Source organism: Faecalibacter macacae (assembly GCF_003687725.1).
Classification (GTDB): Bacteria; Bacteroidota; Bacteroidia; order Flavobacteriales; family Weeksellaceae; genus Empedobacter; species Empedobacter macacae.
On sequence record NZ_RDOJ01000009.1, the window covers coordinates 57,672 to 115,342 of the forward strand.

Here is a 57,671-nt window from a genome sequence, read left to right on the forward strand (position 1 = left end):
CCTCATGTACCTTATTCTCAACTTCCTTAGTGTATTTTTGGTAATGTATTTTCGCCTTTTGTTTATCCGTAGTGTAAATATTTTGGAATAAACTGTTCCACCTCTTTAAATGATTGCTGTAAATAACATAGCAAGGCTGTAGATGTAATTGCAAATAACTAAAATGGAAATGTGAATCGTTTGATGAAACGGAATGATAATTTATCGTTATCAAAGTATCGTACTTTTCCAAAGCATGTAAGGCATTTACTTGTGATTGTAACTCATCAACTAAAGCATCATAGTTTTGTTTATCTACAACTAAGGTTATTATTTTTAGTTTACTGTGACCCACAGCTGTATAAAACACCAACAATAGTTCGACACGACAAACCGCATTGCTTATAAAATTTTGAACAGGAATAGCCAAGTCTTTTGGTAGGTTTGTTTTGTTTAAATCTATCATAATCAATAATTTAAAAAATGAATACTTCAAAATTGATTAATTATAACGAGGTATCGAACCATAAAATGAAGTAACGTACCACGAATAGGTGGTAAATAACATTTTTAGAGAAAATATTTAGGGAATATTTTAAGAAAATAGCCTATATTTGAGTATATATAATTTTGGCTTATGGTAACGACACAAAAAAAACATTTAGGACGCAACATCAGTCGCATACGAGAAATGAAGGGAATGAAACAAGAAACTTTAGCTGAACTGTTAGGTATTAGTCAACAAAAAATGTCGGTACTTGAAAACACAGCTGATTTGGAAGATGTGAAACTTGACGATATTGCGAAAGCCCTTGAAGTGCCTACACAAGCCATTAAAGAATATTCGGATGAACGTATGATTAATATTATTTCTAATAATACTTTTTATAATGATTCATCTGCTGTGAAAAATTTATACAATCCAACCTTCAACCCTTTAGATAAATTGGTTGAGGCATACGAAGAAAACAAGAAATTGTACGAGCGTCTGTTAGCTGCTGAAAAGGAAAAATTAACTTATATAGAGCAATTATTAAAAAAATAAATTTTGTTATAAAAACACACTATATTATATAAGTAAAAAAATCGGCTATGAATTAATAGTCGATTTTTTTGTTTTTATATTCAAAATAAAGTTAATGTACTTTCTATGCTTATGTATAAAGTATTTAAATGTTATTACAATCATTAGTAGCTTTGGTTTTTAAACGCTGGATAAAGGCAAGATAAAGGCAGGATAATGGCAGTAGTATGACTGGACTAGTATTGATATAAATATATGATGTTTCACTGAAAGTGTTAAAATTAATAAATCATAAATAAATTATAGTATATAACACAAAAATCAATATGTTTGCAACCTACTAAATACGATAAAGTACAATTATGAAAAAAGCTGTTCTATTAGCAGGTTTAATAACTTTTACATTCTCTTTAAGTAGTTGTGGAGTAATGTTTGGAGGTAGCCATTATGATGCAAATATTAAAGTTGCTGAACATCCAAATGCTCAAATCTATGCAAATGGAGAAAAAATTGGAGAAGGGGAAGTTTCTAAATCATTTAAAAGAAACAAAGATTTAAAGATTGAAGTGAAGCAAGATGGTTGTGAACCAAAATCACAAAATTTTGAAAAAACATTTAGAACTGAAAACTTTATTTTAAGTGTTATTTCATGGGGATTACCTGGAATTATTGTTGATTTAGCTTCAGGGGCTTCTTATAAACCAGACCATAAGCACAATAATTCAGTTGAAAAAGTATCAGATAAAGAATACAAATTCAATATTGATTATTCTGAATGTAAGTTATAAATATTAAAACCTCAACTAAATTAATAGTTGAGGTTTTTTATTTCAGTTAGAATATTGTTAAGCTTTAGACTTAAATCTTCATCATAATTAATAATGTAAAGTTTACAATTATTTTCAAAACATTTTTTTTGTTTTTCTAAGTCTCTTATTTGATTTTGTTTAAGACCTTCATCACCACCAAAGAAACTAATAGATTCGTAATGTTGTTTACCATTGTATTCAATAGCTATATTTAATTCTTTAATATAAACGTCAAATCTTTGTCTACCTAACCATTTTGGTGAATATTGACTGATAATATTATATCCAAGTAAATTTTCTTTAAAAAAGTTATATACAATAGTTTCTTTATAATAACTTCCTATGTCTTTAAATCCTTTTGTATTGCGAAGATATTTTTCAATTTCTTTTAAATTATTGATAAATAGTTGTTCAAATTCTTTTTTTACATTTTGTGTTAAATTGAATGAATTTAAAGTTTCATTGTGTTTATTCTTAGGATAGTTATAATCGAATTCATCTTCAATATTTTTATATCTTGTATGAATATCAATTCCTAATAAATCATTTATATCTAATTCAAGTATATTATCTAAAAATACATTATTTTCAATGTAGTCGAGTATATAAAATCTTCGAATATCATTGTCATCAAATAATTCTGAATATTGTTCTAAATAGGTAATATCAATTATTTCATTGGTGCTTTTTGCAAATTGATAAAACTTCGTATTAATAAATGTTTTTTTTCTGAAGTTTATTAGACAATCTAAAATATCTTGATTTGTTATTTTATATTGAAATATATAATAGCCGATAATAAATTCAAATGGACTTAATAATTTATAATGTTTCAAAAGATTGAATTTTTCAGTCGGTGTAATATTATTATAACAAGTTATTATTCCTCTAATTTCAGTTCTTCCACACCATATATTATCTGAAAATGAATATAAATAGTCAGTAATGTAAGTATTAAATAAAGTTGTTTCTATTTGATTTATATAGTCGTAAGACGATAAAAAATATAAAACTGAGGAATTTAATACATCTTGTGTAATTAATATTTTATTATTGTTAGGCAAGATATAAACTGGCACCCAAAATGTATCAGAACTACTATGAATAATATTTCCACAAGGATAACAAGATTTATCACCTAACAGATACAATAAATTATTATGAACTATAACTTCAAAAGAAGAGCTTATACCATCATCAAATATTATTTTATTTAGCCTATGAATATTTTCTTTATTATAATCTATTTGGCGTTGATTTAATTCAAAATTTGACTTAACAATACTTCTTTGATGTATTGATTTTAAATCAATATTGTATTTGTTTAAATAAGATATTTCAATAAGTTTTTCTTTATTCATATGTTTATATAAAGTTAAATGTATAGCATATAGCTAATTGCCTAAGTGAAAATTCATAAAATCTTTTATTTCAATTTTCTTCAATCTATCCTCATCAATTCTTTTAAGTAAATATGATTCCCCTATATCAAAATAGATAGTGCAATTAGATTCCTTCCAGCTCTTTCTCTCATTCTTCCAATGGAATTTATATATACCTTTATAATCCTTCATTATTTGGAATTTCTTATCTATATAGTCTTTTTCTAATTTTTTATAACTCTTATCTTGTTCTATTTTTTGATTTTTAAAGATTTGAAGTTTTTCATCTTCTAAATTCTTTAGTTTATCTTTTAGATTACTTATAATTATTTTTATATCGTTTATTTCTTTAGTAATTTCTTTAATTAAATTTTTAAGATTTAGATATAGTTCATTACTTATTTTATCTTTTAAAATAGAAAATGAATTCTCAAAAAAGATGATTTTTTGGTTGTTAATCTCTGTATCTTTCTGTAATTCATCGGTATAAATCGTTAAGTTTATTGCGAATTCATACTGCTCAATTTTAGAAGAAATTCTTTTAAACTCCATTTCATTTTTAAATTGTATTATTTTAGGGAAAAGTGAATTTTTACTTTCTTTTAGAATGGCAATAGTTTTATAGAAACTAGTAGAAGATATTTTATTATATGGGACTATTTTATAAATTATTCCTTCTAAATCATAGTTTTCAAGATTATTTATTGCTTTTAGTTTTTCTTCGTTTTTTAAAATAATATCTTGTAGTTTATGTATATTATTTCTTATATTTTTTAAATTAGTTTTATCTACTAAGTCTATTTTTCGTCTAATTTCGTCTGTTTCATAATCATCAATGTATGCATCTTTTATCCATTTTTTAATAATGGAGTCTGAAAATTCTATAAAATTAACCTCTCTTTCTTTTAATCTATTTACTTTATTCTGTTTAAGCTTTACTTTATCTAATAGATTATCTACATCTTCTGAAATCTCCTTATATTCTTCTGATAATGTTTTAAGTTCTCTAGTATATAATTCATTGACAGAGTTAAGAAGTTGATTTTGGTTGATTCCAAGTTCTTTCAAATTTGTAGAAACTAGACTTTTACATTTTAAGTTATTCTTAAATCCAATAGCGTTAACAACCCAAATCATATCTTGATAAAAATTTTCTCTTATTTTTATAGTAGAAGAAGAAATATTAGAGTTTTGAAATTCAATAACAAGTCCTTTTTTTGTTTTTATATCAGCTATGTGTTTTTCATTATCATTTTCTATTATTATTTCTTGCCAATTTTCAGGAAATTTTGATTTCCAATTTAGATGCCATTCTGTTTCTGTTTCATTCCACGAATCACAATCTCTAAAACCTTTATGTTGCCAATGCCATTCATAGATTTCACCACATTTGCCAATTACTAATCCATCGCATAATGGGCAAAAAGCTTTTTGTCCTGATTTTGTTGGTTTTATTCTTCTTTTATTTTCATCTAATGCAAATTTCATTTTAGTTAGTTTTTTAATAAATTAAAGCATTTATTTATTATAAATAACAATAAACCCTCAAATAAATGAGGGTTTAAAAGTTTTATTAAATGCTACATAAAAAACATTTACTACATTAATTATGATTTCTGAACAATTGCCAATTGTGATTGATTAGAAAATCAGCTAAATCATACCCTTTATTACGTTGTTCAGTTGTGGCAACTTTCTCTAAATAATCAGAAACACTAATCTGAATATTAGGATATAATTTTCTTAATAATTCAGCTTTCTTGTTCCATTCGTTATAGGCAATTTTATCTTTGGATAAGTCAGGATATAACGTAACTTTTCTGTTTTGGATAGCCTTAAATTTATCTTCACTCAATCCGTTTAACATGGTTGCAGAAAGCCAAATTGTATTGAATGGATTATCAGGAAAACCATAATACAAAGTACAGATTAAAGCAGTTTTAGGAGCTTCTACAATTGCAATTGGGTTGTTTTTGTACTTGCTTACTATATGTGCTCTATCTTTTTATCATTCGTGTTGTAATCATTGAGCCAAGAAGGTAATTGTTTAGTTACAGATTTGAACTTCGTATTAAGAATAGGAGCTTGCTCAATTTCGGATTTCTGTTCTAATCTCTTTCTTAATTTATAGTGTTGGCTATTGCATTTATGCGTACAATATTTTGTTGTGGTTTTATGTGCTTCGAACATATTTCCACAATTCAAACATTGTTTAAGAATCTTAATATTTGCTTCACTCATCTATCCAATTATTTAGAGTTAATAAAATAACATTAGAAGTATTAAGAGTAATTAAGGGACTTTATCTCGCTAAAAATTTGATTTTCAGCTTATTTTTTGCCTTATTAAAGTATAAAAGCTACAAGAAAGGTACAAGAAATATCAAAATATATATAAAAGGATATAAATAAAACGTAAGTTTGTAAAAGAAGAAAACCTCCTAAAATCAATGCTTTAAGAGGTTTTGTTATTGTTTTGTTATTGTTTAGTTTGATGTGGTTACTTCCCGATACAGAACTTCCCGAAGATAGTTCCTAAAATATCTTGGTCAACATCAATTTCTCCTGTAATATGCCCTAAATAAGTTAAGGCTTCACGGATATCCATCGCTAATAAATCTCCAGGAAGTCCCACGTCCATACCTTGTTTGATTTTACCAATTTGGATTAATGTGTTTTGTAATGCTTCTAAGTGACGAGAATTTGTTACAATTGTATCGTCTTGGTTCGATCCTTTTAATTTCATTTGATAAACCAATTGTTCTTTTAAAGCTTCAATATTGTATTGATCTTTAGCAGAAATTTCTAAGTGAACAATATCTTTAAACTCTTGTTTAATTGCCTCAGAAATCACAGATTCATTATTTGTAACATCAATTTTGTTGGCTACATTAAAAACGATTTTATCTTTTCCTTGTAGTTCATCTAATTGCTGTGCAATTTGATTTTCTTCTGTGATATTTGAATCGTATAAGTAAATAACAATAGATGCATCATTTATCTTTTCAAAAGTCTTTTCAATACCAATTTGTTCAATTGTATCTCCAGCTTCACGTATTCCAGCTGTATCTATAAAGCGGAAACCTACACCATCAATGTAAATTGTTTCTTCGATGGTATCACGAGTTGTTCCTTCAATATCAGAAACAATGGCACGTTCTTCGTTCAATAAGGCGTTTAATAAAGTCGATTTACCAGCATTTGGAGCTCCAACAATTGCAACAGGTACACCATTTTTAATTACATTACCAAAAGCAAACGAATCAGCTAATCGTTTTAAGATAGATTGTAATTGATTTAATAAAGCATAGAATTGTGTACGATCTGCAAATTCAACATCTTCTTCAGAAAAATCTAATTCTAATTCCATTAAAGCAGCAAAATTGATCATTTGATCGCGTAAATCTTTAATTTGGTTAGAAAAACCACCACGCATCTGCTTAATAGCAATTTCGTGTGACGCTTTAGAATCTGAAGCAATTAAATCTGCAACAGCTTCGGCTTGAGTTAAATCCATTTTACCATTCCAAAATGCACGGAAAGTATATTCACCAGGATTCGCATTTCGGATTCCGATTTTATTTAAAAGTTCTAATACTTTTTGTTGTATATAAATCGATCCGTGTGTTGAAATCTCAACAACATCTTCACCAGTATATGAATGTGGATTTTTGAATATAGAGAATAATGCCTCATCAATAATTGTATCACCATCCATTAGATATCCTAAGTGAATTGTATGAGATTCAGCATCATTTAAAGATTTATTTTTATTGAATTTTGATTGATAAATCTGAGCTACTTTCGTGATAGCATCTGGTCCAGAAACACGTATAACGGCAATGGCACCCATTCCGTTCGCTGTAGCTAATGCGCAAATTGTATCGTTATTAATCATAGTACAAAAATACAAAATTCAATTAGAGTAAAACCAATCAGTCTTAATAAATAATAAGTATAATATAGTTGTATTTATTAAATAATGACATACATTTGAATTAGCTAACAATATAAACGTGTGAAAAAAGTTATGTTTTTTAAATTAATATAATGAAAAAACTTTTTACTACTGCCTTTTTACTAAGCCTTACTAGTTTATTTGCTCAGGTTGGAATTAATACAAATACGCCTAAACAATACACTTTATTAGATGTAGATTCCACTGATAAAGGTATATTAATCCCAAGAGTAGCTCTGACTAATATCTTTGATCGATCAACTCTTACGAATGTTGATAATTCTAGTATTTCTAACTATGAAAATAGTTTATTATTATATAATACTAATACGTCAAACATTTTAGGTGTTAACGAATATACAAATGTAACTCCAGGTTATTATTATTGGGAAACTGATCGTTGGGTGAGAATGACATCGACTAAAGATCAACAGTTCTTTTATATGCCTTCAATTATTATTCCCACTTCTGCTGATCAAGTAAATCCAGGAAATACTTTTGGTACTATTGATTTGTATTCAATTTATAAATCCCAATTTACGAATGCGATGGTAAAAAATCCAACAGCATCGACTACTTTACCAATTTATAAAGTAAACCAATTGGATTATTACATTACTTGGTATGATGAATCGGTTTTTACAAATGTTAGAGTTTCTAATAACGGAGTTTTGACTTATCAAATTAAAGAGAATGCTGATGTTTTTATTGGATCATTTATGAATATAATTTTTGCCGTAAAATAAAATGAGAAAAATTTTATTTTTATTAGGAATTTTAACTCCAATTTTTAATTTAGCTCAATGTTTTTCTGATATAAATGGTGTTCGTCAAGAGCCTGTTATTTCTACATTTGCAACGCATGGTTCAGGAAAGTATAAGAATGAAATACTATGGCTAAATTGGGGAGCGATTAATCCAACTGATACAAAAGGATCAAGTCGCATATTATCTAACTCAGATTACACAAACGCAGAGATTAAGATTAATGATAATAAGTTTATTTGTTTAAAAACTAGAATATTAGATGTAAGTAAAGTCTCTTCTGACAAGATTAATCCGATATATAGTATAATGGATGAAAGTTATACTAATGCTGATAATAGTATGTTTCATATTCTAAGAAGTACTAATGATAAGAATTTATCAAATATTCAATTTGAATCTTTTGCATTTATTCGTTCAAGAGAAGCAATTGGTAAGCAATATGTAGATGAACCTATTAAAATTAATGGGTTAATTTTTGCCGATGCAGAATCTGCAAATTCTGTAGAATACTTTAATCTTTCAGCAAAAGGAAAATGGAATATTATTGAATTTATAAATCTTACAAATTCAAAATATAATTACAATGTTAAAAAAGAAGATGTAAAAATTGATAATGTTCCTAATGGTGAAAGTAAAATAACAATGGGTTATGGAGAAGATAAAAGAATAGCTGCTATTGCAATGCTGAAATTCAATGAAGATGCATATGCTAGTCGTGATAATCAGTATAAAGTAAATTACAAATCAGAGTTTAAAGGTGGTGGTACAACTGCAATTGCAATTGGTCTATTGGCTTCTTATGCAGATTTTGGTGATGCTCCTATAAGTTATGGTTCTCCTATTCATTTTATTGAAAATATGGAAACTATTCCTGATAATTTAGGAGTTGTTGTTGACCAAACTAATATTGGGAAATCTACTACATTTAATTCAGGTGCATTAATTAAACCCTCAAATAATTTTATGGGTACTTTAGGTCCTGACCCTAATCCAAGACCAGTTTATTCGGAAGATGCATTAGGTGATGATTATGATTATGATCAAAATAATGTTCGAACAGTTTTAACAAAAGAGGAAGATTCTTGGCCAGCGTCTTACAATAGATTCTCTTATAAAACAGTTGAAGGTTCAAATTACCCAATCGGTGCTGCAATTAAAGCGCAAATCCTAGTTAAAACCAATGTTAGGGCTGTTTTAGCTGGTTGGATTGATTTTAATATAAATGGAAAATTTGATCAAGGTGAAAGAGTTTACAAAGAGGTAGCAGCTAATACAAATGGAAATGTAGAACTATCTTGGACAATTCCGCTAAATAGAAAACCATTTTCTACATTTTCTCGATTACGATTATTCGAATTTAATCATGTTTCAGAAAATGGGATTTTAGATCCAAATTTAATCGTTCCTTCATCAGATACATTAGGAGGTGAGGTTGAGGATCATAAAATTCAAATCATATCGCAAGCAGTATCAAATCCAATGTTACTAAATGCAACTCCAGTCTATAATGATAGAGAATAAGATATTGTAAAAACAACCACTTCAAAAGAAGTGGTTGTTTTATTTTAATTCGTTCCGAAACTTGTTTTTACAGTAATTTGAGCTGTTTTTTGACGAGAAGTTGTATTAAATGAACCTCCGTAAGAATAATCTTCATTATCATTTTTACCTGTAATTTGAAATATTCCTAAATCAGCTTTTTTCAATTTACCTAAATTGCTACCAGCTTTGGTTGCAATATTTTCAGCTCGTTGTTTAGCATTTTCAGATGCTTGAGCGATTAATTCTAATTTTAAATCTTCTAATTTCGAGTAATAATAATTAGGGTTAGAAGAATTGAGTTCTATTCCTTGACTAATTAAATTTGAAATTTCTCTCGAAGCTTTTTCAATCTTATCTAAATCAGTCGATTGTATGGTAACATCTTGAGATAAAATATAGCCATTAAAATGGTTAATTGAATTTCCATTAGCATCCGTTCCATACTGAATATCTTTAGTGATATTAACGGCTTCAAAAACAATCTCACTGGTTTTAATTCCTTGTGAAATTAAGAAATTTCTCACTACATTTTGATCTTGTTTCAACTGATCCGATGCGCTTTTTAAATCGAAATTATTTCGGCTAAAAGTGGCTCTCCATTTTACTAAATCTGCATTAAAGTCTTTTAACGCATTTCCTGTCACATTAATATTGTTATTGCTTTTAAACTTATATTTATAAGCATTTCCAATAATTACAGTAGCAGAGATTAAGGCGATTGATGCAATAGCTGCTACAATCAAAGATGTTTTATTCATTTTAAAATAATAGTATTTGGTTATAATACTATTATTTCAAATGACGTGCCAAATCTTAATAAAATGTTAATAGAATTAATCCATAATAAATAAGACTAAATCACCAGATTTATAAGTGATTTCTATCTCATCTTCAATTGCTTTATTTCGAGTTCCAATTCGATCAATCAACGTTAAATCTTCATTTTTTAAAGGATATTGTAAACCTTTTGTTGTAATTCTTTTTGTTTCTGGAAACGGAATTAACGAGATTGTTTTACCTAAAGTATTATTTAAAGTAAAATGATTTGTAATGAAGCTATATGTAGAATAATTATCATAAAAATGAATTAATAATTGATTCTTAAATTTATAGGCAGCATTTAAATTTCCTAAAAAATGATCTTGTTGTTTTCCACTTGCACCAAAAACATCAACAGATGTAAAACCATGTTCTAAAATAAGTTGTAATGCTTTTTCAAAATCGGTATAATTTTGGTCTGGTGTATGAATTATTTTTACGTTGTTTGGGAAAATAGTTGTGTTGATTGAATCAAAATCACCTGTTATTACATCAGGAGTAATTCCTAATGTTTTTAGGTAATGAAATGATCCATCTGTACAATAAATCTTTTGATAATTTGATAGGATAGGAGCCTTGTGAGGAACTTCTCCATTCAAAAATAAAATGACTTTCTTATTCACCAGGAATCCATTTTATTTCGTCGTGATTATTGTCTTTTGCAATTTTACGTGCAGCTGTAAATAAATAATCAGATAATCGATTGATGTATTTTGCTAATTCAGGTCTAATTTCTTCTTGCTGAGCTAAAGTAAAAATTAATCTTTCGGCTCTACGACAAATACATCTTGCGACATGTGCATGCGATGAAGCTTGATTTCCACCTGGAAGAATAAAATGCGTCATGATTTCTAATTCAGCATCAATTACATCAATCCAGTTTTCTAATTGTGTAATATCTTCTTCCTTAATCATTACTTTTAAACGAGGAGTACCGTTAGCTAACATTATTTTGTCCTTAGGTGTTGCTAATTCAGCACCAATGTTGAATAAATCTTTCTGAATTATAATTAATTCTTCAACTAATTTAGCATCGATTTCATACGATCTAATTAATCCGATATATGAATTTAATTCATCAACTGTTCCGTAAGTTTCTATTCTAATATTGTCTTTACTCACTTTAGTACCTCCGTATAAAGATGTAGTTCCTTTATCTCCTGTTTTAGTATAAATTTTCATGTGGTTTTGAATTTAAATGATTTTAAAAGTAATCAAATTTATTTATTACCGGTTAATTGCTTTGTTGTGAATTTGAATCCAATTGCTGTAATTAATAAAACAATTGCTGTTCCGAACCAAAGCAAATCAAAATTATATTTAGTTGCAATATAAGTTCCAATAAAAGGAGATACAATGAATGCTATTGCTCCAGAAAGTCCATTAATACCCATGTAAGCACCTTTGTTTTTAACGCCAGCTCTTAATGCTGTAACAGTAGAAAGGAAAGGTAAAACTAACATTTCGCCAATACTCATTAAGAAAATGGCCATGTACATAAATAGTAAATAATGTGTAAATCCGAAAACCGAATAACTAATAGCAGTTACAATCGATCCGTAAAATAAAATTTCTGTAATTGTAAATTTCTTTTCAGCCCAATGTACAATCAGCATTTCGAATAAGAAAACGCAAAATCCACTAAATCCGATTAATAAACCAATTTCAGTCTGATCTAATTTTACAACTTCTTTATAAAATAAAGGTAATGTGTTCAAGATTTGGAAAAAGGCAATACAGAATGTTGAACAAAAAACTGTAAATAATAAAAATTGCCAATCTGTATAAGCATTACGTTCTTTTACAGGTTTATTAGTCGTTACTTCTTCAGATTCTATAGTATCAACTTCATTTCGTTCTTTTCTATTATAAAAGAATTTAATAAATGCGATTGAGGCAAATAATGCAGCAATTGCATTACCGTAAAATAACAAATCGTAAGAATAGGTAGATAAAAATCCACCTAAGGCTGGTCCAAAAGAGAAACCTAAATTAACAGCCATACGATTTAAAGAGAAAGCACGTGTAATGTTTTCTTTTTTTGCATATTTTGTAATTGCTACAGAATTAGCAGGAATAAATAACATCGTTACCGCACTTAAAATTAACATCATTATAGATGCAGATTCTAAGGTTTGGAAATGGGGTAATATTGCAAATAAAGGAGCGCTTAACACTAAACTTAACGCCTGTACTTTAAAATTCCCTAATTTATCTGTTAAATATCCACCTAAAAAAGATCCAAGTAATGATCCAATACCGAAACAGCTTAATACAATACCTGATTCCTCTAAAGTAAATCCTAATTTATCAGTTAAATATATTCCTAAAAATGGAAGAACCATAGATCCTGTTCTGTTTAATAGCATCACGATTGCTAACATCCAAGATTCTTTTGATAGTCCAGAGTAAGAATCTACATAAATTTTAATTATCTTTTTCATTTATTAAATTTCCGGTGCAAAAATAAGGTGTATTTTATTATTCTTTTCTATCAATAGCGCATTAATAGTAGATTTTTATACATTTGAGAAATTTTAGATTTTAAAACCTAACCAAATTATGCTACAATCATTCATTCTTAAACTATTTATTTTAATAAATGGATTTGGTGCTTCTTCCGGAATTATTTACGACAATAAGCAAATTTATGTTGTTTCTGATGATAAAGGTTATGTGTATAATTATGATTTGAAGCGTAAAAAGCAACAACAATTTGAATTAAATACTCAGATTCCAGCTCAAGATATAACGCGTAAAGATAAACCAGATTTAGAATCTATAATCATTCATCAAAATACACTATACGCTTTAGGTTCGGGTTCAAAAGAGAATCGTAATGATTTATATATTTATAATTTAATTACCAAAGAATCAAAAAGAGTTGATATTTCTGGAGTTTATTCTGCAATTCAAAAACGATTCAAGATTGACAAGAAAGATTTTAATATAGAAGGATTTGCATATCATCAAGGGTATACCTATCTTTTTAACAGAGGAAATGGGAAGAACAAAGTAAACGCAATTTTTAAATTTCAAGGTTTACCGCATCAAGCTAATTTATCAATCATAACATCTTCTATAATCGATTTACCATTGATTAATGGCAATCAAACTACTTTTAGCGATGCTATAATTGTAGACAATCAAATCATTTTTACTGCAACAATAGAGGCAAATTCAACAGTTCAGAAAGATGGAGAAGTTAAAGAATCAATAATAGGTCTAATAGATTTAGATTCTTATAAAACTTACAATGTAAATGTCAAAAAATATTTAGTAATTGCAGAAAATAAAAAAATAGAAGGTATTGCTCTAAGAAAAACAACATCTAATTACTATCATTTTGTACTTTGCGAGGATAATGATGATGATTCTAAAGAAGCAAAAATTTACAAATTAAAAGTTTCAAAAGATTTTGAACGATTTTATTAAAACCAATTAATTTATATAAACAACACTTAATTTTAGTTAATAGGCCAATTTGCGATAAGATAATGCACAAAAAATTGTGAAAATTTTCTTAAGACTATTATATTTGCCCGTTAAAAATTATTTTTAAAGACACAGTTATGCGAGGAAGAGGACTGATTGCAGTATTTGCAATTATATTAGGTCTTTTGTGCATCAAGCAGTTAAGCTACACTTGGTACACAAACAAAGTCGAGAACGAAGCCAAGCGTCTAGCAGTTAAGCCAGCCGACGAGCCACGTATCTTAGACAGTTTAGCACAAAAACCTTTAGATTTAGGGATCATCAAGTATGATTATAAAGATGCTAAAAACAAAGAAATCAACTTAGGTTTAGATTTAAAAGGTGGGATTAATGTAATCTTACAAGTATCTGAGCGTGATTTAATCATGTTATTAGCTTCAAATTCAGAAAATCCAATGTTGTCTACAGCATTAGATAATGCTGATGTGACGCACAAATCAAATGGTAATAAACCATATGTTGAAATTTTCTTCGAAGAATTCGACAAGATTAAAGGTGCTACTAAATATGCTGCTCCAGATCTTTTCGGGAATAAAGCAAATGCAGATAAAATTGCATTTAATGATTCTGACGATAAAGTAAAAGAAGTAATTCGTAGAGACGTTGAAGCTAAAGTTTCTACAGCTTATGATGTAATTAGTTCTCGTATTAATCAATTTGGAGTTGTAGAGCCAGTTATCCAACGTTTAGGGGATAAAGGTGATGGACGTATCTTAGTTGAGTTACCAGGAGTTTCTGATACAGATCGTGTTAAAAAATTATTACAATCTACAGCGAAGTTAGAGTTCTGGCAAGCAGTACGTGGAGATTTAACTGTTCAATCTCATTTCATGGGAATTCAAACAGAAAAATACAACGTAATTAACCCTGCTACTGGAAAACCATATAACAATTTAGGTGAAGTTTTACAACCATCAGGTTCTAACTCATCATTCGTTGTTAGTGTTGCTGATACTGCTGTTGTTAATCGTGTTTTAGCTGATAAATCAGTTATGACATCATTACCTGCAAATATTCGTAACTACAAATATTCATGGGCAAATAAAGAAATGGACTTAGGTGCTAATCAGCCTAAAGTTTTAGAATTATATGCTTTAAGAGGTGCTAATGGTACAAAAGAACCATTATTAACTGGAGATAAAGTTGCTTCTGCTTCTGGTGAGCGTAACGCGGGATCTATCGCAAACGAACCTGTTGTATCTATGCAAATGAACCAAGTAGGTTCTCAAGAATGGGCTCGTATTACAGACGAATTAAAACCTGCAGGACCAGGTCAATTAGGACAAGGTGTAGCTATTGTTTTAGATAACTTAGTATATTCTGCTCCAAATATTAATGATAAAATTTCTGGTGGATCTTCAATGATTTCAGGAAACTTTACATTACAAGAAGCACAAGATTTAGGAAATATTTTACAAGCAGGTTCTTTACCAGCATCTTCTAAAATTGTTTCTGCTGAAGTTGTAGGACCATCATTAGGACAAGAAGCAATTGTTAGTTCTGTTGTTGCTTTTGCAGCTGCATTTATCATCGTATTAATTTGGATGGTATTCTACTACAGCCGTGCTGGTATCTATGCAAATGTTGCTTTAGTAGTTAACTTATTATTCTTATTAGGGTTCTTAGTTTCATTAAAAGCTACATTATCTTTACCAGGTATTGCCGGGATTATCTTAACGTTAGTAACGGGAATGGATGCTAACATTATCATCTACGAACGTGTTAAAGAAGAAATTCGTAAAGGTAAATCATTACGTCAAGCAGTAGATTTTGCATATTCTTGGAAAGGAGCTTTATCTGCAATTATCGATGCCAATGTAACATCTTTCTTAACTGCGTTAGTATTATTTTTCTTAGGAAAAGGACCAGTTGTTGGTTTCGCTACAACGTTTATGATTGGTGTATTAACATCAACATTTACTGCAATCTTCATCACAAGATACTTTGTTGAAGGAAGAATGGCAAAAGGTAAAAATGTTGAGTTTTACACGAACTTCACAATGCACTGGTTACAAAATATCCACGTTGACATCTTAAAGAAACGTAAAATTACTTACATCATATCTGCCATTTTAATGATAGCATCTTTAGCATCTATCTTTACAAAAGGATTTGATTTAGGTATTGAATTTAAAGGAGGTCGTACATATACAGTACGTTTCGATAAAAATGTAGAAGCTACAGAAGTTGCTGAAGAATTAGGAAAAGTATTTGTTGTTGATGGAGAAGCAGTTGTTCCTCAAGTAAAAACTTACGGTGGTGCAAACCAAGTAAAAATTACTACATCTTACAAAGCTGATCAAGAAGGAACTGAAGTGGATGATGAAATCAAAGAAAAATTATTCCAAGGTTTAAAACCATATTTACCTCAAGGAATTTCTACTAAAGATTTCTCTGAAGATAACGCAACAATCGGATTAATGTCTTCTGCGAAAGTAGGACCAACAATTGCTGATGATACGACACGTGCGTCATTTATTGCAGTTGCTTTAGCTTTATTTATTACAGGTGGATACATTTTTATCCGATTCAGAAACTGGCAATATTCAGTATCTACAATCATTGCATTAGCGCACGATGTTATTATTGTATTAGGAGTTTTCTCTTTCTTAAGAACTTGGTTACCATTTAACATGGAGATTGACCAATCATTTATCGCAGCTATTTTAACTGTAATTGGTTACTCTTTAAATGATACAATCATCATCTTAGACCGTATCCGTGAAAACTTAGGATTAAAGAAATCAGAATCTTTCTACAATATCATCAACGATTCAACAAGTACAACATTATCTCGTACAATTAATACATCGTTATCAACGTTCTTAATTGTATTATGTATTTTCATCTTTGGTGGAGATTCAATTAAAGGATTCATGTTTGCTATGTTAATCGGTGTAGCTATCGGTACATTCTCATCATTATTCGTAGCATCACCATTGTTATACGATATGACTGGAGAAAATAAAAAACAAAAAGCATAATAAAATAATTTTTATAGAAAAAACCGTCAAGTTACTTGACGGTTTTTTTGTTTTTGTAACTTTGTCCTTTACCTTTGTTAAGTGAATATGTTAGTGATATACCCAGCTTTCCTTGAGTTCAAGGAAATAATGATTATTTTAGTCGTTGCAGTAGTAATTTTTGGACCAAAAAAGATTCCAGAAATCGCTCGTGGTCTTGGCCAGGCGGTTCGTAAAATGAAAGAAGCGACAGAAGATATTAAGCAAGAGATTATGAATCCAGTTGCGGATTTAGATCCTTCAAAAGAAATTCGTGAAACAATCGCAGATTTAGATCCTACAAAGGATATTCAAGATGCTTTTAAATCTGCCGATCCATCACAGGATATTACAAAAGCTTTAGAAGACCCTATTAATGATTTAGAGAAATCTATTTTAGATCAAGAGAAAGATCCTAAAGAAGCGGTAGTTAATAAAGTGAAGCAAGTTCAAGAAACAATTGAAATTGCTAAATCTGAAGTTGAAATTCAAACAGAACAAGAATTAGGGAACGGAGGTTCAGTTAGTCGTTAATGGTTCAAGATTTTTTTGATTGGGATGTACAAAATTTTTTGTACTTCAATAATTTAGGTTCAGAAAAATGGGATAATTTTTGGTTGATTGCAACTGAAAAAGAAACATGGATTCCATTATATATAATATTTCTAATTTTACTTTATAAGAATGTAGGATGGAAAAAAACATTGGTCGCTGGTATTTGTATTGCTTTAATGATCACTTGTGCAGATCAATTAACTAATGTCTTTAAAAATGGTTTTCAAAGATTAAGACCTTGTCACAATCCCGATATCCAAGGAATGTTTAGAGCAATTGGTTGTGAAGGTCGTGGGAAATATGGTTTTACATCTGCGCATGCTTCTAATCATATTGCTGTTGCAATATTTGTAGGTTTTGTATTACGCAAATACTACAAATGGCTTCTTTATGTATTAATTGCTTGGGCGTTAATGATTGCTTATAGTCGAGTTTATGTAGGTGTACATTATACAGGTGATATTTTCTTTGGGACATTGATTGGTATTTTCTTTGCAATACTATTTTTGAAAATTTATTATTGGATTTTAAATAAATACAATACAAGTTTAGAATAATATTTATTATAAATATAAAAGCTCAGATTTAAGTAAATCTGAGCTTTTTTATGTTAAATAGAAATTGTTGTATTTTTTGTTTGTTTTGTAATTGATTTGAAATATTTAATTCTCAGAATCCAATTCTTTTTTATGTTTTTTGAAAAATAAGTTTCTATTTTTTCTGAAATATTTTTCCACGTTCGGATTTAATTTTTCTGATTTTTCTTCACCTAATAAAAATCCCCAAGGTTTTAATTCTGGTATATGATCAAATATAATTTTAGCCATTGCTAAAATCGGAATTGATAAAAACATCCCCATAATTCCCCAAGTCATTTCTCCAATTACTAAACCTATAATAATAACTAAAGAGTTTACTTTTACTTTAGATCCTACAATTTTTGGCATAACAATATTTCCGTCAATAGCATGTACAACAATATAAGCAATTAAAACGAAAAGTACTTGGCTTGGAGCTCCTGTTGCTAAAGTTAAAATTGAAGAAATTATTACAGAAATTGTAATACCAACATATGGTACGATGTTTAAAATACCAGTTAATAAAGCTAATACGAAACTATATTTTACACCTAAAAAGCTTAATGAAATGTAGGTTAAAATGGATACAATTAGCATTTGTAAAAACAATCCAATTAAGTATTGTTTAACCATATTTTGCGTATTGTATATTACAGAAAGTACGTGTTTATGCTGTCTTTCATGAAAAATATAAAATATAAATCTGATTAAATGTCTTCGATATATTAATATGAAAACGATATATAAAAACGAGAAAACGGATAAGATTGAATATCGTGTGATTCCACTAAAAACTCGTTCCAATATTATTGTTCCAAAGTCAAAAGTTTTACTCAAATTTTCATTCAAATATTCAATTTGCATTCTCGAACTCACACCATAATTTCTTGCTATCCATCGTTGTAAATCATTTATCAATTCTGTGATTTGAGCTTGAAATGCAGGCCATTCATCCGCAATATCTATCAATTGATTGACTAAAATATAGATTATTCCAGCAATAAATCCAAAGAAAAGTAGTGTGGTAACGAGGCTTGAGAGCACTCTTGGAAAAAAGAAGAATCTTTCGAAAAAATTACAAAAAGGTACAAGTAATATTGAAATAATAAAACCAAGAATAAGTGGTATCAGAATAGTTTGACCGATAATAGCAAACCATCCAAGCAATAATATTGATAGTAAGGAACAAGCGAGTTTGATATAAAACGGAAACTCAGTTGTTTTTTTCGAAATCATAAATGTGTTTTATTAAAAAAAGCACTTACAACATGTAAGCGCTTTTTAAAGTTACTTGAAAATATTTTATTTTACAATTGTCATTTCGTCGATTAATCGTTGAGCTCCAGCATATTTCTCAACTACCCATAAAATGTAGCGAGCATCAACCATAATATTACGGCAGATTTCTGGATCGTAGTTTAAGTCAGACATTGTTCCTTCCCAAACACGGTCAAAGTTTAATCCAATTAATTCTCCTTTTGCATTTAAAGCTGGGGAACCAGAGTTTCCTCCAGTTGTATGGTTTGTAGCGATAAAGTTAATTGGTAATTTTCCTGTCGCGTCTTTGTAATCTCCGTAATCTTTAGAGTCGTATAAATCTACCATGTGTTTTGGTAAATCAAATTCATAATCACCTGGAACGTACTTTTCAATTACACCATCAATGTAAGTAATCGGGTCGTATCGTACAGCATCACGAGGATTGTATCCATCAACTTTTCCGTAAGTTACACGTAAAGTAGAATTCGCATCTGGGAAAATTTTCTTGTCAGAAAATACTTCCATTTGCCCTTTCATATATGTACGCATTAACTTTGTGATTTGTGCGTTGTTTGCTAAGTAAGATGGAGCAACTTTAGTTTGATTTGCATCAACAACTTTTTGTAATTCTTTGATTAAAGCATCTTCTTTTAATGCAGCAATAAATGATTTATCATCTTTTGCTAATTCTTGAATGTTTCCTACAAAAGATTTTCCGTTTACTTTTTTCGTACCGTTAACTACTGAATTTGCTAAAGCAGTTTTAACAGCTTCTGGAGTAGAAGATGGTAATAATTCAGTAGGAATTACTTTGTAATAGTTATCAATTAAGTCTGAAGAAATTGCAGCATCTAATTCAGCATTATAATCTTTGTGCATTCCAGCTAATTGGTTAACTGCACGAGATTTTACTTCCTCGTAGTTAGGTTTTCCAACAGCATTTAATACATTGTTTAATGCTAATGCCATTCTGTAAGTTTCAGAATTAGATCCGAAAGTTTCAGCATATACATTATAAGCTAAATTGAATTTCTCATTAGCGATTACAACTGTATTTAAATCATTGATAATTGTACCATATTCAGCATTTAATTTCTTGTTATTCTGAATACGTTTTGTAAACTCAGCTTCATATTGTTTACGTTTTTCAACAGCGTTAGAACGGTTTAAACCTAAGTTTTCTCCAATCCATTTTTTGTGTGCATTAGAAATACGAGCTTGTTTAGAAGCATAAGCGATACGTGTAGCATTATCTTCACGCATTTTTTTATCAATATGCGATAATGTAATTGTACGTACATTAATACGAGCAGGGTTTAAAGATTCTTTAATTTGCTCGATAGATGCAGCTGGTAAATATTCGTCAGTTGAACCTGGGAAACCATAAACAAAAGTGAAATCGTTTTGTTTAATACCACCAATATTTACTGGTAAATGGTGTTTTGGTTTGTAAGGAACGTTATCTGCAGAATATTCAGCAGGATTGTTATTTTTATCAGCATAGATACGGAACATAGCAAAATCACCAGTGTGACGAGGCCAAACCCAGTTATCTGTATCATTACCATATTTTCCAATTGCTGATGGAGGTGCACCAACTAAACGAACATCTTCAAAAGTTTCTGTTGTAAATTGGTAATATTCATTTCCTTTATAAAATGCTCTTGTAAATGTTTTTTGGAATTGAGATGTTTTAGTTTCAGCAGTTAATTTTTCAATATTTGCTTTAACAATTGTTTCACGTTGTTCCTCAGTCATCTCAGGTTTAGTACCTTTTAAGATTTTCTTCGTAACATTCTCAATTTTAGTAATAAAAGTTGCAGTTAAACCTTTGTTAGGTAACTCATCTTTTAATTCTTTTGCCCAAAATCCATCTGTTAAATAATCATTTTCTAATGAAGAGTGTGATTGAATTTGACCATATCCACAGTGGTGATTTGTTAATAATAATCCTTGAGGAGAAATTACTTCAGAAGTACATCCACCACCAAAGTGAGCTACTGCATTATTAATACTTTTATCACCTGTACTAAAGATATCTTTCGATGAGATTTGTAATCCCATCTCTTTCATTTCTTTTTCATTCAACTCTGTAGGAATCCACATACCACCACCTTGCTGAGCAAATCCCATGTAACTTGCTAATAAAGTGAATAATAATGATCCTCTAACCATCATTTTTTTCATGATTCTTCTTTTTATAATATATAAACTTCCCAAATATAACAGATTCAGAGGGGATAGCCATATATAAATGTGAAAATTTCAAGTGAATTCTAAAAAGTTGATAAACTAGTTATTATCATTTAATTTGTTAAATATTTAATTTAGTTTAGCCATACTTAAATTAACAAACTATATATAAAGATGCTAAAGAAAATTTTTACTTTACTTATCGGTGCAGCAACTATTACATCTTGTACAATTGCGGAGGAAGTTGTTGTAACAGATAACGGAGGAGTTGATTATGTACAAAAAATTGAAATGCCACAAATGGCAGCAATGATGGGTGCAGCAGATATGGACGAAAAAATTGAAATGAACCAGATTTCTAATACTGAATTTACATATTTAGAATTTTTAGAGAAAATGCAATCAATGGGATCCAATAAAGCTCCAAAAAATTTAAAGGATTATTCTATTTATAAAGAAGATCTAAATACCATCGATTTTGTGAAATTTAGATTGGATATGAGAGATAATTTCGCTTTTGAAGTGATTAATAGAGCAAAATCTATTGAAGAGTTCAATTCTAACAGTACAGTAATTGAAAATACATTTGCTGTAATTAGTGATAAAGAAAAAGCGAGAATTGAAGCTGAAAAATTAGCTGAAGAATCGAAAAAGAAAAAGAAGAAAAAGAAAAAAGGTGAGGAAGAAGGTTCTCCTTTTGATGAATTATTTTCAGATAATCCATTATCAAATTTCTCAAGTATGAAATTTGCATTTGATGGAAAAACTTTTTCTAAAATTATTGAACCAGAAAAATATTTAAAGGAATATAATACAGACGATTTAGAAACGGAGGAAGAGAAACAGATTTTTGCAAGTATGATGAAGCAAATGAAGTTTAAATATAAATATACTTTCCCAAGAAAAATTAAATCTGTAGATGTAAAAGATGCTATGTTTACTTCGGATGGGAAATCATTTATTAAAGAATATAGTTTAGACGAATTAATTAAAGACCCTACACTAGGTAATTTTAATGTAGAGCTTGAAGATTAAAAATATATAACCACCTTAATTTAGGTGGTTTTTTTATTGGGATAATCTATAAAACGTTTTGTAAATTTGTTATCACAAAATTACTATTTAATGAAGCAAGAGGTAATCTTCCAAGATTTAGGAAATGCTCGTGATTATCAAGAAATCTGGGATTTACAGGAAGAGTTATTAGCCGAAAATATTGCAGTAAAACAATATAACAGAGCACAAGAAAAAGAAGGTTTAACAGATTTTAAATCAACAAAAAATCATTTGTTTTTTGTTGAACATCCACACGTTTATACATTAGGTAAAAGTGGAGATGTAGAAAATATGTTAGCCAACGAAGATAAATTAAATGAAATTGAAGCCACTTTTGTAAAAACAAATAGAGGTGGAGATATCACATACCATGGGCCAGGGCAATTAGTTGGTTATCCAATTTTGGATTTAGAAACTTTTAAACCGGATATTCATTTATACATGCGTAATTTAGAAGAAGTAATTATACGTACAATTGCAGAATATGGTTTAAAAGGAGAACGTTCTTCTGGCGAAACTGGTGTTTGGTTAGATGTAGGTAAACCATATGCACGTAAAATTTGTGCCATGGGAGTAAAAGCTTCTCGTTGGATTACAATGCATGGATTTGCTTTAAATGTAAATTCAGATTTACGTTATTTTGAATACATTATTCCTTGCGGAATAAAAGATAAAGCAGTTGCTTCTTTAAATCGTGAATTAAATTGTGAAATAGATATGGAAGAGCTAAAATTATTCGTTAAAAAACACTTTGAAGAAGTATTTGAAGTCAATTTAAAGAATAGTTAAAAAGATTTTTATTTTAAGTTAGATTTAACATATATTTAGAAACTACTTGATTAGTCAGGTAGTTTTTTTTAATTAAATCTATTACAAACATATGAGTCAATCACAAAAAACTAATTGGGCACAGTTTGTTCCCTTAGTTACGGTTTTTTTCTTCTGGGGATTTGTTGCAGCGAGTAACGATATCTTGATTCCAGTATTTAAAAAGGCATTTGATTTAACACAAGGACAAAGTCAGTTCGTTTCATTAGCATTTTATATTGCTTATACCGTAGGATCGGTAATTTACATGGTAGTTTCTTTAGCAACAGGAAAAGATTTAATCAACAGATTTGGTTATAAAAATAGCTTAGTTTTTGGTTTATTGGTTTCAGCTTTAGGAACTTTATTATTTATACCTGCAGCAAATACAGGTTCGTACGAATTAATGTTAGCGGGTTTATTTACGGTAGCATTAGGATTTTCTGTACAACAAACGGTGGCAAATCCATTAGCCATTGCGTTGGGAGATGCTAAAACAGGTTCACAACGTTTAACATTGGCAGGTGGTATCAATAACTTAGGAACTACAATTGGACCATTAATTGTTGCTTACGCTATTTTTGGAGGTTCATCTAATGATACAGATTTAAGTATAGAAGCGGTTAAAATTCCATATATATGTTTAGGAATAGCATTCTTTTTAGTTGCTGTATTTTTAAAATTTTCAAAACTTCCTAATCATCCAGAGAAGGATTTAGAAGAAGATTCAAATTCAGTAACCAAAGATAGATCTTCTGCTTTAAAATATCCACAATTAGTATTAGGGATGGTTGCTATTTTCTTATACGTTGGTGTAGAAGTTGCAACAGTAAGTAATTTACCTGATTATATGGAGAAGGAATTAGGCTTCTCAATTTCTCAAGTAGCACCTTACGTATCTCTTTACTGGGCAAGTATGATGATTGGCCGTTGGGGTGGAGCTGCTGAAGCTTTTGGATTAGATAAATCAAAAACAATGGCTCTTAAAGTTATTGCACCTTATTTAGGATTTGGAGTTTTCTTATTAGTTAACTATATTGCTGGTAACGATTTGCAACCATTTTATTTTTACGCGGTAATTATTTTAATCTTAATATTAGCAGATATTTCAACTAATGGAAATCCTGCACGAATGTTATTAACGTTCTCAGTTATCGGAATCATCGCATTATTAATCGGTATGAATAGTGAAGGTTTGGTTTCGGTATACGCAATTACATCAGTTGGTTTATTCTGTAGTACATTATGGCCATGTATTTTTGCTTTAGCTGTAAACGGATTAGGGAAAAATACATCTCAGGGTTCATCTTTCTTAATTATGATGATTATGGGAGGAGGAATTATGAGTTATGTACAAGGTTTATTAGCCGATAGTTTCTCAATTCACTTTAGTTATATCGTTGGTGTCATTTGTTTTGCTTACTTAGCATTTTATGCAGTTACAGCACAAAAGATTTTAAAAAATCAAGGAATTAATATTGATGAATTAGAATCTGAAGGTAGTCATTAATATTAATCATCTTCAATATTATAGCCACTCATATTTTGAGTGGTTTTTTTATTACAATAAATTTTAATAATATCACATTCTTGTAGATATTAAATAAAAGAAATGTTAAATTATCTATATAAGATTATTATTTATTATAAATAAATAATTTGGTTGTTAAATATATATTACTTATCCTTACTCTTACAGATGTAGCTAATAAATCAGCAAATAGATATAATACAGCCCAAATTTGGGCCATAGTATATTTGTCAAGTGTAGTAATAATTCCGTACAGCTCTGCGCCAAATTTTGCACAAGTAAATCTAGTAGATAGAAGTTATTGGGTATTATTATTTCGATGAAATAAGATGGTAAAAATAAACAACAATTATTGTAGATGTTACAAATGATGTGTTGATTAATAATGCAATAAATTCTAGTATTGATTAGAGTGTAATTCGACTAGACTTATACGAACTTCAGCAAATGTAATAGCAATTAATAATTCAGGTGAAATAGGAATTGGTTTAATTTTGCTAACTAATAACTTTCTTGTAAAATCTCTATCAAATCTACTCAAAGTAGAAAGGGTGTCATCAAATGCTTATTCTGATAAAGATGACATTAATGTCTAACTAAACTAACTTAGTTGTTTTAAGTATAGGGTTATAAATAATAATAAAAAAACCTCATCTATCTATGAGGTTCTTTATTTTTAAAATATTGCTTCAGCAACTTTTTTAGTGTTTACAGAATTACTCATGGTATAAAAGTGTAATCCTGGAACACCAAATTCTAATAATTCTTTACATTGATTAATCGACCATTCGATTCCAATTTCCTTAATAACTTCTTTGTCTTTCGCTTTTAAAACTTCTACAGCTAAATCTTCTGGTAAATCGATATAAAAATTCTGAGGTATAGAAGTCAAATGATTAAAAGTTGTTAACGGTTTAATACCCGGAATAATCGGAATATTAATATCCATTTCTCTGCATTTATTTACAAAATCAAAATATTTCTTGTTATCAAAAAACATCTGAGTTACAATGTAATCAGCACCTAATTCTACTTTCTTTTTCAGATAATACATATCCATCGCTAAATTCGGCGATTCAAAATGTTTTTCTGGATATCCTGCAATTCCGATACAAAAATCCATCTGATGTGATTCCTGAATCTCATCATCTAAGTATTTTCCATCATTTAAAGCTGTAATTTGATCAATTAAATCTGATGCATGAGCGTGACCACCAATTTCTGGAACAAAAGATTTTTCAGATTTAATTGGGTCACCACGTAATACCAAAACATTATCAATTCCTAAGAAATTCAAATCAATCAATGCATCTTCCGTGTCTTCTTTTGTAAATCCACCACAAATTAAATGCGGAATTGCATCAACCTTATAATGATTTTGAATTGCTGCACAAATCGCAACTGTACCAGGGCGTTTTCTTACCTGATAACGTTTCAATAAACCATTATCTTTTTGTTTGTAAATAAATTCTTGTCGATGATAAGTAACATCAATAAAAGCCGGATTTAGTTCCACCAACGGATCCAAAGTCTTAAAAGTGCTTCTAACATCTTGTCCTTTCAACGGTGGCAAAATCTCTACAGAAAATAATGGTTTTCCATTCGCGCGTTCTATGTGTTCAGTAACTTTCATTTTTTATCATTTAACGAAATTTGTGTTTCGGACTTCGTTCATTTTTTATATTAATTCCCCGAAATTTAAAATCTATTTTCGGTTTTGTATTTTTATTTGGGCGTTCCCTTCGGTCGGGCTTTCCGTTTCAATCTTTTTTTTGCACTTCGACAAGCTCAGTGACCAAAACAAAAGGATTTCCACTGCAATCCCTAACGCATTTTTTTAGTTTTGTTCTAAGTTCATGTCATCTTTAACTCGTTTCAGGATCTCATCCTTTCGATATGCGAAGCTGAACTAAATTCAGCTTGACGATTTTCATCATTTTGAGTAAAAATCTCAGATTTTTGTATCGAGAAACAAGACGAAACGCTATCATTTTAAGCCTATCGAAGAATCTTTTAAACTCAAAATTCTCTAACTTCTCGATACAATTTTCTTTATTTTATTCCGAAAAATCACTCGAAGTGACAATTTAGTCATCCTGAACTCGTTTCAGGACCTCATCCTTTTGATATGCGAAGCTGAACTAAATTCAGCTTGACAAATTGGAAATGTCATTCTGAGCTTTTCGAAGAATTTATCAACTCAAAATTCTCTAACTTCTCGATACAATTTTCTTTATTTTATTCCGAAAAATCACTCGAAGTGACGATTTAGTCATCCTGAACTCGTTTCAGGATCTCATCCTTTGATATGCGAAGCTGAAATAAATTCAGCTTGACGATTTTCATCATTTTGAGTAAAAATCTCAGATTTTTGTATCGAGAAATAAGATGAAACGCTATCATTTTAAGCCTGTCGAAGAATCTTTTAAACTCAAAATTCTCTAACTTCTCGATACAATTTTCTTTATTTTATTCCGAAAAATCACTCGAAGTGACAATTTAGTCATCCTGAACTCGTTTCAGGATCTCATCCTTTGATATGCGAAGCTGAAATAATTTCAGCTTGACGATTTTCATCATTTTGAGTAAAAATCTCAGATTTTTGTATCGAGAAATAAGATGAAACGCTATCATTTTAAGCCTGTCGAAGAATCTTCTAAACTCAAATCTCAAATCTCATCACTCACTACTCAAAAACCTAATTAAGCCAAATTAGGACTTAACCAACGTTCAGCTTTTTCGACAGAAATTCCTTTTCGTTGAGCAAAATCTTCCACTTGATCCATTTTAATTTTTCCTACACCAAAATATTTAGCTTCTGGATTTCCGAAATAGTAACCTGAAACCGAAGAAACAGGATACATTGCCAAAGAACTTGTCAAGTTGATTCCAGCATTTTTTTCAACATCTAAAATCTTGAAAATGGTTTCCTTTTCTAAATGATCAGGACAAGCAGGATAACCAGGCGCAGGACGAATTCCTTTATATTTTTCAGCAATTAATTCATCGTTCGCTAAATTTTCATCAGCTGCATATCCCCAATATTCAGTACGAACAACTTTATGTAAGTATTCAGCGTAAGCTTCGGCCAAACGATCAGCAATTGCTTTTACCATAATCGAATTATAATCGTCTAAATTATCTTGGTATGCTTTGGCAAAATCTTCTATTTCTGTTCCTGCCGTTACTGCAAAAGCACCGATATAATCCTCAATTCCTGAATCTTTTGGTGCAATAAAATCTGAAATGGATAGGTTAGGAGCGTCTTTTGATTTTTTTGCTTGCTGACGAATTGTATAAAATTCATCTATTTTATTGTTGTTATCATCCAACAATTCAATTGTATCATCATTTATCGTGTTAGCTTTGAATAATCCGAATACACCTTTTGGTTGAGCAATATTTTCTTTTTCAATTTTGTTTAGCATTGCTAATGCATCAACATATAATTCTTTTGCGTTGGAACCAACAACTTCATCTTCTAAAATTGCAGGGAATTTTCCATGTAAATCCCAGGTTTTGAAAAATGGAGTCCAATCAATAAAATCTTTTAAATCAGAAACACTTGCAGTATGCGTAAAAACACCTAATTGATTTGGATGAAAAGGTTTATTTGTTTCAAAATCGATTTTTAATTTATTAGCTCTTGCAGCTTCAATCGATAAATATTCTTTAGCTACCGCACGATTCAAGAAGCCTTCACGGATTTTCGTATAATCAGTTTGTGTTTCATTAAACAATTCGTGTTGTTGAGAACCAATCAATTTTTGACAAACGGTAACCGAACGAGACGCATCTAAAACATGAATCGCCTTATCATATTCTGGAGCTATTTTTACCGCTGTATGCGCTTTAGAAGTCGTTGCGCCACCAATCATCAAAGGAATTTGATAATCTAAGCGTTTCATTTCTTTTGCAACATGAACCATTTCGTCCAACGATGGTGTAATTAACCCTGAAAGTCCAATTACATCTACTTTATTATTCTGCGCTTCTTCTAATATTTTTTCAGCAGAAACCATCACACCTAAATCAATTATCTCAAAGCCATTACAACTTAAAACAACTGAAACAATGTTTTTACCAATATCATGTACATCGCCTTTTACGGTTGCCATCAAGATTTTAGCTGGTTCTTTATCTGTTTTATTTTTTAATTTTTCTTCTTCTAAATAGGGTGTAAGGTAAGCAACGGCTTTTTTCATCACACGAGCTGATTTTACCACCTGAGGCAAGAACATTTTACCACTCCCGAATAAATCTCCAACGACATTCATTCCATCCATTAAAGGACCTTCAATCACACGAAGAGGAGATTCAATTTTAGCTAAAGCTTCAGCTGTATCTTCATCAATAAACTCAGTAATTCCTTTAACTAAAGCAATTTCAATACGTTTTTCTAATGGTAATTCGCGCCAAGCATCGTCTTTTTTCTTTTCTTTTGTAATTCCTTTTAACCCTTCTGCAAATTCGATTAAACGTTCAGTTGCATCTTCACGTCGATCCAATAAAACATCTTCTACGTGTTCTAATAATTGAGGTTCGATATCATCGTAAATCTCAATCATTTCAGGATTAACGATTCCCATATCCATTCCATGATTAATAGCGTGATATAAGAAAGAAGAATGCATCGCTTCACGAACCGCATTGTTTCCTCGGAACGAAAACGAAACATTAGAAACTCCACCCGATACTAAAGCGTGAGGTAAGTTTTCTTTGATCCATTTTGTTGCTTCGAAGAAATCAATTGCATTGCGGCGATGTTCGTCCATACCAGTTGCAACAGGGAAAATATTCACATCAAAAATGATGTCTTTTGGATTGAATTTTACTTGATTGACTAATATATCATACGAACGTTTTACAATTTCGATACGTCTTTCGTAATTATCTGCTTGACCATTTTCGTCAAAAGCCATAACGACAGTAGCAGCACCGTAACGTTTGATTTTCTTTGCATGTTCGATGAATATTTCTTCACCTTCTTTCAAAGAAATTGAATTCACAATGGCTTTACCTTGAACATTTTTAAGTCCCGCTTCTATGATTTCCCATTTAGAAGAATCAATCATAATCGGAACTTTTGAAATGTCTGGTTCAGATGCGATAAGTCGTAAAAATTTTACCATCGCAGCAACGCCATCAATCATTCCTTCATCCATATTGATATCGATGATTTGTGCGCCACCATCAACTTGGTCACGAGCAACTTGTAAAGCTTCTTCGTGTTTTTCTTCTTTGATTAATCGTAAGAATTTTTTAGAACCTGTAACATTGGTACGTTCACCAACATTTACAAAATTTGAATTTTCTCGAACAATTAATGGTTCAAGTCCAGAAAGTTGAATTTTTATGCTTGACATGTAACATTAATTTTGCGAGGTTCGTAATCTTTTGCAATTTCAGCCATCATTTGGATGTGTTCTGGTGTTGTACCACAACAGCCACCAATGATGTTGACTAATTTTTTTTCTAAAAATGGACGAATATGTTCGCGCATCATTTCAGCAGTTTCATCATAGCCACCAAAAGCATTTGGTAAACCAGCATTTGGATAAGCACTTACATAAAATGGAGCTTTATCAGCTAAAACTTCCAAATATGGAATTAAATCTGTTGCACCAAGTGCACAGTTTAATCCTACCGAAAGTAAATCGATATGTTCTAAAGAAATTAAAAAAGCTTCAGTTGTTTGACCTGAAAGTGTTCGTCCAGATTTATCAGTAATTGTTCCTGAAGCCATTAATGGAATTTCTATTCCAGTTTCTTCAATAGCATCCTGAATACCATAAAATGCTGCTTTAGCATTCAATGTATCAAAAATTGTTTCAACTAAAAGTGCATCAACACCAGCTTCAATCATTGTTTTAGCTTGACGATAATAGACATTTGCTAAAGTATCAAAATCAATATCTCGGAAACTTGGATCATTAACTTGCGGAGAAATTGAAGCCGTTTTATTCGTTGGGCCCAAAGAACCTAATACAAAACGAGGTTTATCTGATGTAGAATATTCTTCGCAAGCTTCTTTTGCTAAACGAACTGCCTCACGATTTAATTCGTCCACTAAATCAACCATATCATAATCTTGCATCGAAATGATGTTGGCGTTAAAAGTATTGGTTTCGATTAAATCAGCTCCAGCAGCTAAATATTCGCAATGTATATCTTTGATGATTTGAGGTTGTGTTAATACTAACAAGTCATTATTTCCCTTTAATGAAGTATGGAAATCTTTGAATCGTTCTCCTCTATAATCTTCTTCTTGTAAATTGTGCTTTTGGATCATTGTTCCCATCGCACCATCAAGAATAGCAATTCGCTCTTTTAGTATATCGTTTAAAGTCATTTTAATTTGTTTAAACCATATAGCGAAAGTAGAAGAATTTTCTATTTCCTTATTTTTCTCTTGAATCGAGTAGGATGTAGCACCCAACAAAATTTGGGTTGCTAAGATATCATAGGGCCTAATCCCTCCATCTTTCGTTATAAGGTTAATGCAAATTTAAGATTATAATTGAATTTTTAGAAAAATTTTCTATTTACTATTGATTTATAAAGTTGTGTATTCTGTTATTTAACATTTTTTATTTATTATTATGAATAATATTCGTTTTTGTATTAATATTTTTAAGCAATTTATAGTTGTTTTAGAAAACAATTCTACTTTATTTAAAAACTATGGGATTTATAGAGTAATAATCAAAGAAATAATTTTCATGAATTTTAAAGTTATTCTAATAATATTCTGTATAAATCATATTATTAGAATAAAATTTATATAAACAATTTAAATAGTAGAATATTTAGAAAATTATTAAATTTTAACATTTTTAAAATTTGGTATTAAGATTTATAAATCTCTAAATTTGTCAAATAAATAGTTCATTAATATTTCAATTTATCAAGAAAAGTGGAGGGATATGGCCCTGAGAAACTTTAGCAACCTGAAGTATAATTCAAGGTGCTAATTCCATCCTTTGAGTAAAGGAAAGATGAGTATAAACTTTAACCAATCATTTTTATATAGTTTTAATTGGTTAAATCGTTTTTGGACATGCGGTTTAACCAATTTTTCACCACTTCTTTCTCGATATTTTGTTTGTAAAATTTTTTTAATAGATAGACAAAATAAATATGAATCAATCAATACAAAATCAATCAATCTATTCAGTAGATAGATCAGAAAAAAACAGTAATAGATTTAGTGATCGTCTGTTCATAACTTTCAATTTGTATTTCATTAATATTTAATCATTTTTTTACCATGCAAAAATTAAATATTGGACTTTTCGGATTTGGAGTTGTTGGAGAAGGTATATATAAGGTGTTAGAAGAAAAGCCAGAGTTGAATGCTTCAATAAAAAAAATTGTTATTAAAGATAAAGATAAGTTCCGAAATGCGCCATCTGAACTTTTTTCTACTAATGCAAATGATATTTTAAATGATGAAGAAATAAATGTTGTTGTTGAATTAATATCGGATTCAGATGCAGCTTATACCATAATTAAAAAAGCATTCAACAATAAGAAACATGTTGTAAGTGCGAATAAGAAATTAATTGCTGAAAATCACCTTGAATTATTACAGCTGCAAAAAGAAAATGATGTTTCGTTTTTATATGAAGCATCTGTTTGTGGATCGGTTCCTATAATTAGAAATTTAGAGGAATATTTTGATAATGATTTATTGAATTACGTTTCAGGAATTGTAAATGGAACAACTAATTACATTTTAACTAAAATGGCTAATGAAAATGATACATATCAAGATGCTTTAAAAGCGGCTCAAGAAAATGGTTTTGCTGAAGCAGATCCTACGGCAGACGTTGAAGGGTTTGATGCAGCACATAAATTAACAATTATTACTTTACATGCTTTTGGCAGAAAGATTGAATCGAATGATGTGATTAGGAAAGGAATTACATCATTGAAAACTAAGGATTTTGAATATGCAAAAGAAAAAGGTTTTACAATTAAACTGATTGCAAATTCACGAATTATTAATGAAAATGGAGAGTTAATTTCGACTGTTTTACCAACATTTGTAAAGCTTGATAAGACAATTGCATTAGTAAATAATGAGTATAATGGTGTTTTAATAGGAAGTTCTTTATCAGATGAACAATTTTTGTATGGAAAAGGAGCGGGACGGTTTCCAACTTCGTCAGCTGTTTTAAGTGATATTTCAGCTTTACAATATGATTATCAATATTCGATTAGAAAGAAATCTGATAAAAATATTATAGTAAATAAATCAGGAAAAGTTAAAGTCTATTTGGGTTCTGAAACAGAAGTTTCAGGAATTAAAGACTTTTTTGAAGATATTGAAGAACGATACCAAAGTAATTCTTATAATCATATTATTGGAACAATTTCTATTGTTCATTTAAAGAATCAGAAATTGTTGAATGATGAAAGATTATCTTTAATCGTATTCGAGTAATTTTTGTGGTGTTAAAAAAGAGTAACAGAAATGTTACTCTTTTTTTATTTGTATAAATAATTGTTCGAAATTTTTCTTTTTAATCAATCCTGAAAACTTTCCTAAAACTTCTAAATTTTCATCTAAAATTATCCATAAAGGAAAAGCAATATCTTTATTTGGAACAAATTCTGTAACAAAAGAATGTGTTTTATTTTGTGAATTAGGTTGATATTTTTGATCTAAGAATTCTATTACTTCTTCCGATTCCCCATTTAATTTTATATAATAGAAATCTGTATTTAGTTTAGATTTTATGGTTGGATGTTTTTCAATTTCTTTCTCTTGTATTTTACAAACACCACACCAATCTGTGCTAAAATAAAGGAATATCGGTTTTGAATTTTGTTTAAACTGTTGATTGAAATCTTTTAAATCAAACTGAGCTTGAACAAAAGTAAATGTTAAACAAAAAAGAAGAAATAGCCAATTTTTCATTTTATCTAATCGTATATCGAACACCTAAAAATCCACGAATTCCTTGCAATGGTGCGTAATTGTAGCCAGTATCAAAAGTGTAACCATTTGGGTTATTTACGGGATCATCAACATCATTATCAAACGGGTCAAAAGGACGCATCAAAGGATTGTCTGGAACAAAATTGAAAATATTTTTCAATCCTCCATATACTTCAAATTTATTGAAAGATTTTGTTACTTGAATGTTACTTAACATGTAAGTATTAGAATATTCAGGTCGATAATCATTTTCTAAAATTGGTAAACGCATTTTTCCGTACCAAGTTCCTGTAAAATCAACAGTCCATTTCTTTGGAAAAGCATAAGATATTGTGTAATTCCCTGACCATTTAGGAGAATGTAATTGCTGAATTTTTTCTTCAATATTCTCTTCGTTCATTTCTTTACGAAATACATCTATATAAGAAACACCAAGATTAATTTTTAAAGGAAAATTAAAAACAATATCCGCGTTTAAAGATATTCCTTGTGAAACGGCATGTCCATCTAAATTATCATATATAATTTGATCCTGATTTGTTTCAAAATCACCAATTATCTTATTCGTAAAATAAGAATAGAATGCTGTTGCATCTATATTAACGTTACCGAAACTGAAAGTATTATTATATACATAATTAATGTTTCCGTTATATGATTTTTCTGGATTTAAATCGTTTTTAATAATCACATCACGAGAACCTGTAAGCGCTGCGTGATCTTCTGTAAATAAATTTACAACACGAAAACCTGTACCGAAACTTGCGCGAATTGTATGTGTTTTATTAGGAGAGAATTTATAAGCTACACGAGGCGAATGAATTCCTTTATGATGTCTGTCGTAATCAAATCGATAACCTAATAACAATTTATGAGTTGGATTAAATGTGATTTCATCTTGAATAAAAATACCAGGTAAAGGAGATTCCATAGGAGAATTTGATGAACCATCGTTACTTAATGTTCCAGGTGTATTGTCGTCATAATGTGTATATCTAAAAGTAGCTCCTGTCAATAAACTGTGTTTTTCAATAACTTTATCCCAATAAATCTGTCCAAAAGCTACATGCTGCTTTGCTTGGTAAGAATCAGTTCCATAATACGAATCTTGTTGGTGATAGTTATAGGAAAATTGAGTGTAAATATTCTCAGTCGTTGGGAATTGGTACATACCAAGAACTTCTGCACGATTGGTATATATACTTTCGCCATAAACTTCGTCACTTCCACGATGAATTTTCTTATTATATTGCATTTCACCACCCCAACGATCTTCATAAACATAACGTGCAGCAACATTTGCTATTTTATTATTGTTACGCTTAAAATTCCATTTATTGAAAACAGATATTCTATCTTGAAGTGTTACATCAGTAAAATTATCATCATTCTTATCCTGTTTATTACCATATTTAAAATAGTTTACACCTAATAAACTGCTTGCATTTTCACCAACTTTGAATTTATATGCTAAATCGATGTTATTTTCTAACCAAGAAGTTGTGTATAAATCAGCATGAAATGTATTTGCTTTGCTTGCATCTTTTGTAATAATATTAATTAAACCTCCCATAGCTTCAGTTCCATAAAGTGAAGAAGCTGGACCTTTTACAACTTCAATACGATCAATCAAACTATTAGGAATTCCATTCAAACCATAAACAGTAGAAAGTGCTGAAACAATAGGCATTCCATCAATCAAAATCATGGTATAAGGACCTTCCATACCATTAATATGAATATCTCCGGTTGCACATACATTACAATTGATTTGTGGCTGAATTCCATTAATCATTCCGATAGATTCGAATAAAGATGGATTAGGATTAGTTTTAAAATATTTTGATGTATAAACTTCTACAGGAACAGGAGAATCTTTTCTAGAAACAGGTTTCATGGTTCCTGTTAATACAACTTCACCTAGAGATTCATTCTGCTCTTCTTTGTTTTGAATAGAATCATTAGTAATTTCTTGTGCGTGTATAAAGCTTGATGAAATAATTAATAAGGATGTAAGTTGTTTATTCATAGTATTATTATTCTACATTTTTTAAATGTTAGACAAATCTAACAAAAATTAAATTAAACCAAAACAAATAAGATATATTTAGATATGATTTATATTTGTAACATGAATTCATTAGTTGAAGAAAATTACTTAAAAGCTTTATTTCATCTGTCTGGAAATGGAAGAGGAGAGGTAAATGTGAAAGATTTAAGTAAGTCGTTAAACATCAAAATGCCTACAGTGAATAGCATGATGAAAAAATTAGCGGAAAAAGAATTGGTTATATATGAAACATATAAACCATTACGGTTAACAGAGCAAGGTATTTTACGTGCAGCATTAATTGTTCGAAAGCATAGATTAACAGAAATGTTTTTAGTCGAAAAAATGGGTTTTGGTTGGGAACAAGTTCATGATATTGCAGAACAAATTGAGCATATAAAAAGCCCTTTGTTTTTTGATAAAATGGATGAATTATTAAATTATCCGACTATTGATCCGCATGGTTCTCCAATACCTGATAAAGAAGGTAATTTTGAGAGTGTTAGTTATAAATTCTTGAATGAATTTGTTATAGATGATGAGGTAGAATTGTGTGCAGTTACAAAAACAACGGAAGATTTTTTAAAGTTCTTAAACTCGAAGAATATTCATCTAGGAGATAAAATATGTATTGAAAATATTGAAGAATTTGATCAATCGATGACGGTTAAATTCTTAAAAGATAATAGAGTTGAGGTTTTTAGTTTAGAAGTAACTTCTCGATTATTAGTAAAATAAAAAAGGAAGCTTATAAGCTTCCTTTTTTTGTATTTATTATTTAGCAGTACCTTTTACTCTAAAGATTTTACGTGATGCAACTACGTCGTTTGAAGTAATTGTAACTGTTTTGTTAAATACACCAGGAACAGATCCTACTGAATAATTAACTTTGATATCAGCAGTTTCACCTGGAGCAATAGGTGTTTTTGGATACTCAGGAACTGTACAACCACAAGAACCTACAACACTTTTAATTACTAAAGGCTCTTTACCAGAGTTAGTAACCTTAATTACAGAAGTTACGTTTGTACCTAATTTTACGTCTCCAAACTCTATATTTTCAGACCCTAATTTAAGTTCTTGTGCGAATAGAGTAGACATACCCATTGCAAAAGCGCCTAATAACATTATTTTTTTCATAATTTTATCAAAATTGTTATATCAAATTTATAAAAAGATTTATTTAAAATCCATTAAATATTTCCAAAATTTTAATCAATTTACTAAATTGTCAAACTAACTACCATTCTATGTTGTATATAATAATTTCATCAATCATTTATTTAATAATTTTCTTTGGCTATGGGAATTTATTCAATAAAAGATTCAATTCAAATAATTTAATCAGTTTTCAATTAATTAATGGATTATTGTTTACTGGAGTTCTTTCTTTGATTAGTGCAATATTCATTCCATTAAATATTTATTATGAGTTTGGTTTGATATCAATTGGTGTTGTTTTAGCTATTTACAATAGATTTTGGAAATATAGTTGGCCTAAACAGAAAGTGTTTTATTTACTTTGTTTAATTTGCTGTTTTGTAGGAAGTATGAATGCATATATTTTTGATACGTTTTCGTATTATTTCCCTACTATAAAATGGTTAGATGATTATGGTTTGGTAAAAGGTTTAGCTAATTTTGATTTTAATTTGGGTCAAACTTCATTTTGGCATATAATACAGGCTAGCTTTAATCAAACTATCGATCAATATTATAAAATAAATGTTTTAATTACTATTATTTTTATTTTATTTCTGTTTGAAATCAAGAAATTAGTTTATGTGATTTTTTTACCTGTTTTTTTTCTTTTTCTAGCTTCACCTTCACCTGATTTACCAATTTTTATATTATCATCAATTATTATTTTGAATTGGATAATTTATCAAAATAAAAATTCAATAGGATATGGATTGGTACTTAGTACATTTTTAGTTTTAATTAAACCAATTGCTTTTGTATTACCAATTTTCTTTTTATTTCTATCTTTTAAAGATTATAAATCATTTGTAAAAGTATATACAATCGTATGTTTTCTAACTATTTTATTTATAATTAAGAATATATTTTTAACTGGTAATATTACTTTTCCTTTAGCGATTGGTAATTTAAATTTTTTAGAATATTCTGTTCCAGAAAATGTATATCATCTATCAGGTATTGATGGAAGATATTTAATTACGTCAAGAGAAAGCCCAGTGAATTACGAAGATTTTAAAACTTGGTCTTTATTAAAATATTATACCTATATATTCAATAACTTACATTTGTCTATTTACCTTTATTTATTTATTTGTATTTGCAATATACTTTTTTGTATATATGCTTTATATAAGAAAGACAATGGTTTGATACTACTATCAATACTTTTATTATTTAAAGTTATAGTTTTTTGGATTATTTCAATTCAATATCGCTTTATTTTAGATGGGCTTTTATTGATTTGTTGTTTCTTAATGATTAGGATTAATTTTAATCAAAATTATCTTGTAATATTATGTATACTAACTAGTATTTTATTAGTATTTTCTAATAAAATAAATAGATTAAATAATATAAATTTTATGAGGGGTGTGGTGCAATATAATATTATAAATGTTTTATATCCATATAATTATAAGGTTAAAATAAAAAAGATTAGATTGTCTAATTTTGAAACTAATTATGTAATTAATTCTGAAGTGTCAGCAGATGCGAAACAACCAACTATAAATTATAGGTTGTATAAGAGTTATATAAATAAAGAACAGATTCCAATTTTAATTGATTCAACTAATATTAATAAAGGTTTTAGAGTAATCTATTTTAATCCACAAAACGAAAATGAAACAGACTTTATTCGTCAATAGATGATTAATATCTCTATAACTTATTTTTAAGTACTTAAATCGTTTAGTTACTTTGTGAAAATTTTATTCATGAAAAATCTTACTACTACATTAACTTTAATATTATCAATAACTTGTTTTTCACAAAATACAAAAGATTTAATTGGTGATTTATCGAGACAAACAGGAACATCATTATATATCCGTCCAACTATTACAGATCCAACTATCCAAAAACATTATATTAATGCTGAACTAAAAAGAGCATATATTGATGGTATAGATGGTGTAAATAAATTACGTTACAACGGTTTAACAGATCAAATGGAATATCTGAATAATGATGAAGTTTTAAATTTAGTCAGAAACGAAAGTGTATTAATAAAATTCATTTATAACGATGCTAAATTTAAAGTTTTTAATTATTTAGATGAAAAGACTAATTTAAAAAACAGATACTTACAGATTTTAATTGATAATCCTGAAAAATATTCACTATATAAATCTTTTGAAGTCAGTAATGTAGTAAATGAGAATAAAAGCAGTTATCAATCTATTGATGATAATAAAATTTTGACAGAGACAAATTATTTTATAGGTTACAATGGATTGATTAATGAAATTCCTCGATCATCAAAAAAAATAAATGAAATTTTTAAAGCAGATTTTGATCAAATTATCAAATCAAATAAATTAAATCTTAAAAAAGAAGAAGATTTAAAGAAATTAATAGATTTATTAAACAAATAATCAAAATCAAAACTAGATATATTGGGCAGATTGTGTAAATTTGCCCAAATTTATTTTTAAGAAATTACAAATGGAAATCGCATCAAAATATACGCCTCAGGAAGTTGAAGGAAAATGGTATGAATACTGGATGGAGAAGAAGTACTTTAAATCTACTCCAGACCAAAGAAAAGCTTATACAATTGTAATTCCACCGCCAAACGTCACAGGTGTCTTACACATGGGACATATGTTAAACAATACGATTCAAGACGTTTTAATTCGTCGTGCTCGTATGCGTGGATTCAATGCTTGTTGGGTACCAGGAACAGATCACGCTTCTATTGCTACTGAAGCTAAAGTTGTTGCGAAATTAAAAGAAGAAGGAATTTCTAAATTTGATATTGGTCGTGAGAAATTTTTAGATCACGCATGGGATTGGACTCACAAACACGGTGGAATCATCTTAGATCAATTAAAAAAATTGGGAGCTTCTTGTGATTGGGATCGTACAAAATTCACGATGGACCCAGATTTATCTGAATCTGTTCAACGTGTATTTATCGATTTATACAACAAAGGTTTAGTTTACCGTGGTTACCGTATGGTTAACTGGGATCCAGAAGCGAAAACAAATATCTCTGATGAAGAGGTTGTTTACAAAGAGAAAAACGGGAAATTATATCACTTAAAATACCAAGTAGTAGGATCGGATAAATATATTGTAGTTGCAACAACTCGTCCAGAAACTATTTTTGGTGATACTGCTGTTTGTATTAACCCTAACGATGAGCGTTACGAGTGGTTAAAAGGACAAAAAGTTATTGTTCCTTTAGTTGGTCGTGAAGTAAACATCATCGAAGATGAGTATGTTGATTTAGAATTCGGAACTGGATGTTTAAAAGTTACTCCAGCACACGATACAAATGACTACGAATTAGGAAAGAAACACAATTTAGAATTCATCGATATCTTTACAGATGATGCAAAATTAAACGATTACGGTTTAAACTATGCTGGAATGGATCGTTTCAAAGCGCGTAAAGAAGTTGAGAAAGAATTAGAAGAAAAAGGTTTAGTTGAAAAAGTAGAAGATTATAAAAATAATGTAGGTACTTCTGAAAGAACTGGTGCGGTTATCGAGCCTAAAATCTCGAACCAATGGTTCTTAAAAATGACAGATTTAGCAAAACCTGCATTAGACAATGTAATGAACGATACGATTAAATTTCACCCAGCGAAATTTAAAAACACGTACCGTAACTGGATGGAAAATGTAACTGATTGGAACATTTCTCGTCAATTATGGTGGGGACACCAAATTCCTGCATTCTTCTATGGTGAAGGAAACGAAGATTTCGTTGTTGCATTAACAAAAGAAGAAGCGTTACCATTAGCACAAGAAAAAACAGGAAATACAGCATTAACTATTGAAGATTTACGTCAAGACGAAGATGCTTTAGATACATGGTTCTCTTCTTGGTTATGGCCAATTTCAGTTTTCAATGGTATTAATGAGCCAGAAAACGAAGAAATCAACTATTACTATCCAACACAAGATTTAGTTACTGGTCCAGATATTATTTTCTTCTGGGTCGCACGTATGATTGTAGCTGGATACGAGTATCGTAACGAATTACCTTTCGAAAATGTATATTTCACAGGTATCGTTCGTGATAAACAAGGTCGTAAAATGTCGAAATCTTTAGGGAATTCGCCAGATCCGATTGAGTTAATGAACGAATATGGTGCAGATGCTACACGTATGGGAATGTTATTAACTGCGCCTGCAGGAAATGACTTACCATTTGATGTTGAATTATGTGTACAAGGACGTAATTTCGCAAATAAAATTTGGAATGCTTTCCGTTTAATTAAAGGATGGGAAATTGATGAGAATTTACAACCAACTTCTGCTCAAATAAAAGCGGTTGAATGGTTCGATCACAAATTCAATGCTCAATTAGCTGATATCGAAGCAAATTACGAGAAATACCGTTTATCAGATTCGTTAATGGCGATTTATAAATTAGTTTGGGACGATTTCTGTTCTTGGTATTTAGAAGCTATTAAACCAACTTTTGGTGAGCCGATTGATCGTAAAACTTACGATGCTACAATTGTTTACTTAGAGAAAGTTTTAAAAGTTCTTCACCCATTTATGCCTTTCTTAACAGAGGAAATTTGGCAATTAATCGCTGTAAGATCAGAAGATGAAGCTTTAATTATTTCTGAATATCCAGAAGTTCAAGCTTTTGATTCAGTTTTAATTCAGAATTTTGAAAATACAAAAGAAGCGACTACTGCAATCCGTGGGTTACGTTCTGAAAAAGGAATGTCTCCAAAAGAAGCGTTAGAAGTTTTTGCTGATGCAACAGTTGCTAATGATATTTTTGTTGATGTTTTCACTAAATTAGGAAACGTTTCTAACTTCAATACAGGAGATAAACCAGAAAAAGGTTTTGCTTTCCGTGTTGGTACATTAGAATTTATGGTTCCGATGTCTGATAACATCGATATCGAAGCAGAACGTGAAAAATTACAAAAAGAATTAGAATACAACCAAGGATTCTTAAACTCAGTTCGTAAAAAATTATCAAATGAGCGTTTTGTTGCTGGTGCACCAGAGCAGGTAATTAATGCAGAACGTAAAAAAGAAGCAGATGCTTTAGCGAAGATTACTCAAATCGAAGAGCAATTAGCAGCTTTATAATTTAGTATTGAAATATTAGATCTTAAAATATAGAAAAACCACTCCTATTTTGGAGTGGTTTTTTTGTTTTATTATTTTTATTAGAATTGATAATCATTAAATTTGCACTCCTTAACAATCATCATGGATTATCTTCAACTAATATTAATAGGAATTTTTACTGCAATTATTGGATCTTCAATTCCAGGTTTGTTGAATATGACAGTTGTTAAAATAGGAAAACAAGAAGGCTATAAAAGTGCTTATACCTTTATGGCTGGTACGGCAGTTACAATTGCTCTTCAAGTTTATATTGCTATATTTTTAGCAAAATTCATTAATTTTAATGAAGATGTAACTAAGATTTTTAGAGAAGTAGGTTTAACCGTTTTTGTTTTAATTACAATTTATTTTCTAATTTTTGCTCAAAAAAGAGACAAGAAAAAGAAGCAAAAGAAATTAGAACAAATAGGAGAAGTTAAACAGAAAAATAAGTTTATTTACGGCTTGTTGTTATCTGCGATTAATGTTTTTCCGATACCGTTCTATGTGTTTTTAAGTGCAACTCTTGTTTCTTATAATATATCAGTTTTTGGACAACCAAACAGTTCAATTTTTGCATTAGGAGTTACAATTGGATCGATGATTATTTTTGGATTATATTTAAAATTTTTTAATAATAAATCAGAGGATAACTCATTTATTTTGAAGAATATAAATTATATTATCGGAGGTATTACTTCAGTAGTTTCTTTATTAACTGTTTATCAAATTTTTATCAAATAAAAATTCACTAAATTACTTCAGTGGATTCTATATTTTTAACTTATTCTTAATTCAAATTTGCTTTAGGATGTGCATATTTAGTTAAGTATTCCATTACGTCATCACATTCTTTACCATCAATAACAAAGGATAATACATCTTCAATCAATTCATCAATAATCTGTGGATTAAAATCATATTTTTTTGCTAAATCCATACAGAATTTTTTTTCATTTTCGTGAATTTTAAAATCAGAAACCATTAAAACAACTAAATCATATAATGCAGCTAAACGTTCTGTAAATGTTGATGGTATACTAAAAGGGATTTTATCTGAATTAGAAACGATATAATCAATGTCTTTGTATGTTAATTGATGATGTTTAGCAATTTGAGTGATAATATCAATTTCTTGTTCAGATAAATTGTTATCACTTTTTCCTAATAATATTAAATTTTTAATTAGGTTTAATTTACTAAGTATAGCGGTATTGTTTTCAGACATGATTATTATTCTAATTTGATTTAAAAATAACTATATTTAGTGTAAATCATAGTAAAATGTCTGATAAAGAATATCCATATATCGATTTAATATACAATCAGCAGGTTGATAATAGATTTATAATCCAAAAAAAGTCAATTAAACAACGTATTGATCTTTTAAAAAATCTTGAAAAAGAAATTTTATTACATCGTGATGAAATAGTTGAGGCGTTACATAAAGACTTTAGAAAAAGTAAAATAGAATCAGAATCGACTGAAATTTTCCCGGTTTTATCAGAGATTCGACTTTTTTGTAAGAATTTAAACGAATGGTCTAAATCAAAATCAGTTTCAAATAATTTTGTGTTTTTTGGATCTAAAGCAATAATTCAAATAGAACCTAAGGGAAATTGTTTAATAATTTCACCATGGAATTATCCTTTTCAATTGGCTATGATGCATTTGGTTGCTTGTATTGCAGCAGGTAATACAGCAATATTAAAACCGTCAGAGTTTACAGAACATACAAATAGTGTTTTAAATAAGATTTTAGGTAATGTTTTTGAATCTAATCATGTACAATTATTATATGGCGAAATAGATGAAACGAGTTATATTTTATCAAAAAAATTTGATCATATTCATTTTACTGGTTCACCAAATGTTGGAAAAATTGTAATGGAAGCAGGAGCGAAGCATCTTTCTTCTGTTACTTTAGAATTAGGTGGAAAATCACCTTTAGTCATAGATGAAGCATTCGATATTAAAAAAGCAGTTTCTAAAGCGATATGGGGAAAATTGATTAATAATGGTCAAACTTGTATTGCGCCTGATTATATTTTGATTCATGAAAGTAAAGAAGTTGAATTTGTTGAAGAATTTAAAAGACAGATGGAAAAAACATTTGGTCATGATCCTAAAGAGTCGAAAGATTTAGCTAGAATTATTAATACACGAAACTTTAATCGTGTTAAAGATTTAATTCAGAATGCGATTGAATTAGGAGCGGATTGTCCTTATGGAAATGAATATGATGGTTATGAATTATATATTAAACCAACTATTTTAAGAAATATTCCACAAGAAGCAGAAATATTAAAAGAAGAGATATTTGGTCCTGTTTTTCCAATTTTAACTTATAATTCAATTGAAAATGCTATACATTATATTAATACAGCAGAAAAACCATTAGCATTATACATTTTTTCTAATAATAAAGAATTGATAAATAATGTTACTGAAAATACATCGTCTGGAGCAGTTATGGTTAATGATTTATTAATACATATTATGCATCCAAATTTACCATTTGGAGGTGTAAATAATTCAGGAATAGGTTCTTCTACTGGATATTTTGGATTTTTAGATTTTTCACATCAAAAACCAGTCTTAAAAGTGAATCAATTATTTTCGCCAACAAAGTTTCTTAATTATCCTTACAATGCATTTACGCAAAAAATAATTAATCTTATGATAAAGTATTTATAGAATGGTTCTATGTTCTTAAAATTTGTTAAATACATTTTCAAAGGTTATTTTTGTTGTAATAAAACGAACTATATTGTTATCAAAGAAGACTAAATACGGTTTAAAAGCAATGGCTTATCTTGCAAGACAGGAAAGTAATAAGCCAGTATTGATTGGACAAATTTCTGATGTTGAAATGATTCCTAAAAAATTCTTAGAAGCTATTTTATTAGACTTAAAGAAATTAGGATTTGTAAATTCAAAACAAGGAAAAGGAGGTGGATATTATTTAGCACGTACAGCTGAAGAAATATCTTTAGCTTCTTTGATTCGTGTTTTAGAAGGACCAATTGCTTTATTACCTTGTGTAAGTAAGAATTACTACGAAAAATGTGACGATTGTCCTAATGAAGGAGTTTGTCAGTTAAATAAAGTAATGACAGAGTTGAGAGATTCTACGTTAGAGATTTTAGAGAATAAATCTTTAGCGAGTTTAAGATAAAAGTAAAGCCTGAAACTAGTTTCAGGCTTTTTTATTAGTAATAAGTATAATGAAATACTTGTGCTAATTTTAGTAAAAAGGTATCTGTAATTAGATTTTCAATCGTTGTGATTTCTTGACTAATTATCTCTTGATTTTTATTAAAATTAGGAGAAGAATTTAAATTTAATAGCTGATTTTTAGTTTTAACTTTTTGTTCTATACTTTTAATAAAAAGCTTTTTTTGTTTATTTACATCAATTTTCTCATATTTACTAGGATCGATTGATTGTGCATCAAACAAAGCATGTTCTGCATAAGCAACTAATAAACTTTGCATTTGATCATAATAAGCAACTTTTGTGTCTAATAATTGATTAACACGATTAATAGATTGTAAAAGCTGTATAATTTTAGGTCTGTAAATTGTTGATTGTTCTGTCTTGTTTAATTTTTGTAAATGCTGCGCATAAACTAAATAAAATTGAGTTTTACCACTTTCACCAACAAAATCTTGTAAGAATCCATTTGTTTTCTTTCCAATAGCGTAAGCTGTATCAGGATTCTGAGGTTTAGTGTTTGTAAAAACCTCAGGGTATTTTTCTTCAACTGTTCTTAAATCAAAAGTAATTTCCGTTGTGTTTTCAGTCTGTGCATTTACAACTGATAATCCAGAGAATAATAAAAATGACGATAAGAATAATATGTTATATTTCATTGGTAATCTTTATGTTATTTAGATTTAACTAAATCAATTATTTAATTTCTTTCCAAGTGTTTTTTGCTTTTGGACCTCCCCAGATTTTAGTAGCTAAATATGGATTGTCAATAAAAGGATTACGATTTCCTTGTCCGTAAGTGTTTGCTAAATTACTTAAATAATTATTGCGTTGTTTTTCTAAGTTAGAGACAGGGTCATCAGCATTCCATTTTAAAAATAAATCAGGCATATCTCTGTGATATGTGTTTTTACTTTTTGCTACTCGATTCGGATGTACTTGATTTCCATAACGAATATACATATACATTATTATACGGGCAATATCACCTTTCCATTCATTACCTGGATACCAAGCTTTATTGTCGCGTTTAGATATTTTTCCTGTACCATCAATAAAAGGTAAATTACTTCGTTTTGTATTTCTTGTTACATCTGCAGGACGCATCATATGGGCGTCAGCTCCTGGTCCGGTTTGTCCTAAATTTGGTTGTCCTAAAGATTTTGGATATACATGCTCACGACTCCATTGACCTTTTTCTCCACCTGTATTTGTTTTAGAACGAGTTCTATGCTCATCCTTATTTGTGGATTGATCATTGTAACCATAAATCATAGCTACATTTTTACTATTTCTAGTATCTGCATCCGTAATGGCTAATGCTTTCCAAAGTTCTTTATAAGTTAAATTATTTTTATGAGTAGATTTTACTAAAACCGATAATTCTTTCTTTAATTCATTTCCTTTTTTATTAAAATTAACAGATTTGTAATAATTGGGCATTTGGGCATTTAATACTGTAAAGGCAGTAAAACCAAAAATAAACAGGATCTTCTTCATTTATATCACTTTTTAAAGGCGCAAATATAATTGGATAAACGTGAAGAAAGTATGATGAATAGGGTGATTGTTACAAATTTTTGTAAAGAATATTGTATCTGTTTGTTATTTAACTGAATATGGTTTCTTATATTGTTGATGCGTACTATATGAAATTTTATCATTAAATACTATTGTCATTATTTGTAATTATTCTTCTATTTTTGAATTAAAGATTTAAAAATTACTATAAATGGAGAGGTTATCAATTGTTTTATTTGTTTGTTGTTTAATAATTGCTCTTTGTTCTAAAATTTTATCTGCTCGACCAAAATACACATCCGAAGGCGTAAGATTGTTCAAAGCCTCATGATACCTGCAATTGTTGTAGTTTTCTACAAACTTATTTAACGCTTCTGTCAGTTCATCAGGATGGTAATAATGATCTAATTTTACTACATTTTTCATTGTCCTGTGATACCTTTCGATTTTTCCTTGGGTTTGCGGATGTAGTGGTTTACCTCTAACATGCTCCATTTTTTGCGTATTTTTCAAGTAATTATTTAATTCACTTGACACATAACAAGAACCATTATCTGATAGTAATTTTGGTTTCTGTTTCGCTTTTAATTTAGCTTTTTCAATCGCTGTTTTAACAGTTCTTTTTACATCTTCTGCTACATAATTCCCAATGAATAATATATCGGCTGTAATCGTCTAAAATCGTGCTTAAATAATACCATCCCCATCTTATAATTTTAAAATAAGTCAGTCTGCCACATTTGATGAACAAAATTGGTTTTATCTTTAAACTCATTCGCTGCAGCAATTAAAATATGATTGGGAGCAGGAATTAAATCTCGTTGCTTCAATATCCGATAAACACTCGATTCTGAAATATAAATTCCTAATTATCCGTCATTTTAAAAGCCAGTTCTCTAGCAGATAATTCAGGATAATCCAACGCTAATTCTACAATTAAATCCTTTTGAGAATCAGGAATGCTGTTCCATTTTCGATGGGTTGAATAATTTTTTGATTCCAAACCTTCAAATCCATTCTCTAGATAATTTGAATACCATTTATAGAAGGTGCTCCGTGCAATCCCGAACTCCTCTAAAGTACGTTTAACTCCAATTTCAGAGCGAGTTACAATCTATATAATTTCGTGTTTTTCACTTGCTGATAATTGCATATATTTCTTGAATTTTGTTTTGAATCCAACGAGTTCAAGGTTTTTTTTACGATATCATAACGTACAACCAAATCAGCTACAATCTCTTTTAAACGCTGGTTTTCTTTACGTAATTCACTTACATCGTCACTTGTAGCTTCACGAGTAATATCTCCAGACAATCGCTTTTTACCAGCTTCTAGAAATTCTTTATTCCACTTATAAAATTGAGATTGACTAATACTATATTTTCTACAAAGTTCAGCTATCGAAGTTTCTGCTCGTAAAGCTTCCATTACAATTAAAATCTTTTGTTCCGCTGTAAATATTCGTCTTGTATTTTGACGAATATCTTTTACATATTTCTCTAGAGTTGTTTTTTGGATGTTGCCATAATTAAAGTTAATGATTTTTAAAACACTACCTTAAATTTTAGGTCTTAGATGTCCACTTTTTGCTGACGATTTACATATTATGGTATTATTATCTACAAATTCTGGAGATGCTTTAGTTAAAGAAATTAGAACACAAAAACGTGTTGAATTATGGGGTGAAGGTTTAGCTTTCTTTGATATGAAACGCACAAACACACCGTTAGAAAGAAATTATACTGGGTCTAATCACCCAACATGGGGTAAAATTAATTATCCAGCAGGTTCGCCTAAATTTACTTTCCAATTCCCACAAAAAGAGATGAATACTAATTCAAATCTTACTCAAAATCCATTTTAATAAAATGTAATTTTAATATAAAACTCATCACGAAAGTGATGAGTTTTTTTATTTTATTTATTTCTATTATTATAAATCAAAAAATAAATAGTAACAACTTCATTTTTAACACTTATTTTTGAAACTTAAATAAGAACTGATTAATTCTTAATAAGTACTATGAATACCAGTATTTACGATACATTTAGAGAAGTTTTATTGCATCATAACACCAATGAATTTAAATATCTATTGGCGATAAGTGGTGGAATTGATAGTATGGTTTTGTTGGATTTATTTCGTCAAACTTCAACGCAATTTCAAGTGGCACATTGTAATTTTCAATTACGTGGTGAGGATTCAATTGGAGATGAAGAATTTGTTCGAAATTATTGTGCAAAACATTTAATCCCATTTCATTCTGTTCGGTTTAATATAAAAGAATACAAACAATCCGGTAATTATTCAACAGAAATGGCGTGTCGTAATCTCCGTTATAATTGGTTTGATGAGGTAATGAATCTAAATCGATTGGATTATTTAGTTACGGCTCATCATTTAAATGATAATATCGAAACTTTTATGATTAATCTTTCTCGTGGTACGGGGATAAAAGGTTTAGTCGGAATGAAAATTTCGAATGAAAATATCTTTCGTCCATTGATTGAATGTAGCAAACAATCAATTTTAGATTATGCTGAATCGAATAAAATTCAATGGCGAGAAGATTATACAAATCAAACAGATGATTATGTTCGTAACAAAATTCGTCATCATATCACTCCAATTCTGAATGAAATTCATCCAAATTTCGAGTCTAATTTTCAAAAAACAATTTCAATTTTAAATAATTCTGAATCTTTTATTCAAAATCAAATAAATCAAATTCGTGAAGAATTAATTCCAAATGAAATCAGTTCTATAATTCCGATAAATAAATTAGATCAATTAAGTAATAAAGATTTTGTTCAATTCTATCTATTTGAAAAATATGGATTTAACAATTTTAACTTAATTGATAAGTTGAAGGTTTCTGAAAATAGTAGTGAAATTAGATCTAAGGAATATAGGTTAATTAAAGACCGCGAAAATTTACTTCTTCAAAAGATAGAACCAATGCTGTTAGATGAAATTATCATAGAACAAGGTGAAGTTGAAATCAATTCCTTAAATTTGAAGTTCGTTCAGTCAAAAAATCAGATGGAAGAAGCGAAAGAAATTCTTGATTTAGATAAACTTATTTTTCCATTAAAATTAAGAAAACAGAAAGAAGGAGACTTTTTTTATCCTTTGGGAATGAAAGGAAGAAAAAAGTTAATCAGTAAATTTTTTAAAGATCTTAAACTTTCAAAAGTTGAAAAAGAAGAATCTTGGTTATTGGTTGATGAAAAAGATAGAATCGTTTGGGTTGTAAATTATAGACTAGACGAACGATTTAAGATAGAAGAGAATAGTAAGAACTTTTTAAATATTATAGAATGTTAAAAAAACTTTGGATACTGTTTTTGTTTCCAATTTTAGTACAAGCTCAGTTTTTTACGCCGGCAAAATGGTCTACAAATGTAAAAGATTTAGGTAAAAATGAATTCGAGATAGAAGTTGTTGGAAAAATTGATGCGGGATGGCATTTATATTCTTCAAAACATCCAGATGGAGGAATTGGGATTCCAGCAGCGGCAACATTTAAGGCTGCTAATGGTGGACAACTTGTAGGTGGTTTTAAAGAAGTAGGTAAACGAATAGATAAATATAGTACTGTTTTTGAACAGGATGAAAAATATTACGAAAAGAACGTAAAATTCGTACAAAAAGTAAAAGTTAATGGTGACAAACCAGTTAATGTAGATTATACAATCGAGTTTCAGATGTGTGATGCAGAGCGTTGTTTACCTCCAGATGAAACTTCTGGAACTATAAAATTAACACCATCTGCGAAAGCTGAAGAAGTTTTTAAAACGGATGAAAAAGTAGAGGAAGATACAGAGGAAGACTCCAAAATTATTGATTCGACTTCAGTAACAACAATTGACAGTTTTGCAACAGATTCAGTTGTTGTAGATTCAGCAAACGCTATTTCTACTAAGAATACAACAACGATAGACGAAGATTTATTAGGTGAAAATGAAAAGAAAGATTCAGGATTGATAAAAATCTTTTCTTTAGGATTTTTGGGTGGCTTAGCTGCGTTATTAATGCCATGTATTTTCCCTATGATTCCTTTAACTGTAAGTATGTTTACAAAACAAAGTAAAACGAAAGGAGAAGGAATTAGTAAAGCTATTGTTTACGGTTTATCTATTATTGTGATATATGTAGGATTAGGATTTTTAGCTACCTTATTATTTGGTGCCTCTTTCTTAAATGAAATGTCAACTAATCCATGGGTGAATATCGCATTTTTTGTTACATTCATTATTTTTGCGATTTCATTTTTTGGTGCGTTCGAATTAACATTACCAAGTAAATGGATTAATACTGCAGATAAAGGAGCAGATAAAGGAGGTTTTATAGGAATTTTCTTTATGGCATTTACATTAGCATTGGTATCATTCTCTTGTACTGGTCCAATTATTGGTTCGTTATTGGTGCAGGCAACACAAGACGGAAATCATTTATCGTTAGTAATTGGGATGTTAGGTTTTTCAACTGCATTAGCTGTTCCGTTTACGTTATTTGCAATGTTCCCAGGTTGGTTAAATTCTTTACCAAAATCAGGTGGATGGTTGAATACGATCAAAGTTTCATTAGGATTTATAGAATTAGCCTTTGCGTTTAAATTCTTATCAAACGCAGATTTGGTTTGGCAAATGAATTGGTTACCACGTGAGATTTTCTTAGCAATTTGGATTGCAATTTTCTTTGTATTCGGATTGTATTTATTAGGTAAATTCCGTTTAGAATTAGATAGTCCAATACAAACAATTGGAGTACCTCGATTATTATTTGCTTTAACTTCTTTTGCATTTGTTGCATATTTGGTTCCTGGATTATGGGGAGCACCATTAAAGTTATTAAGTGGTTTAACACCACCTATGACTTATGCAGAATCTCCAAGAGGTTTTCACGAAGGAGTTAATGTAGGAGGTGGCGTTTCATCGGCTTTTGAAGATCCTAATATGGTAGCAGGACCACACGGAATTCCAACTTTTAAAGATTTTGATCAAGCAGTTGCTTATGCAGAAAAGACAAATAAACCTTTATTATTAGATTTTACAGGATTTGCTTGTGCGAATTGTCGTAAAGTTGAAGAAAAGGTTTGGGTAGATTCAAGAATTAAATCTATGCTGTCTAATGATGTTGTATTAGTTTCGTTATATGTTGATGATCAAAAGCCATTGCCAGAAGAAGAGCAAGTTGTTTCTAAGTTTTTAAACGATCGTAAATTAAAAACTATTGGTAATAAATGGACTGCTTTTGAAATTGAACATTTTAATGCAAATGCACAACCTTATTATATAATTGTAGATAAAGATTTGAATCGATATTCGACTCCTTTAGAAGCAGAATTAGATATAGAAAAATACCATACTTGGTTAAAGAATGGTATAGAAAAATATAAATCGAAATAAGATTTTACACAATAAAAAGGGTTCCATTTAGGAACCCTTTTTATTATTGTATTTGTTTTAATGAAAGATTATTATCTTCGTTTTGTTGTAATACATAATCGTAAACTCTTCTATAGATTTTACCATCGTTTAAATCAAAGCTTGTAACTAAATTAAAGTCAAATCCTAATAATTCTAATTCAGTTCTTGTTACTGTTTCTTTGTTCGTTTCAATTAAGTTGCGTAAAATTTTGTGATTTTTCTTCAACTTATTATTTGTAATTCGGATTACTTCAACATTTTCTTTGTTTAATTGATTGTTGAAAGTATTTCTACAAAAATCGTTACAGAATTTTTTATCTCTACGACCAAATAGTCTTTGTCCACATTGTAGGCAATTTTTCATAATATTTTAAGTTAGGTTGATAAGACAAATTTATATGTTTTTATGTGAAAATAAAATTTAATCAATGTTAATTAATTAAAATACCTATAGTTAGGTATATCTTAAATAATTATTTGCTTATTGATTTCGAATGAATTACCCATGATTTTTATAACGTATACACCTTTATTGTGTAATACTATATCTATTGATTTTTGCTGTGAATTGTTATTGATTTTTTGAATTATTTGTCCATTAATATTGTATATATATATATCATTAATTACAGATTTTGGTTGTTTAGTGGTAATAGTATAGGTTGTATTATTTTTTTTGAAAATATCGATATAGTTTCTTTCCTGCGAAATAAAATCTAAAGAACCTAAATTATATCCCCAAATTTTTTGTGCATATTCTGGATTATCAATAAACGGATTTCTATTATTTTGATAAATATAAATTGCATTATTGATTTGTATTTCTCTTGGAGAAACAGGATCATTAACATGCCATGTCATTAATATTTTAAGGAAAGTATCTGTAAAAACTTTATCTTTTGTTCCATTAAACATTGCATAATTCCAATTTTGAATTCCATTTTCTTGGTATCGAGTAGCAAAATAGAAATAAGCTCGCGCAATGTCTCCTTTAAATTCGTCTAAAGGTTCAAATACAATTCCTGAATATCCAGCTGAATAACCAGAATTTAAATTATTTCCTCTTTTAGATCCATTTCTTGATGTAAAAGTGGTAGTTCCGACAACGCCAAAAGGATAATTTCCTCTTTCTCCATTCACTTTTCCATCAGTAGGCCATATATGGAATGGATCAGATACCATTGGTGAGTTTTGGTTGAATACTGATTGTGGAATCAAATGCTCACGATTATAACAACTACCTTCACCTGAATAATTACCACATTGATTAGTTCCTGGTATGTAATTATATGGGTCAGGTCCTGATGGATTTTCGCTGTAAATATCCATTATTGTATTTTGTTGACCAGAATCATACCAATTATCATTGAATGCATTTGGATTACCTGTATATAATCCCCAAAGCTGATTATAGGATTTTGTATTATGATTTTTTATGATATTGTATAATTGTGTTTTTAACGTATAACCAGTACCTGTTGCAGTATTATAATATCCATTTGGTGCTTGTGCAATTCCAAATTGTGCTAAACCTATAATGATAATACTGTATAGAATTTTTTTCATAATATATTTTAAAAGTTACTAATAAATTTAATGATAAAAACTCAACTAACTGTAAATCAATATATAAATATTAGTGTTTTGTTTTTGTAATTTATATTATCTTGTCATCTGATAAATGAATATTACAAAATGTTACTTTTTAAAAAACTTATACCAGATCCATTAATATTGTATTTGATAATTGCATTGCTTTTAGCTTATTTATTACCAGAATTAAGTAATATTGAATTTGTAGGTTTAGGGCTAGATAATATTATTGATATTGGTGTATTAATTGTATTTTTCTTTTATGGGTTAAAGTTAAAATGGAATGAAGTTTTTAATGATTTATTAAATTGGAAATTACATGTTAGAATTCAATTAATAACATTTTTATTATTTCCATTATTAGGATTGTTGTTCTATCCTTTAGTCATTCTTAATGAAGAATTTTATGTTTTATTTTTAGCTATTTTTTATTTATGTTGCTTACCCAGTACAGTTTCTTCATCTGTTGTAATGGTTTCTTTAGCGAAAGGGAATGTAACTTCTGCAATTTTTAATGCTAGTTTATCGGGGTTACTTGGAATATTGTTAACTCCATTATGGTTAAGTTTGTTTGTAAAACAGAATGGAGATATTGATTCAAGCTCAATTTTTCTTAGTTTAATTTTAAATGTAGTTTTACCAGTTATTTTAGGTGCATTTTTACAACCTTTTTTGGGGAAATTATATGAAAAATATAAAAAAACATTATCCAATGTAGATAAATTTACCATTGTTTTGATAGTTTATACAAGTTTTAGTCATACATTTCAAGATAATCTTTTTGGTAAAGTAGGATATTCTAATCTTATTATTACAATTATAGGTGTGATAACTTTATTCTTTATTGTTTTTTATTTAATACAATTCTTGAATAATCGTTTTTGGAAATTTGCCAAATCCGATTTTATTACTATTCAATTTTGTGGTACTAAAAAATCTTTAGTTCATGGCTCTGTTATGGGAAGTGTTATGTTTGGCTCGGATATAGGAGTTTTTTTATTGCCTATTATGATATATCATACTTTTCAGTTATTATTTATTAGCTATAAATCGACACAATATGCTAAAGAATTGGAGTAATTGGATTGTTTTATTTTTTATACAATTTTTTGGTTGGAAATTCTTGTTTAAAAATGAACATTTTGTTATGTTTTGGTATAAGAATGTAACTCTAACTTATAACCACATAGTATATTATTTTTCAAGTAAATTTAATATTCCATTCGGTGAAATTTTATATGTTTTATTCGGTGTTTTTTTGATTTATATTATAATCAATCTATTTAATAAAAAATCGTATCTCAAAAAAAATTCACTCCTTTTTAAAGTCTTATTTTATCTTCAATTAGTTTATAATTCACTTTGGGGTATAGTAAATTATAAGAATAATTTCACCTTTAATTATACTAATTTAAAGATTGAAGTAAAAGATTTAAAAGTATTGTATTATAATAGTTTAGATAAGATAAAGATATTAAGATATGAATTAGGTGCAGACGATAAAAAGGCAATAGATTTTATTTATAATAATGATATTTATCTTAAAGATATTGAGCGGAATTTAAAGAATCTACAAAATGAATCTTGGGTGAATCATTTTAATATTCCTAAAAATTTAATAGTTAAAGAATCATTTTTTTCTTCAATTTTAAATCAATTTGGAGTGTTGGGATATTATAATCCATTTACTGTTGAAAGTAATGTAAATAAGTATAATTCTGATCTTAAAACTCCTTTTACAACAAGTCATGAAATAGCTCATCAAATTGGATTTGCAACAGAGAATGAAGCTAATTTTATAGCTTACTATTTAGGTGTAAATTCAGAAATTAAGGAAGTTCAATATGCTGCAAATTTCAAGACGACATTTTCATTGTTAAATGCAATCTATTCTCAAGATTCTATTTTCGTGAAAAATGAAATTGAGAATTTACCATTAGGAATTAAAACTGATCGTGACGCAGAAATTAAATATTATAAACAATATGAAGGAAAATTAAATGATCTATTTTCAAGGTTAAATAATCAGTTTTTAAAGGTAAATAATCAAGAGGGTGTAGTTTCATATTCTAAATATATTACTTTAGTTTATCTTTATAATTTGGAACAAAACAAAAAGGCTAATCAACATTGATTAGCCTTTTTTATATAATATAAAGTGATGTGTTAAAGTGTGTATTTATCTGTGAATCTAATAGCAGATTTTACTTTGTATTCACCATTTTCGTCAGCTTCAGTTAATACTAATATAGGGTAATACTCTCCTGATGGTATTGCTTTTGTAATGTTAGTTTTTATTACAGGATTTTTTAATTCAGATATTTTAGAAATTGGTTTAATATCTACGTTTAACAATTCGTAACCTTCTACAGTTGTAAATTCATTTGCAGGGTTTTCAGAAAAGTAAACTAATAATTTTAATTCATTTGTATCAGATAAAGTTCTATTTTGGATACTGTTATTATTTCCATTGATTACAACAGATAAAGTAGAAAAATCAACATCTAATTTCCAATCACCTGCTAATACCTTTTGATTTGGAACATAAGCTAAACTTAAAGAGCTTTTTACAGTTGAGTAAACATTAGATAATGTGTTGTCAGCTTTTTCTCCATTAATCATATATGAATTCTCTTTAACTAATTCATAGTGGTCATCAATATATTCTAATCTATTATCTAAAACTTTATAGTTTTTTATTTCCTTAGTGTTTTTATCTCTTAATACTACAATAGTTTTGTATGAGCCTTGAGGTAAATGACTGATTTCTAATTGAGTAAAAGCAATTCTGATGTTGTTGAAACTATTTCTGTTTCCATCAACCTGACCTAAAACAGTTTCCTTATTTAACTTATGAGTTAACTTATTAGCATCAATTCTAACTGTTGAATTTTTTTCAGGATCAACCGGGATAAAATGAACAGTTAATTCTAAATCATTACTCCTTGAATTTGTATTATTAATGATTTGAGAGCCATTAATAACAAAAGATTTATTATCCTCATTGTTTTTAATACTCCAAACTCCTCTTAAATCATAAGACTGATTATAAGTTGCAGGTAAATCAGTTAATACAACCGTTTGTTGAGAAAATGTATAATTTCCAGTAATTATCGCTGTCGTTAATAAGATTTTTTTAAAGCTATTCATAGGTACTCTTTTAAGTATTGTTTTACAAAATTAAGATAATTTTTTAGATACTATGTTATTTTTACTTGTGAAAGTATTAAAAAATATGCAATTAATGTTTATTTCGCTAAGAAGAATTCAAAGTTTATTTAATTTTGTACTATCAAATATATAATATGAAAATTACAGCAAGAGATATAGATCAGTTTGATAGTTTGATACATGGAGATGAAACAACATTTGAACAATTGACTACTTTTGATAGAAATGGTTTAGCACCCGTTTCAATAGATAATATTTTTGCGTTAATTAATACTTTAGGAGAAGTTGTTGTTCCATTTGAATATCAATCTATAGTGATGTCAACTATAAATGCGTATAGCGTTAGTAAAAATGATAAATGGGGATTTATTACAAAATCTAACCAAGTTTTAATTCCAATAGAATATGATTTAACATCAGATTTTATAGAGAATTTTTGTGCTGTAAAAAAAGATGGAAAATGGGGATTTATTGATTTATTAAACTCTATCTCAATTCCATTTGAATATGAGGGTTGTACAGACTTCAAGAGTGGTATAGCGGGTGTTGTAAAAAATGGAAAATGGGGTGTAATAAATAAAGAAAATGAATTAATTATTGATTATCAATATGAGTATCTAACACCTGTTGACGCAAACTTTTTAACTTTTGGTGTTGCAACAAATTTTAAAGTAGATCGTCCTGATATATTA

The 57,671-nt window shown here is 29.0% G+C and carries 48 protein-coding genes, 1 pseudogene and 2 riboswitches (2 of these 51 cut by a window edge); of the genes and pseudogenes, 25 read left to right on the forward strand and 24 right to left on the reverse strand.

Features of this window, described 5'->3' with window-relative positions:
- Positions 1 to 445: the 5' portion of a hypothetical protein gene (locus tag EAH69_RS08025; RefSeq protein WP_121934678.1), read on the reverse strand. The gene continues 1,148 nt to the left of window position 1, outside the view; the window shows 445 of its 1,593 coding nt (coding positions 1–445); it begins with the start codon at positions 443 to 445; its stop codon lies off the left edge, out of view.
- A 171-nt stretch (positions 446 to 616) separates the two neighbouring features.
- Between EAH69_RS08025 and EAH69_RS08030 the strand changes: the two genes are divergently transcribed.
- Together EAH69_RS08030 and EAH69_RS08035 are read left to right on the forward strand one after the other, a co-directional pair.
- Positions 617 to 1,024: a helix-turn-helix domain-containing protein gene (locus EAH69_RS08030; RefSeq protein ID WP_121934679.1), complete on the forward strand. Its 408-nt coding sequence runs from the start codon at positions 617 to 619 to the stop codon at positions 1,022 to 1,024.
- Positions 1,025 to 1,365: 341 nt separating this feature from the next.
- Positions 1,366 to 1,791 carry a hypothetical protein gene (locus tag EAH69_RS08035; protein WP_121934680.1) on the forward strand — a complete coding sequence of 142 codons (426 nt, stop codon included), beginning with the start codon at positions 1,366 to 1,368 and terminating at the stop codon, positions 1,789 to 1,791.
- A 20-nt stretch (positions 1,792 to 1,811) separates the two neighbouring features.
- Here the strand turns inward: EAH69_RS08035 and EAH69_RS08040 are convergent, their stop codons facing one another.
- The 4 genes from EAH69_RS08040 to mnmE form a co-directional block, all read right to left on the reverse strand.
- Complete coding sequence (locus EAH69_RS08040; RefSeq protein ID WP_121934681.1) at positions 1,812 to 3,173, reverse strand: hypothetical protein; 1,362 nt, start codon at positions 3,171 to 3,173, stop codon at positions 1,812 to 1,814.
- Positions 3,174 to 3,206: 33 nt separating this feature from the next.
- Positions 3,207 to 4,682 carry a competence protein CoiA family protein gene (locus EAH69_RS08045; protein WP_121934682.1) on the reverse strand — a complete coding sequence of 492 codons (1,476 nt, stop codon included), beginning with the start codon at positions 4,680 to 4,682 and terminating at the stop codon, positions 3,207 to 3,209.
- 115 nt (positions 4,683 to 4,797) lie between these two features.
- On the reverse strand, positions 4,798 to 5,184 hold the full coding sequence (locus EAH69_RS08050; protein WP_262602207.1) for a DUF6371 domain-containing protein: 387 nt from the start codon (positions 5,182 to 5,184) through the stop codon (positions 4,798 to 4,800).
- A gap of 509 nt (positions 5,185 to 5,693) precedes the next feature.
- Positions 5,694 to 7,091 (reverse strand): tRNA uridine-5-carboxymethylaminomethyl(34) synthesis GTPase MnmE, encoded by a 1,398-nt coding sequence (gene mnmE, locus EAH69_RS08060; protein ID WP_121934685.1) that lies wholly within the window; start codon positions 7,089 to 7,091, stop codon positions 5,694 to 5,696.
- 152 nt (positions 7,092 to 7,243) lie between these two features.
- On the opposite strand from mnmE, the gene EAH69_RS08065 reads away from it, so the two are divergent.
- Entirely contained in the window at positions 7,244 to 7,897 is a 654-nt protein-coding gene (locus EAH69_RS08065) for a hypothetical protein (RefSeq protein ID WP_121934686.1), read from the forward strand.
- 1 nt (position 7,898) lies between these two features.
- Positions 7,899 to 9,440: a CshA/CshB family fibrillar adhesin-related protein gene (locus tag EAH69_RS08070; protein ID WP_121934687.1), complete on the forward strand. Its 1,542-nt coding sequence runs from the start codon at positions 7,899 to 7,901 to the stop codon at positions 9,438 to 9,440.
- 44 nt (positions 9,441 to 9,484) lie between these two features.
- On the opposite strand, the gene EAH69_RS08075 is transcribed toward EAH69_RS08070, so the two are convergent.
- The 4 genes from EAH69_RS08075 to EAH69_RS08090 all read right to left on the reverse strand — a co-directional run bounded on the left by EAH69_RS08075 (position 9,485) and on the right by EAH69_RS08090 (position 12,724).
- On the reverse strand, positions 9,485 to 10,219 hold the full coding sequence (locus EAH69_RS08075; RefSeq protein WP_121934688.1) for an SIMPL domain-containing protein: 735 nt from the start codon (positions 10,217 to 10,219) through the stop codon (positions 9,485 to 9,487).
- A gap of 75 nt (positions 10,220 to 10,294) precedes the next feature.
- A complete protein-coding gene (locus EAH69_RS08080; RefSeq protein WP_317124736.1) occupies positions 10,295 to 10,903 on the reverse strand; it encodes a thiamine diphosphokinase in 609 nt (202 codons plus the stop codon).
- Positions 10,896 to 11,462, reverse strand: a complete 567-nt coding sequence (locus EAH69_RS08085; RefSeq protein ID WP_121934690.1) for a cob(I)yrinic acid a,c-diamide adenosyltransferase — start codon at positions 11,460 to 11,462, stop codon at positions 10,896 to 10,898. The genes EAH69_RS08080 and EAH69_RS08085 overlap by 8 nt, the downstream gene beginning before the upstream one ends.
- A gap of 38 nt (positions 11,463 to 11,500) precedes the next feature.
- Positions 11,501 to 12,724 carry an MFS transporter gene (locus EAH69_RS08090; protein WP_121934691.1) on the reverse strand — a complete coding sequence of 408 codons (1,224 nt, stop codon included), beginning with the start codon at positions 12,722 to 12,724 and terminating at the stop codon, positions 11,501 to 11,503.
- A 118-nt stretch (positions 12,725 to 12,842) separates the two neighbouring features.
- Between EAH69_RS08090 and EAH69_RS08095 the strand changes: the two genes are divergently transcribed.
- The 4 genes from EAH69_RS08095 (at position 12,843) to EAH69_RS08110 (ending at position 17,889) form a co-directional block, all read left to right on the forward strand.
- Positions 12,843 to 13,715, forward strand: a complete 873-nt coding sequence (locus EAH69_RS08095) for a DUF6929 family protein (protein WP_121934692.1) — start codon at positions 12,843 to 12,845, stop codon at positions 13,713 to 13,715.
- Positions 13,716 to 13,852: 137 nt separating this feature from the next.
- Positions 13,853 to 16,759 carry a protein translocase subunit SecD gene (gene secD / locus EAH69_RS08100; protein ID WP_121934693.1) on the forward strand — a complete coding sequence of 969 codons (2,907 nt, stop codon included), beginning with the start codon at positions 13,853 to 13,855 and terminating at the stop codon, positions 16,757 to 16,759.
- A gap of 87 nt (positions 16,760 to 16,846) precedes the next feature.
- Positions 16,847 to 17,311, forward strand: a complete 465-nt coding sequence (locus EAH69_RS08105; protein ID WP_262602206.1) for a Sec-independent protein translocase subunit TatA/TatB — start codon at positions 16,847 to 16,849, stop codon at positions 17,309 to 17,311.
- Positions 17,311 to 17,889, forward strand: coding sequence for a phosphatase PAP2 family protein (locus EAH69_RS08110; RefSeq protein ID WP_121934694.1), 579 nt, complete (start codon positions 17,311 to 17,313; stop codon positions 17,887 to 17,889). Before EAH69_RS08105 ends, EAH69_RS08110 begins: the two co-directional genes overlap by 1 nt.
- 105 nt (positions 17,890 to 17,994) lie before the next feature.
- Here EAH69_RS08110 and EAH69_RS08115 read toward each other — a convergent pair whose 3' ends face one another.
- Both EAH69_RS08115 and EAH69_RS08120 read right to left on the reverse strand, forming a co-directional pair.
- A complete protein-coding gene (locus EAH69_RS08115) occupies positions 17,995 to 19,146 on the reverse strand; it encodes an AI-2E family transporter (RefSeq protein ID WP_121934695.1) in 1,152 nt (383 codons plus the stop codon).
- 66 nt (positions 19,147 to 19,212) lie between these two features.
- Positions 19,213 to 21,357 (reverse strand): S46 family peptidase, encoded by a 2,145-nt coding sequence (locus EAH69_RS08120; RefSeq protein WP_121934696.1) that lies wholly within the window; start codon positions 21,355 to 21,357, stop codon positions 19,213 to 19,215.
- A 180-nt stretch (positions 21,358 to 21,537) separates the two neighbouring features.
- Between EAH69_RS08120 and EAH69_RS08125 the strand changes: the two genes are divergently transcribed.
- From EAH69_RS08125 to EAH69_RS08135, 3 genes are all read left to right on the forward strand, one after another.
- The gene (locus EAH69_RS08125) at positions 21,538 to 22,398 is read left to right on the forward strand and encodes a hypothetical protein (RefSeq protein ID WP_121934697.1); all 861 of its coding nucleotides are present in this window, start codon (positions 21,538 to 21,540) and stop codon (positions 22,396 to 22,398) included.
- Positions 22,399 to 22,488: 90 nt separating this feature from the next.
- A complete protein-coding gene (lipB, locus tag EAH69_RS08130) occupies positions 22,489 to 23,208 on the forward strand; it encodes a lipoyl(octanoyl) transferase LipB (protein WP_121934698.1) in 720 nt (239 codons plus the stop codon).
- Between the two features lie 91 nt (positions 23,209 to 23,299).
- On the forward strand, positions 23,300 to 24,736 hold the full coding sequence (locus tag EAH69_RS08135; RefSeq protein WP_121934699.1) for an MFS transporter: 1,437 nt from the start codon (positions 23,300 to 23,302) through the stop codon (positions 24,734 to 24,736).
- A 697-nt stretch (positions 24,737 to 25,433) separates the two neighbouring features.
- On the opposite strand, the gene metF is transcribed toward EAH69_RS08135, so the two are convergent.
- The 3 genes from metF to EAH69_RS08150 form a co-directional block, all read right to left on the reverse strand.
- On the reverse strand, positions 25,434 to 26,390 hold the full coding sequence (metF, locus tag EAH69_RS08140) for a methylenetetrahydrofolate reductase [NAD(P)H] (RefSeq protein WP_121934700.1): 957 nt from the start codon (positions 26,388 to 26,390) through the stop codon (positions 25,434 to 25,436).
- 1,069 nt (positions 26,391 to 27,459) lie between these two features.
- Positions 27,460 to 30,123 (reverse strand): methionine synthase, encoded by a 2,664-nt coding sequence (metH, locus tag EAH69_RS08145; RefSeq protein ID WP_121934701.1) that lies wholly within the window; start codon positions 30,121 to 30,123, stop codon positions 27,460 to 27,462.
- Positions 30,111 to 31,109 carry a homocysteine S-methyltransferase family protein gene (locus EAH69_RS08150; RefSeq protein ID WP_121934702.1) on the reverse strand — a complete coding sequence of 333 codons (999 nt, stop codon included), beginning with the start codon at positions 31,107 to 31,109 and terminating at the stop codon, positions 30,111 to 30,113. The genes metH and EAH69_RS08150 overlap by 13 nt, the downstream gene beginning before the upstream one ends.
- A 46-nt stretch (positions 31,110 to 31,155) precedes the next feature.
- Positions 31,156 to 31,255, reverse strand: a riboswitch (SAM riboswitch).
- A gap of 403 nt (positions 31,256 to 31,658) precedes the next feature.
- A riboswitch (SAM riboswitch) is annotated at positions 31,659 to 31,762 on the forward strand.
- Between the two features lie 265 nt (positions 31,763 to 32,027).
- Between EAH69_RS08150 and EAH69_RS08155 the strand changes: the two genes are divergently transcribed.
- Positions 32,028 to 33,206, forward strand: coding sequence for a homoserine dehydrogenase (locus EAH69_RS08155; RefSeq protein ID WP_121934703.1), 1,179 nt, complete (start codon positions 32,028 to 32,030; stop codon positions 33,204 to 33,206).
- Positions 33,207 to 33,239: 33 nt separating this feature from the next.
- On the opposite strand, the gene EAH69_RS08160 is transcribed toward EAH69_RS08155, so the two are convergent.
- Both EAH69_RS08160 and EAH69_RS08165 read right to left on the reverse strand, forming a co-directional pair.
- Complete coding sequence (locus EAH69_RS08160) at positions 33,240 to 33,683, reverse strand: thioredoxin family protein (protein ID WP_121934704.1); 444 nt, start codon at positions 33,681 to 33,683, stop codon at positions 33,240 to 33,242.
- A gap of 1 nt (position 33,684) precedes the next feature.
- The gene (locus EAH69_RS08165; protein WP_121934705.1) at positions 33,685 to 35,733 is read right to left on the reverse strand and encodes a TonB-dependent receptor plug domain-containing protein; all 2,049 of its coding nucleotides are present in this window, start codon (positions 35,731 to 35,733) and stop codon (positions 33,685 to 33,687) included.
- 102 nt (positions 35,734 to 35,835) lie between these two features.
- On the opposite strand from EAH69_RS08165, the gene EAH69_RS08170 reads away from it, so the two are divergent.
- Positions 35,836 to 36,492: a metal-dependent transcriptional regulator gene (locus tag EAH69_RS08170; protein ID WP_121934706.1), complete on the forward strand. Its 657-nt coding sequence runs from the start codon at positions 35,836 to 35,838 to the stop codon at positions 36,490 to 36,492.
- 36 nt (positions 36,493 to 36,528) lie between these two features.
- Here the strand turns inward: EAH69_RS08170 and EAH69_RS08175 are convergent, their stop codons facing one another.
- Positions 36,529 to 36,894, reverse strand: coding sequence for a DUF1573 domain-containing protein (locus EAH69_RS08175; protein WP_121934707.1), 366 nt, complete (start codon positions 36,892 to 36,894; stop codon positions 36,529 to 36,531).
- Between the two features lie 110 nt (positions 36,895 to 37,004).
- Between EAH69_RS08175 and EAH69_RS08180 the strand changes: the two genes are divergently transcribed.
- The 4 genes from EAH69_RS08180 (at position 37,005) to EAH69_RS08195 (ending at position 42,789) form a co-directional block, all read left to right on the forward strand.
- Positions 37,005 to 38,603 carry an LIC_10190 family membrane protein gene (locus tag EAH69_RS08180; RefSeq protein WP_394338569.1) on the forward strand — a complete coding sequence of 533 codons (1,599 nt, stop codon included), beginning with the start codon at positions 37,005 to 37,007 and terminating at the stop codon, positions 38,601 to 38,603.
- Between the two features lie 69 nt (positions 38,604 to 38,672).
- Positions 38,673 to 39,332 carry a hypothetical protein gene (locus EAH69_RS08185; RefSeq protein WP_121934709.1) on the forward strand — a complete coding sequence of 220 codons (660 nt, stop codon included), beginning with the start codon at positions 38,673 to 38,675 and terminating at the stop codon, positions 39,330 to 39,332.
- 70 nt (positions 39,333 to 39,402) lie between these two features.
- Positions 39,403 to 42,024: a valine--tRNA ligase gene (locus EAH69_RS08190; RefSeq protein WP_121934710.1), complete on the forward strand. Its 2,622-nt coding sequence runs from the start codon at positions 39,403 to 39,405 to the stop codon at positions 42,022 to 42,024.
- A gap of 123 nt (positions 42,025 to 42,147) precedes the next feature.
- Entirely contained in the window at positions 42,148 to 42,789 is a 642-nt protein-coding gene (locus tag EAH69_RS08195) for a LysE family transporter (protein ID WP_121934711.1), read from the forward strand.
- Positions 42,790 to 42,835: 46 nt separating this feature from the next.
- Here EAH69_RS08195 and EAH69_RS08200 read toward each other — a convergent pair whose 3' ends face one another.
- The gene (locus tag EAH69_RS08200; protein WP_121934712.1) at positions 42,836 to 43,273 is read right to left on the reverse strand and encodes a hypothetical protein; all 438 of its coding nucleotides are present in this window, start codon (positions 43,271 to 43,273) and stop codon (positions 42,836 to 42,838) included.
- Positions 43,274 to 43,329: 56 nt separating this feature from the next.
- Between EAH69_RS08200 and EAH69_RS08205 the strand changes: the two genes are divergently transcribed.
- Both EAH69_RS08205 and EAH69_RS08210 read left to right on the forward strand, forming a co-directional pair.
- Positions 43,330 to 44,742: an aldehyde dehydrogenase family protein gene (locus EAH69_RS08205; RefSeq protein ID WP_121934713.1), complete on the forward strand. Its 1,413-nt coding sequence runs from the start codon at positions 43,330 to 43,332 to the stop codon at positions 44,740 to 44,742.
- A 73-nt stretch (positions 44,743 to 44,815) separates the two neighbouring features.
- Positions 44,816 to 45,223 (forward strand): RrF2 family transcriptional regulator, encoded by a 408-nt coding sequence (locus tag EAH69_RS08210; protein ID WP_121934714.1) that lies wholly within the window; start codon positions 44,816 to 44,818, stop codon positions 45,221 to 45,223.
- Between the two features lie 34 nt (positions 45,224 to 45,257).
- On the opposite strand, the gene EAH69_RS08215 is transcribed toward EAH69_RS08210, so the two are convergent.
- From EAH69_RS08215 to EAH69_RS08225, 3 genes and pseudogenes are all read right to left on the reverse strand, one after another.
- Positions 45,258 to 45,920: a hypothetical protein gene (locus EAH69_RS08215; RefSeq protein WP_121934715.1), complete on the reverse strand. Its 663-nt coding sequence runs from the start codon at positions 45,918 to 45,920 to the stop codon at positions 45,258 to 45,260.
- A gap of 37 nt (positions 45,921 to 45,957) precedes the next feature.
- On the reverse strand, positions 45,958 to 46,761 hold the full coding sequence (locus tag EAH69_RS08220) for an endonuclease I family protein (protein ID WP_121934716.1): 804 nt from the start codon (positions 46,759 to 46,761) through the stop codon (positions 45,958 to 45,960).
- Positions 46,762 to 46,977: 216 nt separating this feature from the next.
- Positions 46,978 to 48,300 (reverse strand): annotated as a pseudogene (locus EAH69_RS08225) (IS3 family transposase).
- A gap of 88 nt (positions 48,301 to 48,388) precedes the next feature.
- Here EAH69_RS08225 and EAH69_RS08230 point away from each other — a divergent pair.
- From EAH69_RS08230 to EAH69_RS08240, 3 genes are all read left to right on the forward strand, one after another.
- Positions 48,389 to 48,646, forward strand: a complete 258-nt coding sequence (locus EAH69_RS08230; RefSeq protein ID WP_121934717.1) for a RagB/SusD family nutrient uptake outer membrane protein — start codon at positions 48,389 to 48,391, stop codon at positions 48,644 to 48,646.
- Positions 48,647 to 48,805: 159 nt separating this feature from the next.
- Entirely contained in the window at positions 48,806 to 50,110 is a 1,305-nt protein-coding gene (gene tilS / locus EAH69_RS08235) for a tRNA lysidine(34) synthetase TilS (protein WP_121934718.1), read from the forward strand.
- The gene (locus EAH69_RS08240; protein WP_121934719.1) at positions 50,104 to 52,194 is read left to right on the forward strand and encodes a protein-disulfide reductase DsbD family protein; all 2,091 of its coding nucleotides are present in this window, start codon (positions 50,104 to 50,106) and stop codon (positions 52,192 to 52,194) included. The genes tilS and EAH69_RS08240 overlap by 7 nt, the downstream gene beginning before the upstream one ends.
- Positions 52,195 to 52,237: 43 nt before the next feature.
- On the opposite strand, the gene EAH69_RS08245 is transcribed toward EAH69_RS08240, so the two are convergent.
- Positions 52,238 to 52,579 carry a hypothetical protein gene (locus EAH69_RS08245; RefSeq protein WP_121934720.1) on the reverse strand — a complete coding sequence of 114 codons (342 nt, stop codon included), beginning with the start codon at positions 52,577 to 52,579 and terminating at the stop codon, positions 52,238 to 52,240.
- Positions 52,580 to 52,680: 101 nt separating this feature from the next.
- Positions 52,681 to 53,781, reverse strand: a complete 1,101-nt coding sequence (locus tag EAH69_RS08250; protein ID WP_121934721.1) for an endonuclease — start codon at positions 53,779 to 53,781, stop codon at positions 52,681 to 52,683.
- Positions 53,782 to 53,910: 129 nt separating this feature from the next.
- Here EAH69_RS08250 and EAH69_RS08255 point away from each other — a divergent pair, with 129 nt between their 5' ends.
- Entirely contained in the window at positions 53,911 to 54,888 is a 978-nt protein-coding gene (locus tag EAH69_RS08255; RefSeq protein WP_121934722.1) for a bile acid:sodium symporter, read from the forward strand.
- Positions 54,889 to 54,955: 67 nt separating this feature from the next.
- A complete protein-coding gene (locus EAH69_RS08260; protein WP_230466753.1) occupies positions 54,956 to 55,942 on the forward strand; it encodes a DUF3810 family protein in 987 nt (328 codons plus the stop codon).
- Between the two features lie 32 nt (positions 55,943 to 55,974).
- Here EAH69_RS08260 and EAH69_RS08265 read toward each other — a convergent pair whose 3' ends face one another.
- Positions 55,975 to 56,958, reverse strand: a complete 984-nt coding sequence (locus EAH69_RS08265; RefSeq protein ID WP_121934724.1) for a hypothetical protein — start codon at positions 56,956 to 56,958, stop codon at positions 55,975 to 55,977.
- A gap of 155 nt (positions 56,959 to 57,113) precedes the next feature.
- Here EAH69_RS08265 and EAH69_RS08270 point away from each other — a divergent pair, with 155 nt between their 5' ends.
- Positions 57,114 to 57,671, forward strand: partial view of a WG repeat-containing protein gene (locus tag EAH69_RS08270; RefSeq protein WP_121934725.1) — the 5' portion only. 249 nt of this gene lie beyond the right edge of the window; 558 of the gene's 807 nt are visible here — the first part of the coding sequence; the start codon lies at positions 57,114 to 57,116; its stop codon lies off the right edge, out of view.

Coding starts and splice junctions, on each gene's coding strand:
- EAH69_RS08030 (WP_121934679.1), top strand. CDS start 617: ATGGTAACGACACAAAAAAAACATTTAGGACGCAACATCAGTCGCATA.
- EAH69_RS08035 (WP_121934680.1), top strand. CDS start 1,366: ATGAAAAAAGCTGTTCTATTAGCAGGTTTAATAACTTTTACATTCTCT.
- EAH69_RS08040 (WP_121934681.1), bottom strand. CDS start 3,173: ATGAATAAAGAAAAACTTATTGAAATATCTTATTTAAACAAATACAAT.
- EAH69_RS08045 (WP_121934682.1), bottom strand. CDS start 4,682: ATGAAATTTGCATTAGATGAAAATAAAAGAAGAATAAAACCAACAAAA.
- mnmE (WP_121934685.1), bottom strand. CDS start 7,091: ATGATTAATAACGATACAATTTGCGCATTAGCTACAGCGAACGGAATG.
- EAH69_RS08065 (WP_121934686.1), top strand. CDS start 7,244: ATGAAAAAACTTTTTACTACTGCCTTTTTACTAAGCCTTACTAGTTTA.
- EAH69_RS08070 (WP_121934687.1), top strand. CDS start 7,899: ATGAGAAAAATTTTATTTTTATTAGGAATTTTAACTCCAATTTTTAAT.
- EAH69_RS08075 (WP_121934688.1), bottom strand. CDS start 10,219: ATGAATAAAACATCTTTGATTGTAGCAGCTATTGCATCAATCGCCTTA.
- EAH69_RS08085 (WP_121934690.1), bottom strand. CDS start 11,462: ATGAAAATTTATACTAAAACAGGAGATAAAGGAACTACATCTTTATAC.
- EAH69_RS08090 (WP_121934691.1), bottom strand. CDS start 12,724: ATGAAAAAGATAATTAAAATTTATGTAGATTCTTACTCTGGACTATCA.
- EAH69_RS08095 (WP_121934692.1), top strand. CDS start 12,843: ATGCTACAATCATTCATTCTTAAACTATTTATTTTAATAAATGGATTT.
- secD (WP_121934693.1), top strand. CDS start 13,853: ATGCGAGGAAGAGGACTGATTGCAGTATTTGCAATTATATTAGGTCTT.
- EAH69_RS08105 (WP_262602206.1), top strand. CDS start 16,847: ATGTTAGTGATATACCCAGCTTTCCTTGAGTTCAAGGAAATAATGATT.
- EAH69_RS08110 (WP_121934694.1), top strand. CDS start 17,311: ATGGTTCAAGATTTTTTTGATTGGGATGTACAAAATTTTTTGTACTTC.
- EAH69_RS08115 (WP_121934695.1), bottom strand. CDS start 19,146: ATGATTTCGAAAAAAACAACTGAGTTTCCGTTTTATATCAAACTCGCT.
- EAH69_RS08120 (WP_121934696.1), bottom strand. CDS start 21,357: ATGAAAAAAATGATGGTTAGAGGATCATTATTATTCACTTTATTAGCA.
- EAH69_RS08125 (WP_121934697.1), top strand. CDS start 21,538: ATGCTAAAGAAAATTTTTACTTTACTTATCGGTGCAGCAACTATTACA.
- lipB (WP_121934698.1), top strand. CDS start 22,489: ATGAAGCAAGAGGTAATCTTCCAAGATTTAGGAAATGCTCGTGATTAT.
- EAH69_RS08135 (WP_121934699.1), top strand. CDS start 23,300: ATGAGTCAATCACAAAAAACTAATTGGGCACAGTTTGTTCCCTTAGTT.
- metF (WP_121934700.1), bottom strand. CDS start 26,390: ATGAAAGTTACTGAACACATAGAACGCGCGAATGGAAAACCATTATTT.
- metH (WP_121934701.1), bottom strand. CDS start 30,123: ATGTCAAGCATAAAAATTCAACTTTCTGGACTTGAACCATTAATTGTT.
- EAH69_RS08150 (WP_121934702.1), bottom strand. CDS start 31,109: ATGACTTTAAACGATATACTAAAAGAGCGAATTGCTATTCTTGATGGT.
- EAH69_RS08155 (WP_121934703.1), top strand. CDS start 32,028: ATGCAAAAATTAAATATTGGACTTTTCGGATTTGGAGTTGTTGGAGAA.
- EAH69_RS08160 (WP_121934704.1), bottom strand. CDS start 33,683: ATGAAAAATTGGCTATTTCTTCTTTTTTGTTTAACATTTACTTTTGTT.
- EAH69_RS08165 (WP_121934705.1), bottom strand. CDS start 35,733: ATGAATAAACAACTTACATCCTTATTAATTATTTCATCAAGCTTTATA.
- EAH69_RS08170 (WP_121934706.1), top strand. CDS start 35,836: ATGAATTCATTAGTTGAAGAAAATTACTTAAAAGCTTTATTTCATCTG.
- EAH69_RS08175 (WP_121934707.1), bottom strand. CDS start 36,894: ATGAAAAAAATAATGTTATTAGGCGCTTTTGCAATGGGTATGTCTACT.
- EAH69_RS08180 (WP_394338569.1), top strand. CDS start 37,005: ATGTTGTATATAATAATTTCATCAATCATTTATTTAATAATTTTCTTT.
- EAH69_RS08185 (WP_121934709.1), top strand. CDS start 38,673: ATGAAAAATCTTACTACTACATTAACTTTAATATTATCAATAACTTGT.
- EAH69_RS08190 (WP_121934710.1), top strand. CDS start 39,403: ATGGAAATCGCATCAAAATATACGCCTCAGGAAGTTGAAGGAAAATGG.
- EAH69_RS08195 (WP_121934711.1), top strand. CDS start 42,148: ATGGATTATCTTCAACTAATATTAATAGGAATTTTTACTGCAATTATT.
- EAH69_RS08200 (WP_121934712.1), bottom strand. CDS start 43,273: ATGTCTGAAAACAATACCGCTATACTTAGTAAATTAAACCTAATTAAA.
- EAH69_RS08205 (WP_121934713.1), top strand. CDS start 43,330: ATGTCTGATAAAGAATATCCATATATCGATTTAATATACAATCAGCAG.
- EAH69_RS08215 (WP_121934715.1), bottom strand. CDS start 45,920: ATGAAATATAACATATTATTCTTATCGTCATTTTTATTATTCTCTGGA.
- EAH69_RS08220 (WP_121934716.1), bottom strand. CDS start 46,761: ATGAAGAAGATCCTGTTTATTTTTGGTTTTACTGCCTTTACAGTATTA.
- EAH69_RS08230 (WP_121934717.1), top strand. CDS start 48,389: ATGGTATTATTATCTACAAATTCTGGAGATGCTTTAGTTAAAGAAATT.
- tilS (WP_121934718.1), top strand. CDS start 48,806: ATGAATACCAGTATTTACGATACATTTAGAGAAGTTTTATTGCATCAT.
- EAH69_RS08240 (WP_121934719.1), top strand. CDS start 50,104: ATGTTAAAAAAACTTTGGATACTGTTTTTGTTTCCAATTTTAGTACAA.
- EAH69_RS08245 (WP_121934720.1), bottom strand. CDS start 52,579: ATGAAAAATTGCCTACAATGTGGACAAAGACTATTTGGTCGTAGAGAT.
- EAH69_RS08250 (WP_121934721.1), bottom strand. CDS start 53,781: ATGAAAAAAATTCTATACAGTATTATCATTATAGGTTTAGCACAATTT.
- EAH69_RS08255 (WP_121934722.1), top strand. CDS start 53,911: ATGTTACTTTTTAAAAAACTTATACCAGATCCATTAATATTGTATTTG.
- EAH69_RS08260 (WP_230466753.1), top strand. CDS start 54,956: ATGTTTTGGTATAAGAATGTAACTCTAACTTATAACCACATAGTATAT.
- EAH69_RS08265 (WP_121934724.1), bottom strand. CDS start 56,958: ATGAATAGCTTTAAAAAAATCTTATTAACGACAGCGATAATTACTGGA.